Raw genomic sequence first — 57671 nt, forward strand, 5'->3', positions numbered from 1 at the left:
CCGCCCGCGAATTTCTGAGGGGGCACGGCATCGACGAGCCAAAAGCCGATCTGGTTTGGGAGGCGATCGCGTTACATACGACGCCCGGAATTCCACAATACATGCGGCCGGAAATCGCTCTCACGAATGCGGGTGTGTTGGTCGACGTCGTGGGGATTGGCTATGACGAGTACTCGCCAGAGCAGCGCGACCAGGTGACCACCGCATTTCCGCGCGGTGATTTCAAGAACGAATTCCTTCAGGTACAAACCTGCTCGGCCTTGAAGAAGCCGCAGACCACGTTCGGGACTGTCAATTTCGATTACATCGAAGATCACGACCCCACATTTCACAAGCCGAACGCATGCACGCGCATCCGCAACACTCCCTGGCGGAGCTGACCTTCGGCGCGATGTTCGAGTTTCGCCACGTTGACTCATGGCGACGGTGCGGCCGGGGGCGTTACGCTGGCGTTCGGCTGCTGAATGGCCGGCCACGGGCTCTTCGGAGCCGGCGTCGCCGCCGCGCATGACGCCGCAAGCTGCGGCCACACTGACGTCAGGCCCGTCAAGTCGATGTCGAATTTCGTGATGTCCGCCTTGTCGTCGGGTAACAGCGTGGTTTCGCGGACATGGAGGGAGCGGGACGCCAGTATCGCCTTGAGCATGTCCGGATCGATGCTGCCACGCCAGACTTCGTATTTTCCGGTCCGCAACGCAGACCCTCCGGCCGCGTTGTCCGGAGCGGCGTCCGCCGTCACCAGGATGGTGGTCTTGCCGACGGCCGTCTCGTCGATCTCGCGCGCGAATGTCAACGGCACGCGCTTTCCGCTTTCGCAGGACAGACGCCATTCCATAGGCCGGAACGAAGCGCCGTTCTCCTTCAGCATCGCGAACTTGCGGGCGAAGGGGCGCGCTTCCTTTTCCAGTTTCCACGCCGTTTCGGCAAGCGAACGCGTGTCGATGCCGAAACGATAGAGCTCGGCGCGCGTCAGCAGGTGCAGGTTTTCGAACTTCACCGTCCGGATCAGATCGTCTAGCTCGCGGCTGATCCCCATCGCCGCGATGAACGCAGCGCGATCGCGATCGGCCCTGGCCATCCGGCGCTGCCTGTATTCCGCGACCGCCGCCGGAGGCGGATGCCCGTGAAAGGCAAGGACCAGCCTGGAATTATGGACCGCCAGCGCGGCGTCGGGGGCGACCTCGCGCGATGTCGCTCCGAGAAACAGGTAGCCGCAGGCCGAGTTGCACATCGCATGGTAAGTGGTGAGTTCGGCTTCCACCTCGCCGCCGGTATTTTTTATTTTCAGGCACGCGGCGTCCACCTGCGTGCCCGCGGCGCACGCCGTCGCGATGGTCCGGCCAACCCGACCGATCGCCTTGCGGCTGCGCGACAACCGCCCGATGACATAGGACTGCTCCACGTTTCCGCCCGGTGAATAGAGGTAGATCGGACGCTGCGTGTCCTTGACGCCGGCAAGGAAGCGGCGAATGCGCGGCGCAGCGTCCTGGTCGATATCGCCCTCGATGGCGATCCAGCGGTCGCAGCCCGGTCCGCAGGCGTCTGGTGGTCCCTTGGCAAGATAGATCGTCAGCCTGGATGCAAATCCAGTCTTCTCGGCCGGCGTCCCTTCGGCGTGCAATGCGCCAGGAAGCATCAGCGAGGCCAGGACAAGCAGACTACGGGCGAGCATGAAACGACGGGGACCACCCGCAGTGAAAAGCAGAGATCGATGTTACACGATGATCCGCGCAGCCACAACTTGCGGTGGCGCATCCGCACGGGTCTGTCCGCGACGGCTGGATTGGCAATCTGGCGGCGATGTGGGAGCAGGCAGAACAGCATCTCCCGAGGGGACGGTGACGACAGGAACCTAAATGCCATCATGCGGTTATCGCGCAGACAATTTGCGCGACCCGGCTGCATCACTCAGAAAGTCAGGCGGGCTACCTGTGGTCGAAGCGAACAGCAGCGGGACGATCAAGCAGTAGCTCCTCGTGGAGCTAGGAACGTGGCAGGGGAAGACCAATGACGACAGCGACCGGGATCCGCTCGGCCGATCGCAATTCCGTCTTAGCCACACTCGGCGACTTCATCCGAGAGATCAGCAATCCCGACGATCTCGCCTATGCTGCGGCGGAACTGCTCGGCCGCAGCCTGAACGTCAGCCGGGCGGGCTATGGCACGGTCGACACCTCAGCCGAGACCATCACCATTGTCCGCGACTGGAACGCACCGGGCATCCTGAGCCTCGCAGGCGTGCTGCGCTTCCGCGACTATGGCAGCTACATCGAAGATCTCAAGCGGGGCGAGACCGTCATCTGTGCCGATGCTGAAAAAGACCCTCGCGTCGGCGATCGTGCCGAGGCTCTCGAGGCGATCTCTGCGCGTGCGCTCGTCAACATGCCGATCTCGGAGGCCGATGGGGTCGTGGCGCTGCTGTATTTGAACAATGCCGGGCCGCGCGAATGGAGCCCCGAAGAGCTGGAGCTCATTCGCGATGTTGCCGAGCGTACGCGCACGGCCGTTGAGCGTCGCCGTGCTGAGACGGCCGTGCGGGAGAACGAAGCCCGGCTGCTTTTCCTGGACGCACTCAACAAGGAGACGGCCAGGACCCGCGATGCCGACGGCGTGATGGCGGTGACGACCAGGATGCTTGGCGAGCATCTCGAGGTATCGAGCTGTGCCTATGCCGATATGGATCCCGACCAGGACGGCTTCACCATACGCGGGGATTGGGCGGCGCCGGGCGCGGTGCATATCCTTGGTCACTACAGCCTGGCTGACTTCGGGAAGAAGGCGGTGCGAGAGCTCGGCGCCGGCAGGCCCCTGATCATCAATGACAATTTGAAGGAGCTTGCGCCTGAGGAAGCCGCCACTTTCCAGAACATCGGGATCGGTTCGACGATTTGCATGCCCTTGGTCAAAGAAGGGCAACTCACCGCCTTGATGGCGATCCATCACCGGGGCCCGCACCAGTGGACGCCGCGCGAACTCGCCTTGCTCACCGAAGTGACCGAACGGTCGTGGGCCCACATCGAGCGCGTCCGATCGGAACAGGCGGCGCGGGAGGCCGCCGAACGACTGACGCTTGCAAACAAGGCGGCTGGTATCGGCACCTGGGACTACGACCCGGTCAACAACGTTCTTCGATGGGATAGCCGCTGCAAGGAGGTGTTCGGTTTATCGCCGGACGCCGAAGTCAGCTATGAAGGGTCGTTCCTGAAGGGCCTTCATCCCGAAGACAGGCAGCGCGCCCACGAGGCCGTCTCCGCGGCGCTGACGCCGCACGCGCCGGCAAACTACAACATGGAATACCGGACCATTGGCATCGAGGATGGGGTCGAACGCTGGATCGCCGCGACCGGTCAAGCCATCTTTGCCAACGGCCAAGCTGTTCGGTTCATCGGAACGGTTCTGGATATCACCGCGCAAAAGAAAACCGAGCGTCATCTCAGAATACTCAATGATACCGGGGCCTCGGTCTCTCGCGAACGCGACCTCGACAAGATCGTCCAGATCGTGACGGATGCCGGCGTCGGACTCACCGGTGCTCAATTCGGCGCCTTTTTCTACAACGTTCTGGCGCCGGATGGCGGCAGCTACATGCTGTATTCGCTGTCTGGTGCGCCGCGATCCGCGTTTGAAAACTTTCCGATCCCGCGTAACACAGCCGTCTTTGGCCCGACCTTCGAGGGCTCCGGCGTGGTGAGGTCCGACGATATCCTGCGGGACCCCCGCTATGGCAAGAACGCGCCGCGGAAAGGCATGCCCGAGGGCCATCTTCCGGTCCGATCCTACCTGGCGGTCCCTGTGATCTCGCGCACCGGCGAAGTTTTCGGCGGACTTTTCTTCGGTCACGCCGAGACGGGTAAATTCCAAGCCGAGCAGGAGTCCGCGTTGCTTGGTATTGCGGGCCATGCCGCCACCGCTATCGACAACGCCCAGCTCTTGACCCGGCTCGAGGCGCTCAACGCCGGATTGGAGCAACGTGTTGCCGACGAAATTGCCGAGCGCATGAAGGCCGAAGAGCAATTGCGGCAATCCCAGAAGATGGAAGCCGTCGGGCAGTTGACCGGCGGCATTGCCCACGACTTCAACAATATGCTGGCCGTGATTCTCGGCAGCCTGAATCTTGCCAAGCGGCGGCTCGGCAGGGGAGAGGTCAGCATAGACCGCTTCATCGAGGGCGCCATCGACGGTGCAAATCGCGCAGCCACGTTGACGCAGAGGCTGCTCGCGTTCTCGCGCCAACAGCCGCTCGCGCCTGAGGTCGTGGACATCAACAAGATGGTCGGCGGGATGAGCGAGTTGCTCGAGCGCTCGCTGGGCGAGCTGATCCGCCTCGAGACGGTGCTGGCGGCTGGCCTCTGGCGGGTCAAGGCAGACCCGGCCCAGCTGGAAAGCGCGATGATCAACCTCGCGGTCAATGCGCGCGATGCCATGCCGAAGGGCGGCAGGCTGACAGTAGAAACCAGCAACGTCTCGATAGACCGAAAATATGCTCGCGAGTATGCACTCGCACCCGGGCAGTACGTTCTCGTGGCCGTGACGGACAACGGCACGGGAATTCCGGCCGACGTGCTGGGCAAGGTGTTCGATCCGTTTTTCACGACCAAGGTCGTGGGCAGGGGCACCGGTCTCGGCCTCAGTCAGGTCTACGGTTTCGTGCGGCAGTCGGGCGGCCATGTCAAAATTTACTCGGAAGTCGATGTTGGCACGACCGTGAAGATCTACCTTCCACGCTTCGCCGGCGAGGAGGCGGGCTCAGCTCTGTCACAGGAAGAAATACCCGCCGGTGCAAGCCATCAGAACGAAACCATTCTCGTCGTGGAAGACGACGAGCGCGTCCGCAACATTTCGTCCGAAAGCCTGCGCGAACTTGGCTACAACGTCATCGAGGCAGCCAGCGCCAAAGAGGCGATCAGGACGATCGAAAATGGTTTCGTTCCAGATCTGCTGTTCACGGATGTCGTCATGCCCGACATGACCGGCGCCGAGCTGGCGGCCGAGCTGTCGAAACGATACCCGGCGCTGAAAGTGCTGTTCACCACCGGCTACACGCGCAATGCAATCGTTCACAATGGCGTGCTCGATGCCGGCAAGCATCTGCTTCCCAAGCCCTTCGCTATCGAAGACCTGGCTGCCAAAGTCCGCACCTTGCTCGACGAGATCTGAACGCGTTTTGGAAACGATCTCTTCCGTTTGCAAGCTGCCTTCACAAGGGCTATGTCCCGGCTTTCGGAAGAGCATGACATGACAATCTCGGATGACAACGACCTCGCGCGCCTGAAGGAGATCGGGCGCATTGTCGCCAATACCCTGGAGGCAATGGGAAAGGCGCTCGAGCCGGGCATGTCCACCTCGGAGCTCGACCAGATCGGGCGAACGCTGCTGGAGGCCGCCGGTGCACGTTCGGCTCCGGAGCTGGCCTACGACTTTCCGGGCGCAACCTGCATCAGCGTGAACGAGGAGATCGCTCATGGCATCCCCGGCGATCGGCGGATCGCGCGCGGGGACCTCGTGAACATCGACGTGTCAGCCGAGAAGAACGGCTTCTTTGCGGATACGGGAGCCTCATTCGCCGTTCCACCCGCAACCCGCGCGGTCGAACGTCTTTGCAGGGACGGCCGGCGGGCGATGTGGACGGGCCTGCAGCAGGTCGGAGCCGGCAAACCGATTGCCGGTATCGGTCAGGCCATCGGGACCTTTGCGCGGAAGAACGGTTACAGCCTGGTCAGGAACCTTGCCAGTCACGGCGTCGGCCTGTCGCTCCACCAGGAGCCGACGGAGATCGCAACGTGGCCCGACCGCTCCGAACGCCGCATCATGAGCGAAGGCCTCGTGTTCACCGTCGAGCCGTTCCTGTCCCTTGGCGCGGAATGGGCAGAGGATGGCGATGATCCATGGACGCTCTACAGCAGCCCCGAGGCGCCGACCGTTCAATACGAGCACACCGTGATCGCCACGCGAAGCGGACCGTTGATCGTTACGATGGCTGGTTAAGGAGGCTCCTCAAGCCACCGGATCTCGGGCAGCATCCGAACGGGTTCGATCATCCAGAGCCAGCGGCGGCGCCGGTCTCGCCGACCAGATTGCCGAGCGTGGCGTCGGAAGCTCAACGCAAGGCGGGCCGCATATCGAAGTCCCGATTTAATTGACGCGCCGCGAGTGGCGAGGGGGCTTCTTCTGCGCAAAATACGGGTTCGCCACGCACGTCGCTGACCGACCGAGGGCTAAAAATCTGCACTGCTCGAGAGAGGTGTAGCGGCAATCGAAATAGCCGACGGGACCGTAGATCTGCATGCAGACCGGATAGCTCGGATCGTAGGTCTGCGCGTGCGCAGGCGCGCCGGCGAGCAGCAGGCCGATCGCGAGGAGCGCGAAGCGAGCGCGACGCATCTCAGCGCGGCAAATAGTAACCGGGCGAATAACCCGGCACCTGCGCGCGCGGCCTGTTCTGATACGCGTAGGGATCGTCGCTCTGGCCTGCGAAATACGGGTTCGCGATGCAGGTGAGCGCGCGGCCCGACGAACTCGCCTGGCACTGCGCGTAAGTGTCGAACGTGCAATTGCTCAGCCCCGGCCATTCATCGCCGGTGAGGCAGAAGGCATGGTGGGTCCCGAACGCGCGCGCAGGCACGCTTGCGCTAAGCGTGAAACCAAATGTGGCGAGGGCGAGCGAAAATGTGGCGACAATGGGGAGAGCAATTCGTCTGCGCATTCGATTCTCCAATCACGCGAACGTGCGCGCGACGTTGTTACGCGCGCATGCTGCGTATGTCGTGTAGTCGACAATGGAACTCATGAAAACTCTTGTTTCAAAGGGTTTCCCGCGCGCGCTGGTAAATCTTCATTAATGAAGCGCGATCCTTTGGCGCGAACTGTGGCGTCGAGGTTACAGCAATTCTGTCGAGCGCTGCTATGACGACGCTACGGCCCGGGGGCCTAACGACGAAACTGGAACGGGAATCAAATGAACAAGAATCTGTTGCTTGCTGCTGTGAGCCTTGTCGCGCTCGGCGCGACCGCACCGGCGGTGGCTGCTGACCTCGCTGCGCGGCCTTACACCAAGGCGCCGGCGATGGTCGCCGCGATCTACGACTGGAGCGGCTTCTACATCGGCGTCAACGGCGGCGGCGGTTCCGCCCATTCGACTTGGGATCTCGTCGGCGGTGGCCGCGAGGGTTCGCACGATGCGACCGGCGGCACGGTCGGCGGCCAGATCGGCTACCGCATGCAGTCGGGCCAGTGGGTGTTCGGTATCGAAGGTCAGGGCAACTGGGCTGACTTCTCGGGCGACAACGTCAGCGCGCTGTTCGCGACGCGCAACCGCTCCAAGATCGACTCGTTCGGTCTGATCACCGGTCAGATCGGCTACGCCTGGAACAACGTCCTCCTTTACGCCAAGGGCGGTGCGGCTGTCGCCGGCAGCAAGTATGAAGTCTCGACCCTTGGCGGGGCGCTGCTGTCCTCGAACGATCAGACCCGTTGGGGTGGCACGATCGGTGCCGGCCTCGAGTACGGTTTCGCCCCGAACTGGTCGGTTGGCGTCGAGTACAACCACATCTTCCTGCAGGACAAGAACGTCACGTTCGCAGGCCTGGTTGGCACCGATCGCATCCGCCAGGACGTCGACATGGGCCTCGTTCGCTTGAACTACAAGTTCGGCGGCCCGAGCCTCGGCCGTTACTGAGTAAAAGACTGCTATCGATCGCTCGACTTCGAGCGGTTGGCGAAAGCCCCGGCCATCGGCCGGGGCTTTTTTGTTGCTTAAATTCAGCGGGTTAACCATTCTGTTTGGAGATGGTCGAGATGGCTTGACTCCCGAGAACGAAATGAGAACAATGTTCTTCATACGTTCTCACCATGGAGTAAGCCATGTTCAGGATTTTCGTTGAAGAGGCCGCCGCGTTGGCGTCGATCGCGCTGTTTGTCGGGATGATTGCGATCTGGGCCCAGGTGCTCCCGCAGCTCTAGGCGCGGGCCTAGGTTGGGGAAAAGCAGGACGACGCGGCCGATCGGCCGCTCCGGCGTGGACTCTGGCACCATGACGCCCCACCATTATGAGGCGAGTCGGCCGGGCGAGTGCAGGATGCCTCCGGTGCCGGTGACCGCTCCATCTCATCTGCAAGAGGCCGTCACGCGACCATGCCGAGCGCCGGATTTGTCCACCTTCACGTTCACTCGGCCTATTCGCTGCTCAAGGGCTCGATCAAGATCGCCAAGCTCGCCGAGCTAGCGAAGAAAGACCATCAGCCGGCGCTGGCGTTGACCGACACCGACAACATGTTCGGTGCGCTGGAGTTCTCCGACAAGATGGCGGGCTCCGGTATCCAGCCGATCGTGGGCTGCGAGATCGCGATCGAGTTCGGCGACCAGGATCCCAATGCGCGCAACGTGCTGCTGCCCTCGCGCGTGGTGCTGCTGGCCGCGCAGGAGCGCGGCTATCGCAGCCTGATGCGGCTGAACTCGCGCGCGTTCCTGGAGACGCCCGACACTCATGCTCCCCACATCAAGTTCGACTGGCTCGAAGGCGAGACCGAAGGTCTGATCGCGCTGACGGGCGGTCCGGACGGACCGATCTCGCTGGCGCTTGCCGGCGGTTATACCGAGCTCGCGGCGGCGCGCTGCGAGCGTCTGGCCAGCCTGTTCGGAGACCGTCTCTACATCGAATTGCAGCGCCACAACATCGAGAAGGAGCGGCGGGTCGAAAGCAGCCTGATTGACATCGCCTACACCAAGGGCCTGCCGCTGGTTGCGACCAACGAGCCGTATTTCGCCACGACCGACGATTATGAAGCCCATGACGCGCTGCTCTGCATCGCCGGCGGGCGGCTGATCGCGGAGACCGAGCGCGAGCAGCTCACGCCCGATCACCGCTTCAAGACCCGCGCCGAGATGGCGGTGCTGTTCGCCGACATTCCGGAGGCGCTGGCCTCGACGGTGGAGATCGCCGAGCGCTGCTCGTTCCGGCCGATGACGCGCAAGCCGATCCTGCCGTTCTTCACGGTCGGCGCTGCCGCAAGCTCCGATGCCGCCGCAGTCGAGGCGGCCGAATTGAAGCGGCAGGCGGAGGAGGGGCTCGCCAACCGCCTGCGCGTGCACGGCCTCTCGCAAGGCACGACGGAAGAAGATTACAACGCGCGGCTTGCGTTCGAGCTCGACGTCATCATGCGCATGAAATACGCGGGCTACTTTCTGATCGTCTCCGACTTCATCAAATGGGCAAAGGGCCAGGGCATTCCGGTCGGGCCGGGCCGCGGCTCCGGCGCAGGCTCGCTGGTGGCGTGGGCGCTGACCATCACCGACCTCGACCCGATCAAGTTCGGCCTGCTGTTCGAGCGCTTCCTTAATCCGGAACGCGTCTCGATGCCGGACTTCGACATCGACTTCTGCCAGGATCGCCGCGGCGAGGTGATCAGGTACGTCCAGGAGCGCTACGGTCGCGACCAGGTCGCGCAGATCATCACCTTCGGGACGCTGCAGGCGCGCGGCGTGCTGCGCGACGTCGGCCGCGTGCTGCAGATGCCCTATGGCCAGGTCGACAAGCTCACAAAACTCGTGCCGCAGAATCCGGCCGCGCCGGTGACGCTGGCCGCCGCGATCGAGAGCGAGCCAAAACTCCAGGCGTTCCGCGACGAGGATCCGGTGGTGGCGCGCGCCTTCGACATCGCGCAGCGCCTCGAAGGCCTGACCCGTCACGCCTCGACGCACGCGGCCGGCATCGTGATCGGCGATCGCCCGCTGAGCGAACTCGTGCCGATGTATCGCGATCCCAAATCCGACATGCCGGTGACCCAGTTCAACATGAAATGGGTCGAGCCCGCGGGCCTCGTGAAGTTCGACTTCCTCGGCCTGAAAACGCTGACCGTACTCGACGTCGCGTGCAAACTGCTCAAGCCGCGCAACATCCACGTCGATCTCGCGACGCTGCCGATCGACGATGCCGAAAGCTACCAGATGCTGGCGCGCGGCGAGGTGGTCGGCGTGTTCCAGGTTGAAAGCCAGGGCATGCGGCGCGCGCTGGTCGACATGCGCCCCGACCGTTTCGAGGACATCATCGCGCTGGTCGCGCTCTATCGACCGGGTCCGATGGCGAACATCCCGACCTATTGCGCGCGCAAGCACGGCGACGAGGAGCCGGAATATCTCCACCCCGTGCTGGAGCCGATTCTCAAGGAGACCTTCGGCGTCATCATCTACCAGGAACAGGTGATGCAGATCGCGCAGGTGATGTCGGGCTATTCGCTTGGCGACGCCGACCTGCTGCGCCGCGCCATGGGCAAGAAGATCCGCGCCGAGATGGAGAAGCAGCGCGAGATCTTCGTCGCAGGCGCAGTGAAGAACGGCGTGCCGAAGGGGCAGGCCGATACCATCTTCGAGCTGCTGGCGAAATTCGCCGACTACGGCTTCAACAAGAGCCACGCGGCGGCCTATGCGCTGGTGTCCTACCACACCGCCTACATGAAGGCGCATTACCCGGTGGAGTTCATCGCCGCGTCGATGACGCTTGATCTCAACAATACCGACAAGCTGTCCGAATTCCGCGCCGAGGCGCAGCGCCTCGGCATCAAGGTCGAGCCGCCCAATGTCAACCGTTCCGGCGCGACTTTCGAAGTCGGCGACAAGACCATCTACTACGCGCTCGCGGCGCTGAAGGGCGTCGGTATTGCGGCCGTCGAGCAGATCATCGCGGAGCGGACCAAAAACGGCATGTTCACCTCGCTCGCCGACTTTGCCGCGCGGGTGTCGCCGCGCGCGATCAACAAGCGCATCATCGAAAGCCTCGCCGCCGCGGGCGCCTTCGACACGCTGGAGCCGAACAGGGCGCGGGTCTTCGCCGGCGCCGACTCGATTCTCGCCGCATGCCAGCGGGCGAACGAAGCTGCAACCATCGGCCAGAACGACATGTTCGGCAGCTCGGCCGACGCGCCGACCATCATGCTGCCGCAGATCGAGCCCTGGTTGCCGGCCGAGCGGCTGCGCCGCGAATATGACGCGATCGGCTTCTTCCTGTCGGGACATCCGCTCGACGATTACGCCACCGTGCTGAAGCGGCTGCGCGTGCAGTCCTGGGCCGAGTTCTCCCGCGCGGTGAAGACCGGCGCCACCGCCGGCAAGGTCGCGGCCACCGTGGTGTCGCGCATGGAGCGGCGGACCAAGACCGGCAACAAGATGGGCATCATGGGGCTCTCTGATCCCACGGGTCACTTTGAGGCGGTGCTGTTCTCCGAAGGCCTCGCGCAATATCGCGACGTCCTGGAACCGGGCGCCGCGGTGCTGCTCCAGCTCGGCGCCGAGCTCCAGGGCGAGGACGTCCGCGCGCGCGTGCTGCACGCCGAGCCGCTGGACGAGGCCGCGGCCAAGACGCAGAAGGGCCTGCGCATCTTCGTGCGCGACACCAAGCCGCTGGAATCGATCGCCAAGCGTCTCGCCGGCCCCGACATGGCGAACGGCGCCGCGCCGAAGGTCGGCAGTCCGGGCATCGCGCCCCGCTCCAACGGCGACGGCGAGGTCTCGCTGGTCATGATGCTCGACCTCGAAACCGAGGTCGAGATGAAGCTGCCCGGCCGCTTCAAGGTCTCGCCGCAGATCGCCGGCGCCATCAAGGCGGTCGCCGGTGTGGTGGACGTGCAGCAGCTCTAGCAACGCGCACGGTGTTGCAGGCGGCTGTATGTCTTGCGCGGGACATGCGGCGGCCCTGTTGCAACCTTTCGCTGTTTTCGGTTAGCATGCACTCGGGGAAAATTTGGGGGCGTGATGCTATTGCGTGGGCTGGTATTGCTCGTGGCTGCGGCACTGCTGTGCGGCTGTGAGACGGCGAGGAGCGGGCTTGGATATTCGGAGACGGTACGAAAGCTGGGTCCGCCGAAAGCCGGGCAGGCCCGTGTCGTCGTGTTTCGCGAGAAAGGCTTCGGCGGCATCGGCGATCCGGACTGGGAATTTTCCCTCGACGGTACGCCGATCAAGGGCCTGAAGACCGGGACATATGTCTATGTCGATCGCCCGGCAGGCCAGCACCAGTTCGTAGCAGAGGAGGCGGCGCTCGGCGTCACGCGCGTGGACTTTTCGGCTCAGTCCGGCCAGACCGTGTTCTTCGTAGCGCGCTTCAGTCAGCTTAAGAGCGCCATGATCGCGAATGCGAGCACGGGGGTGCTGGGCTGGGGTCTCACGCTTGCGATGACGTCCGGCTATAAAAATCAGGGGCCGCTGGATTTCCTGCCCTTGGATGAATCGGCCGCCAGGACGACGATCGCAGAGCTTCGGTTGGCAGAATAGCCTCCGCGCGAAATTCGAGCTCCGCCCGCACCGTCATTTGTGGTGTCGTCACAGCGTTGCGGCTATGATCGCCGTGAGGCCGTTCGTCCATCGCGCCGGGAGGGAACGTGACATGTGCGACAAGTGCTATGAATCCCCACATGAGAGGATCGCGCCGTCGCGACGATCCGCGATGTTGTTGGGTGCCTCGGCGCTCGGCCTCGCCCTGACCGGCAGAGCCTTCGCCAAAGAGACCAAGGCGCCGCCCAAGCCGCAGAACGTGCTGTCGCCCGACGCATCATTGAAGCGCCTGACGGAAGGCAATGCCCGCTATGTCGACGGCGTGTCGCGGCGGCACGATTTCAAGCACGAGCGCGAGGCGTTGGTCGGCGGACAGAATCCGTTCGCGGCCGTACTGAGCTGTGCCGATTCGCGCATCGCGCCGGAATATGCCTTCGACACTGGCCGCGGCGATCTGTTCGTTTGCCGCGTCGCCGGAAATTTTGCCGGCACCGAAACCATCGCCAGCATGGAATACGCGGTGGCCGTGCTGAATGCGCCGCTGATCCTCGTGCTCGGCCATGACGCTTGCGGCGCGGTCGATGCGACGCTGAAGGCGATCAAGGACAACAAGCCGCCGCCGGGCCATATTCCATCGCTGGTCGATGCGATCACGCCTGCAGCGAAGGCTGCGATGCAGCAGGGTGGGGACGTCCTCGACAAGGCGATCCGGCAGAACGTCATCGACAACGTCGCGAAGCTGAAGTCGGCAGCGCCGATCCTCAATGCGGCCGTGGAGCAGGGCAAGCTGAAGGTCGTCGGCGGCATCTATCGGCTCACGACGGGAACGGTCGACCTGATCGCGCAGGTCTGACGAGACGAACCGGCTCGCGCCGGTTCGTTGTCGCGAGGCTGACGCAGGCGCCCTGGCGTTGGTGCCGGGCGCCATGCCGCCGCCTCAATCCAAGCCTTCGTTATTTGGAAGCCTTTCGTTCAAGTGTCATTCAGCTCGCCACGCGTCTGATGCGTGGCGGCATCTCAACAACAAAAACGGGCAAGCAAGTCATGCGTGGGACGCTCCGAGCCTTCATTTGCCTTCTCCTGCCAATCGCGGTCCTTGCCGCGGGCGCGCCGGATCCGGCGCGTGCACAGCAGCAGGAAAAGCGTATGGCGCTCGTGGTCGGCAACGGCGCCTATGCCAAGTCGCCGCTGGCGACGACGGCAAACGATGCCGGCCTGATCGCGCAGACGCTGCAGGCGGCGGGCTTCGACGTCGTCGGCGCCCGCGATCTCGACGGCGACACGCTGCGCAAGAGCTTTCGCGATTTCATCCAGAAGGCGCAGGCCTCCGGACCGGGCACCGTCGCGATGGTCTACCTCGCCGGCTATGGCGTGCAACTTGCCGGTGAGAACTACTTCATCCCGGTCGATTCCAACATCACCCGCGACACCGACATTCCGACCGAAGGCCTGCGCATCGGCGACTATCTCCGCCAGCTCGCCTCCGTTCCGCTCAAGGCCAACATCGTCGTGCTCGACGCTGCGCGGGCGCAGCCCTTCGTGGAGGGCGGCCAGCAGATCGCGAGCGGACTTGCGCTGGTCGAGCCCGACGCCAACATGCTGATCGCGTTCAACGCCGCGCCCGGCACGGTGGCGCCCGAGGAGCCTGGACCTTACGGCATCTATGCGCAGTCGCTGGCGGAGATGATCCGCACCGGCGGCCTACCGCTGCCTGAGGTGTTCGACCGCGTTCGCCTGCGCGTCAACGAGGCCAGCAAGGGCGCGCAAGTGCCCTGGAACGAGCAGAAGATATCGGCGCAATTCTCGTTCTTCGAGCGCGGACCTGACGCGCCGCCGCCTGAGGCCGCACCCGACCAAGTCGCCGCGATGCGCAACAAGCCGATCCGCGATCTCGGCGTGCAGGATGCCTATGCCGCCGCGCTCACGCGCGACACGCTGCCGGCCTACGAAGAGTTTCTCTCCGCCTATCCCGGCGACCCGCTGTCGAAGCGCGTGATGGTGATCGTCGCGGCGCGCCGCGAGGCCATCACCTGGCGGCGGACCTATCGGACCGACACGCCGGAGGCCTATTGGTCGTATCTGCGTCGCTATCCGCGCGGTCCGCATGCGGCGGATGCGCGCCGGCGCTTGGCGATTCTCACCGCGCCGGCCGAGCCGCCGCCGAGCTTCGCGATGATCGACTACGACGTGCCGCCACCGCCGCCGGAGGAGGTGGTCTATGTCGAGCGTCCCGTGCTGTATTTCAGCGATCCGGATTTTGGCTTTGCGCCGCCACCGCCGCCGCCGGTCTATTATCTGCCACCGCCGCCGCCGGATTTCGTCGTGCTGTCGCCGCCGATGCCGGTGGTCGGCCTGTTCGTGCTGCCGCAGCCGATGTTCGTGCCAATTCCTGTGTTCGTCAGGCCGCCGGTCTATGTCGCACCGCCCCCGAACAACATCATCTATCAGAACATCCATAACAGGACGGTCATCAACACGGTGATCAACCAGCCGCCGGCACCGCCGGCGGGTGCGGGTGCGGGTGCCGGAGCGGGCAATCTCGCGCCAGCCATTGCCGGGCGCACCAATCCGGCTGGTCCCGCCATGCCGCAGGCGGTCGTGCAGCGCGCCGCCCTGATTCAGCAGGGCAAGGCGCCGATGCCGCCGAGCGCGACGATGCAGCCGACGGCGAGGCCAGGAATGCCTCCGGCCAGGCCGGCCAATGCCGCACCGACCGGTACGCCACCTACGACTCCACCTGCCAGTCCGCTTGCCACGCCACCGGCCAAGCTGCCCCAAGCCAACACCCTGCCGGTTCCCGGCACCCATGGCGGTCCACCTGTACCGCCAGCGGGAGCCGGGCCACTGCCGGGCGGCAGACCCGGGCTGCCCACGGCCACTGCTCCCGGCACACCGCCGCCGACCCATCCGGGAGGGCCTGCGGGAGCGCCGACGACTGCTGCTCCCGGCACCACGCCGCCGGGTCATCCCGGTGCGCCGACCGCCGCCGCGCCGGCGACTGCGCCCACGGCGACAAACCCGGCCGCTGTGCCCGGCCAACCGCCGAAGCCGCCGGTGGCCCAGGCCCCGCCCGGGACCGGGACCGGGCCTGGGGACCATGGCAAGTCCGCGACCCGCGAGCCGGCTGGTTCGCCGCCTGCTGCCCGCACGCCTCCTGGCGCAGTTGGACGACCGGTCACGCCGCCGCCCTCGGCGGCGCGGGAGCCGATCAGGCCGCAGCATCAGCCGACCGCAGCTCCCGCCCAGGCTGCCCGGCCGTCGGCGCCACCACCGCGGTCTCAGGCCGTGGCGCGGCCGGCGCCTCCGCCTCCGCCGCGTGTTGCGCCGCCGCCACCGCCACGGGCGGCTCCACCCGTGGCGGTTGCTCGACCGGCGCCGCCGCCAATGGCGCGGCCCGCGCCGCCGCCGCCGGTCGCCCGGCCGGCGCCACCTCCGCCGCCCCGGATGGCCGTCGCGCCACCGCCGCCGCCGCGCCCGGCAGCACCTCCACCGCGTCCTCCGGCTCCGCCGCCGGCGGCAAAGAAGTGCCCGCCGAACCAGCCCAGATGCTAGGCAGGGGCTAGGCCGGAGCGATCTTTACGGAAGGGGGCCTCTTGCGGGCGAAAGCCGCCCCGAAAGGCCCTTATTTCCTTGCTTCTGGCCGAAATCGCGCTATACACCGCGCCATCTCACACGGAAGCATGGCTCACAAGGCCGTCCGGTGGCAGCCGGGGCGACAACGCTCTGTCCTGCTCACACGCTTCCGGAGGAACCAACCGGAGAATTAGAACGATGGCACTACCCGATTTCACTATGCGTCAGCTCCTCGAAGCCGGCGTGCACTTTGGTCACCAGTCTCACCGCTGGAATCCGAAAATGGCGCCGTTCATTTTCGGCGCCCGCAACAACATCCACATCGTCGACCTCGCGCAGACCGTGCCGTTGCTGCACAACGCCTTGCAGGCGGTCAGCGACACCGTCGCCAAGGGCGGCCGCATCCTGTTCGTCGGCACCAAGCGCCAGGCGCAGGACGGCGTTGCCGACGCGGCCAAGCGCTGCGCTCAGTACTTCGTCAATTCGCGCTGGCTCGGCGGCACGCTGACCAACTGGAAGACGATCTCGGGCTCGATCAAGCGCCTGCGTCATCTCGACGACGTGCTCGCCGGCGGCGATGCCTCCTCCTACACCAAGAAGGAGCGCCTGACCCTTCAGCGCGAGCGCGACAAGCTCGACCGCTCGCTCGGCGGCATCAAGGACATGGGCGGTCTGCCCGACCTGATCTTCGTGATCGACACCAACAAGGAAGACATCGCGATCCAGGAAGCCCAGCGGCTCAACATTCCGGTCGCGGCGATCGTCGACACCAATTCGGATCCGAAGGGCATCACTTATGTGGTGCCGGGAAATGACGACGCCGGCCGCGCGATTGCGCTCTATTGCGATCTGATCGCGCGCGCAGCGATTGACGGCATTTCACGCGCGCAGGGCGATTCCGGAATCGACGTCGGTGCTTCGGTTCGGCCGGTCGCAGAAGAGCTGCCCGCCACGAGCGGCTTCCAAGGCCTTGCCGGCCCGCGCGGGACGTCCGACGACCTCAAGAAGCTCCCGGGCGTGTCGGGCGCGATCGAGAAGAAGTTCAACGATCTCGGCATCTTCCACTTCTGGCAGCTGGCTGAGCTCGATCACGATACCGCGCACAAGATCGGCGAAGAAGTCGGCCTGCCGAGCCGCGCGGACGCCTGGGTGGCCAAGGCCAAGGCGCTGACCGCGGAAGCGGAATAGTCAAAAAGAGCGATGGGTTGGCCGGACAAGCTCCGGCCACCATTTCAGTTGACGCGAATTCCTGAGATGGACCGCGGCGAGGCGATCTGGCCGCGCCGCGGCAAACCGGCAGGCAAAAAGGATTTTGAACGATGGCAACGATCACAGCTGCGATGGTCAAGGACCTGCGCGAGTCGACCGGCGCAGGCATGATGGACTGCAAGGCCGCGCTGACCGAAAACGACGGCAACATGGAAGCGGCGCAGGATTGGCTGCGCAAGAAGGGCCTGTCGAAGGCCGCCAAGAAGTCGGGCCGCGTCGCCGCCGAGGGTCTGATCGGCGCGCTCACCAAGGGCAACAAGGGCGTCGTGGTCGAAGTCAATTCCGAGACTGACTTCGTCGCGCGCAACGGCCAGTTCCAGGGCCTCGTCAAGATGATCGCCCAGGTCGCATTCAACACCGGCGCCGATGTCGACAAGATCAAGGCCGCCAAGGTCGGCGACGTCACGATCGAAACTGCGATCAATGACGCAATCGCCACCATCGGCGAGAACATGACGCTGCGCCGCGCAGCTTCGCTCGAGGTCAGCCAGGGCGTGGTGTCGAGCTACGTCCATGGCGCGGTGGTCGAGGGCGCCGGCAAGATGGGCGTGATCGTGGCACTGGAATCCCCCGGCAAGGCCGACGAGCTCGCAACGCTTGGCCGCCAGATCGCGATGCATGTCGCGGCCGCCAACCCGCTGGCGCTGGATCCGTCCGGTCTCGATCCGGCGGTCGTCAAGCGCGAGAAGGACGTGCTCGCCGACAAATATCGCCAGCAGGGCAAGCCCGAGAACGTGATCGAGAAGATCGTCGAGTCCGGCCTGAAGACCTATTACAAGGAAGTTTGCCTGCTCGAGCAGGCCTTCATCCACGACACCGGGAAGTCGGTGGCGCAGGCGGTGAAGGAAGCCGAAGGCAAGGTCGGCGGCGCGGTGAAAATCGCGGGCTTTGTGCGCTATGCTCTCGGTGAGGGAATCGAGAAGCAGGAAAGCGACTTCGCGGCCGAGGTCGCGGCGGCCAGCGGCAAGAAGTAAGCGCCGGAACGTTCCTTCCGGCGTGCCGCCGGAAGCGGCGCCCGGACAAGGAAAGTGCTCATGACTGATCCGGTCTATCGTCGCGTCGTGATCAAGCTGTCCGGCGAATATCTCGCCGGACCGCAGGGTTTTGGCATCGATCAACCGACCATCGACCGGGTCGCCGACGATCTGATCGCCGCTCGCCACCTCGGCACCGAAGTCGCCGTCGTCATCGGCGGGGGCAATCTCTTTCGCGGCGTCGAGGTCTCCTCGCGCGGCGTGTCGCGCCCGACCGGTGATACCATGGGCATGCTCGCGACGATGATGAACTGCCTCGCGCTCGAGGCCACGATCGAGCGCAAGGGCACGCCTGCGCGCACGCTGTCGGCCTTCGTCATGCCCGAGATTTCCGAGCTGTTCACCCGCACCGCGGCACATAAATACCTCGCCGAGGGCCGGATCGTGCTGCTCGGCGGCGGAACCGGTAATCCGTTCTTCACCACGGACACGACCGCGGTGCTGCGCGCAGCCGAGATCGGCGCCCAGGCGGTTCTGAAGGCGACCAATGTCGACGGTGTCTACTCGGCCGACCCGAAGAAAGACCCGACGGCGACGCGATTCGACCGTCTGACGCATTCGCAGGCGATCGAGGGCGGCTACAAGGTGATGGATGCGACCGCCTTCGCGCTTGCCCGCGAGACGTCGCTGCCTATCATCGTGTTCTCGATCGCGGAGCCGGGCTCGATCGGTGCTGTACTGCGTGGCGGCGGCCACGGAACCATTGTCGCCGGCTGACGGCTTGTCGTTGCACCCTCAGAGAAGGGGTGCGGAGAGGTCGCCGGGATTTTGAAGGAGAAACGTGATGGCCACGGACAATTTCGATCTCAACGAAGTCAAGCGCCGCATGCAGGGCGCGATCCAGTCGCTCAAGCACGAGCTTGGCGGCCTGCGCACCGGTCGCGCCTCCGCCTCGATGCTCGATCCGGTGCAGGTCGACGCCTATGGCAGCCACATGCCGCTGAACCAGCTCGCCACCGTCAGCGTGCCGGAGCCGCGCCTGATTTCGGTGCAGGTCTGGGACAAGTCGATGGTCAAGGCGGTGGAGAAGGCGATCGTCGATTCCAATCTCGGCCTGTCGCCGGCGACTGAAGGGCAGGTTCTGCGCCTGCGCATCCCCGAACTCAATGAGGAGCGTCGCAAGGAGCTCGTCAAGGTCGCGCACAAATACGCGGAAGCCGCCAAGGTCGCTGCGCGCCACGTCCGCCGCGACGGTCTCGACGTTCTCAAGAAGCTCGAGAAGAATCACGAGATGTCCGAGGACGATCAGAAGCGCCACGCCGACGAGGTGCAGAAGGCGACCGACGGCACGATCTCCGAGATCGACCAGTTGCTGGCCGCCAAGGAAAAAGAAATCCTCACCGTCTAAAGCACGATGGATCGCGCTCTAGGTTATTGTTCGCGCATGATTTACGGAAAACCGCTTCGCACTTTGCGCTAACGCGGCCCTTCGGGTCCGGATCATGCTTTAAGGCAGCCTCATGTCCAACGCCGCCGCGCCCGCAACGGAAGGACCAGAACGGTCCGATGCGCCTGCGCATGTCGCCATCATCATGGATGGCAACGGACGTTGGGCGGCCGCGCGCGGCTTGCCACGGGCGGAGGGCCATCGCCGCGGCGTGGAGGCCCTGCGTCGCGTGGTTCGGGCGTCGCATGAACTTGGCATCCGCTATCTCACCATCTTCTCCTTCAGCTCGGAAAACTGGTCGCGTCCGGCGAGCGAGATCGGCGATCTGTTCGGCCTGTTGCGCCGCTTCATCCGCAACGATCTGGCGAGCTTGCATCGCGACGGCGTCAAGGTACGCATCATCGGCGAGCGGGATGGGCTGGAGGGCGACATCTGCGCACTTCTCAATGAGGCGGAGGAACTGACGCGCGATAACACGCGCCTCACGCTCGTCGTCGCATTCAATTACGGCTCCCGGCAGGAGATCGCGAAGGCGGCGCAGAAGCTCGCGCGCGAAGTCGCCGAGGGCCGGCGCAATCCTGACACGATCGATGCCGAGACACTGGGGGCGCATCTCGACGCGCCCGACATTCCCGATCCCGATCTCATCATCCGCACCAGTGGCGAGCAGCGCCTGTCCAACTTCCTGATGTGGCAGGCCGCCTATAGCGAGCTTGTCTTCGTGCCGATTCACTGGCCCGATTTCGACAAGGCGGCGCTGGAAGGCGCAATCGCCGAATTCGCCAGGCGCGAGCGCCGTTTCGGCGGCCTGGTCGCGAAAACCGCCTCGTGAGCGAGCCCAACTCCGCACCGGCCGGCTCTCAGCCTGCCCCGAGCAATCTCGTGATGCGAATCCTCGCGGCGCTGGTGCTGGCGCCGCTCGCCATTGCGCTCGCTTATGCCGGCGGCTGGCTGTGGGCGCTTCTCGTCACCCTGGTGTCGATCGGACTGTTCGCGGAATGGCTGATGGTGGTTGGCGCAGGCTCGACCGCGCTGACCGGGGCGGGGACGATCGTCATCGCCACGATGGGCTTGTGCGTTGCCTTCGGCGCGCTGAAGACCGCAATCATCACCGGCCTGATTGGCGGGGCGGTCGTGACGGTGATCGCGCGGGGCAAGTTCGTCTGGGCGGCCTCCGGATTTGCCTATGCGTCGGCGGCGCTACTCGCCTCGATCCTGCTGCGGAAGGATTTCGTGAACGGCTTCGCCGCGCTGATGTTCGTGCTGCTCGTGGTGTGGGCGACCGATATCGGCGGCTATTTCGCCGGCCGCGGCATCGGCGGACCGAAGCTGTGGCCGCGCGTGAGCCCGAAGAAGACCTGGTCAGGGGCGCTCGGCGGCTTTGCCGCGAGCCTTTTGGTCGCGGTCGCCTTTGCCGCTTGCGGGGTTGGAAAGATAGTTCCATTGCTGCTCGTCAGCGCGGTCCTCTCAATCGTGTCGGCCTGCGGCGATCTGTTCGAATCCGCGGTCAAGCGGCGCTTCGACGTCAAGGATTCCAGTCACTTAATTCCTGGCCACGGCGGGCTATTGGACCGTCTGGACGGTTTTGTCGCCGCCATTCTGGTGGCATGGATTATCGGCTTCCTCCGCCATGGTGTGCATAGCGCCGGAAGCGGTCTTATGGTTTGGTGAAGATATGAGCGCGGTTCCATTGCGTAACAACAAGGCTGCGGCATCGAGCGTCCGCAGCGTCACGGTTCTCGGCGCCACCGGCTCGATCGGCGACAGCACGATGGATCTGCTGCGCGCCTCTCCCGAGCGCTACCGTGTCGAGGCGCTAACGGCGAACAGCAATGTCGAGGCGCTGGCAAAGCTCGCGAAGGAGTTTTCCGCGCGCTTCGTTGCGATCGCCGACACCTCCAAGTTTGCCGAACTCAAGGCTGCGCTCGCGGGCACCGGCACCGAATGCGGCGCCGGTGAAAGCGCGGTGATCGAGGCCGGCGCGCGTCCGGCTGATTGGGTGATGGCCGCCGTGAGTGGCGCGGCCGGGCTGAAGCCGGCACTGGCGGCGGTCGATCGCGGCGCGCATGTCGCGCTCGCCAACAAGGAATGTCTCGTCTGCGCTGGTAATTTCTTCATGCAGCGCGCGGCGAAAGCGGGCGCCTGCATCCTGCCTGCGGATTCCGAGCACAATGCGCTGTTCCAGGCGCTCGCCTCGGGCAATCGCGACGAGCTCGTCCGTGTCATCATCACGGCCTCCGGCGGCCCCTTCCGCACCTGGAAGCCTGCCGACATCGAGCAGGCGACACTCGCGCAAGCCCTGAAGCATCCGAACTGGAGCATGGGCCAGAAGATCACGATCGATTCCGCCTCGATGATGAACAAGGGGCTCGAGGTGATCGAGGCCTCCTATCTGTTCGCGCTCTCGCCCGACGAGATCGACGTCCTCGTTCATCCGCAGTCGATCATCCACGGCATGGTTGAGTTCTCCGATTGCTCGGTCGTGGCCCAGCTCGGCTCACCCGACATGCGCACGCCGATCGCGCATTGCCTCGGCTGGCCCGACCGTATCAAGGGTCCGGCCGCCAAGCTCGATCTGGCCAAGATCGGCCAGTTGACCTTCGAGGCGCCAGATTTCGAGCGCTTCCCCGGGCTGCGCCTGGCCTTCGATTCTCTCCGGACCGGGAAGGGGGCGACCACGGTCTACAACGCCGCCAACGAGGTCGCGGTCGCCGCCTTCATCGCCGGCAAGATCCGGTTCGGGGCGATTGCCAGGCTGGTGGAGGAGACGCTGGATGACTGGGTCCGCAGCGGGAACCAGGCGCCGCTGACGTCAGCGGACGATGCAATCGCTGTTGACCATGTTGCGCGAAATAGGGCTGCCGCCCTATTGCCTCAAATTGCCTTAAAGGCATCCTAGATGGTTCGGGGCCAGCGCCTTGCGGCACTGGATGAGGGAATTCGATGATCGACTTTTTCGTCCATAGTTTCAATACGTTGAGCCATGGGCTCCTTGGGTACGCGGTTCCCTTCCTGTTCGTCCTGACCATCGTCGTGTTCTTCCATGAGCTCGGCCATTTCCTGGTCGCGCGCTGGGCAGGCGTTCGCGTGTTAACTTTTTCGCTCGGTTTCGGACCTGAGCTGGTCGGTTTCAACGACCGCCATGGCACCCGGTGGAAGATCTCGGCGATCCCGCTCGGCGGCTACGTCAAGTTCTTCGGCGACGAGAGCGAGGCTTCGACGCCGTCGTCCGAGAAGCTCGCGGCCATGACGGCCGAGGAGCGCGCCGGCAGCTTCCATCACAAGAAGGTCGGCCCGCGCGCCGCCATCGTTGCCGCCGGACCGATCGCCAATTTCATCCTGGGCGCGCTGATCTTCGCCGGCATGGCGCTGTATTACGGCAAGCCGAGCACGATTGCGCGCGTCGACGGTGTCGTCGCCGATGGCGCTGCGGCGGCAGCCGGCTTCAAGATCGGCGACGTCGTCGTCCAGATCGACGGCAAGCCGATCGAAAGCTTTGCCGACATGCAGCGCATGGTTGCGATGAATGCTGGTTCGCCGCTTGCCTTCCAGGTCAAGCGCGACGGTTCCATCGTGTCGCTGACCGCGACGCCGGCGCTGCTCGAGCGCAAGGATCCCTTCGGCAACAGCCACCGTCTCGGCGTGCTCGGCGTCGAACACAAGTCTCAGGCCGGGGAGGCCTCGACGTCGCCGGTCGGCGTCGGCGAAGCGCTCAAGATTGGGGTGGAGCAGGTCTGGTTCATCATCACCAGCACCTTCAAGTTCCTGGGCTCGTTGTTCGTCGGGAACGGCAATCCGAACGAGGTCAGCGGCGTGCTCGGCATTGCCAAGATGTCAGGGCAGGCGGCCAGCGCCGGGTTCCAGTTCGTGATCAACCTCTGCGCGGTGCTGTCGGTGTCGATCGGCCTGCTGAATCTGTTCCCGATCCCACTGCTCGATGGCGGTCACCTTATGTTCTATGCGGCGGAGGTCGCCCGTGGTCGGCCCCTGTCCGAGCGGACCCAGGAGATGGGGTTCCGAATCGGGCTTGGCTTGGTGCTGATGTTGATGGTGTTTGCGACCTATAACGACATCCTGCGAATGGCCGCATCCTGATAGGGGCTTTTTTGTGGCGTTGCCCGGGCGTTGCTCTTGGGCAACGTCTTGGAATGAAAATGAAATTACGGCGCGCTCGACCGTTTGCGGCGTCGGTGAAATTGTCTACAAGCGGCTTGAACTTGGGGAATCTCCAGACCGGCGTTGGGGTTGGGTCTGGTACGGAATGATAAGGGCGCGTTGCGCAATGAAGTTTGGACTGCGACTCCGGGGGGGCTTGCTCGCAACCCTGATCATGTTCGGCGCGCCGGTGCTTGCCCCGGTTGGGGCTGCCTTTGTGTCTTCGTCTGCGCTTGCTCAGACCGTGCAGTCGATTTCCGTCGAAGGAAATCGCCGGGTCGAGGTGGAGACGATCCGCTCCTACTTCAAGCCGGGTCCCGGCGGTCGCCTGGATCAGGGTGCCATCGACGACGGCCTCAAGGCGTTGATCGAGACCGGCCTGTTCCAGGACGTCAGGATCAACCGCGGGGCCGGTGGCCAGATCGTCGTCTCCGTGGTGGAAAACCCGGTGATCGGCCGCATTGCCTTCGAGGGCAACAAGAAGATCAAGGACGAGCAGCTCACCGGTGAAGTCCAGTCCAAGGCGCGCGGCACCTTCTCCCGCGCCATGGTGCAGTCCGACACCCTGCGAATCGCAGAAATCTATCGCCGCTCCGGCCGTTACGACGTTCGCGTCACGCCTGAAATCATCGAGCAGCCGAACAACCGCGTCGATCTCGTCTTCACGGTCGAGGAGGGCGCCAAGACCGGCGTCAAGTCGATCGAGTTCGTCGGCAACAACGCGTACTCGTCCTACCGCCTGCGCGACGTCATCAAGACGCACGAATCCAACCTGCTGAGCTTCCTCGCCAGCAGCGACATCTACGATCCCGATCGGGTCGAGGCCGACCGCGACCTGATCCGCCGCTTCTATCTCAAGAACGGTTTCGCCGACGTCCAGGTCGTCGCCGCGCTCACCGAATACGATCCGGAAAAGAAGGGTTTCAACGTTACCTTCAAGATCGAGGAGGGCTCGCAATACCGGGTCGGCTCGATCGACTTCCGCTCCAGCATTCCGAACTTCGATCCCACCTCGATGCGCAACTATTCGCGCGTCAATGTCGGCTCGCTCTACAACGTCGAATCGGTCGAGAAGTCGGTCGAGGAGATGCAGATCGAGGCCTCGCGTCGCGGTTACGCCTTCGCCGTGGTTCGTCCCGGCGGCGACCGCAATTTCGAGGCGCACACCGTGTCGGTCGTGTTCAACATCGACGAGGGTCCGCGCACCTATATCGAGCGCATCAACCTTCGCGGCAACACCCGCACGCGCGACTACGTGATTCGTCGCGAGTTCGACGTCTCCGAGGGCGATGCCTACAACCGCGCGCTGGTCGACCGTGCCGAGCGCCGCTTGAAGAACCTCGACTATTTCAAGAGCGTGAAGATCACGACGGAGCCCGGCTCGTCGAGCGACCGCGTGATCCTGCTGGTGGACATGGAAGAGAAATCGACCGGCGACTTCTCGGTCTCGGGCGGTTATTCCACCACCGACGGCGCGCTGGCCGAAGTCTCGGTCTCCGAACGCAATTTGCTCGGCCGCGGCCTGTTCGCCAAGGCGGCGGTGACCTACGGCCAGTATGCCCGCGGCTACTCGCTGTCGTTCGTCGAACCCTATCTGCTCGACTACCGGGTCGCGCTGGGTCTCGACCTCTATCAGCGTGAGCAGAGGTCCAACAGCTACATCTCCTACGGCACCAAGACGCTCGGCTTCTCGCCGCGCCTCGGTTTCTCCCTGCGTGAAGATCTGTCGCTGCAGGTGCGCTACTCGATCTACCGGCAGGAAATCACGCTGCCGTCGTACCTCGCGAACTGTAACAACAACCAGTTCCTTGCCGACGGTGTCACTCCGAATCCGGCATTCAATCCAAGCCCGGCTTTCTCCGCGGCGAGTGGTATTCCTCTGGCTCCCTCGACCAACGGCCTCGGCTGCTACAGCGACGGCGAGGCCTCGCTGCCGGTCCGCAAGGAGCTTGCCAACGGCAAGACCCTGACCTCGGCGCTCGGCTACACGCTGACCTACAACACGCTCGACAACAACAAGAACCCCACCGACGGTCTGCTGGTCGATTTCCGGCAGGACTTCGCCGGCGTCGGCGGCGACGTCTCCTATCTGAAGACTGTGGTTGACGCGAAGTACTACACTCCGCTGGTCTCCGATATCGTCGGTCTCGTTCGCCTCCAGGGCGGCATGCTGAACAAGATGGGCAGCGATCTACGCATGCTCGATCATTTCCAGATGGGCCCGAACCTCGTCCGCGGCTTTGCCCCGAACGGCATCGGACCGCGCGATTTGAACCCCTTCGGTACGCAGGACGCGCTTGGCGGCACCAAGTATTGGGGTGCTTCGCTCGAATTGCAGATGCCGTTCTGGTTCCTGCCGAAGGAAGTGGGTCTGAAGGGCGCCGTCTACGCCGACGCCGGCGGACTGTTCGACTATCAGGGACCGACGACGTGGTCGGTGACCAACGAACTGACCACGACCAAGAATTCGAGCTGCACGCCGTCGACCGTCAATCCCGCTTCGGCTGGAACCTGCACCGGCCTGGTGTATGACAATGGCAATGCGGTCCGGTCGTCGGTCGGCGTCGGCTTGATCTGGGCCTCGCCGTTCGGTCCGCTGCGCTTCGACTACGCGGTGCCGCTGACCAAGGGCAAGAACGACCGTACGCAGGAGTTCCGGTTCGGCGGCGGCACCTCGTTCTAATTCGAACAGCACGGCACGATCCGGACCACCGGAGCCGGTTTCCGAAAGGGATCGTGCCAATCCAGGAGATGAGGCATGATGCGGCTTGGCCGCTTCATGCCGAAGCCGGACCGCGACGGGGTGGAATGGCGCAGCCGACCTTCTTCACACAGCCGCCCGCCTCAGCGCTGGCTGACATCGCCACGCTGACCAAGGCGGAGCTGGTCGATCCCGCCAGGGGCGGCCAAATCATCAGGGGTCTTGCTTCGCTCGACGAAGCCGGCCCGATGCACCTGACGTTCTTCGACAATCTCAAATATGCCGATGAGCTCAAGGCGACCAAGGCCGGTGCTTGCCTGGTGAGCCCACGCTTCGAGGCGCGGGTGCCCGCGCATGTCGCCGTGCTGCGGGCGCCACAGCCGTTCCGCGCCTTCGTCAGGTTCGCGCGGGAGTGGCATGGCGACGCCCTCCGGCCGCAATCCTGGACCGGCAACGACGGTATCGCGCCGTCGGCCGTCATCGATCCCACCGCCAGGCTCGAGGATGGTGTGATCGTCGATCCCTTAGCCGTGATCGGCCCTGACGTGGAGATCGGCTGCGGCACGGTGATAGGTGTGGGGGCCGTGATCGGCCCCGGCGTCAAGATCGGCCGGGATTGCAATGTCGGCGCACGCACCGCCATCCAGTGCGCGCTGATCGGCAACGACGTGCTGATCCACCCCGGCTGCTCGATCGGCCAGGACGGCTACGGCTTCATCTTCTTCGGCCCCGAGGGCCATCTGAAGGTGCCCCAGACCGGGCGCGTGCTGATCCAAAACAATGTGGAAGTCGGTGCCGGCACCACGATTGATCGCGGGTCCTTGCGCGACACGGTAATTGGGGAGGGGACCAAAATCGACAATCAGGTCCAGATCGGCCACAATGTGACCATCGGCCGGCACTGCCTGCTGGCAGCCCAGATCGGTCTTGCCGGCAGCCTCACCCTCGGCGACAACGTGGCGCTTGGAGCGAAGGTGGGCATCAACAATCACGTCAAGATCGGGGATGGAGCTCAGGTGACTGCCATGAGCGGCGTCAAGGACGACGTTCCTCCCAACGGACGTTGGGGTGGTTTTTTCGCCAAGCCGACCAGGCAGTGGTTCAAGGAAATTTTGGCTGTCGAGCGCTTGGCGCGCGACAGCAAGGCCGATCCGAAGCAGGAGGAACGGGAGTGACGGACGAAGCACCGGTCAGGTTCGAGCTTGTGGACATCAACATGATCCTGCAAACGCTCCCGCACCGTTTTCCGATGCTGCTGATCGATCGCGTGATCAACATCCGCACCGATTACAGCGGCATCGGCATCAAGAATGTCACCTTCAACGAACCGCCGTTCCAGGGCCACTTTCCCGATCGCCCGGTCTATCCCGGCGTCATGATGATCGAAGCGATGGCGCAGACCGCGGGTGTGATCGGCATCAAGTCGGTCGAAGGCACCGAGAAGCCGCGCGCGGTCTATTTCCTCACCATCGACAAGTGCAAGTTCCGCAAGCCTGTGCTGCCCGGCGATACCATCGAATACCACATGCGCTCGATCGGCCGCCGCAAGGCCATGTGGTGGTTTCACGGCGACGCCAAGGTCAACGGCCAGGTGGTTGCGGAGGCCGACGTCGGCGCCATGCTGACCGACTGAGCGGGATCAACTTCTCTGGATGCGCTCGCGCGCAGGACACGCGTACCGGCCGCCGCTGACCTCGCGCTTGATGTTCTGGTTGAAGAACTGTCCCATGGACGGTGCGCCCAGCAGGCGCTCGACCGTGTCGACCGGTACGCCGCAATAGCGGTCATAAACGCCTTCAACGGCCACGACGAGGGCCTGCTGCGCACGGTCGTAACAGACCCGCTGAAGCACCGTGCTGCGGCTGATGTCGCGGCACTCGAACGTCGCGAGGTCGATGGGGCGGTGTTCGGCGGTCTCGATCGTCTCGGAGACGATCGGCGCGGCGGCGAGCTGTGCGAGGAGAAGTGCCAGGGCCCTGACCACGATACCTGAAGCTCCGCGTGAACTTGTTGATGACCCGGGAAGGCTGCCTCATCCGGCACTTGAAACACGGAGAGATCATACGTCACTGGACAGATCGGGCATAGTCGCGCTAACCAGCGGAAAACCGAGCGACTTCAACACCTAATCAGACCTTCTTGATGAGTCAGATTGCTTGATGAGTAAGATTGACCCCACCGCACGGATCGCGGACGGCGCCGTGATCGGCGAGGGCACCGAGATCGGCCCCTTCTGCATCATCGGCCCGCATGTCGCGATCGGCAATAACTGCAAGCTGATCGGACAGGTCACCGTCATCGGCCACACCTCGATCGGAGATGGCTGCGTGATCTCGCCGTTCGCGGTGCTGGGCGGGGCGCCCCAGGATCTCAGCTACAAGGGCGAGCCCACGAAGCTTGAGATCGGCTCGGGCTGCACCATCCGCGAAGGTGCGACCATGAATGTCGGCACCATCAAGGGCGGTGGCCTGACGCGCGTCGGCAACGACGGCTATTTCATGAACAACAGTCATGTCGGGCATGACTGCATGGTCGGCAACAACGTGATCTTCGCAACCTCGGCGACGCTCGGCGGCCATTGCGAGATCGGTGACGCCGTCTATATCGGCGGCCTGTCCGCAGTGCATCAGTTCACCCGCATCGGCCCCTATGTGATGGTTGGCGGTGTCTGCGGCGTGCGCGACGACGTCATCCCGTATGGGCTGGTCAACGGCCAATATGCGGTGCTCGAAGGCCTCAACCTGATCGGCATGAAGCGGCGCAAGTTCACCAAGCAGCGGCTTGTGACCGTGCGCGCGTTCTACCAGAAACTCTTCCATGGCCCCGCTACCTTTGCCGAACGCCTGGAGGCGGCGCGGCCGCTCGCCGGTGGAGATCCGGCGATCGGCGAAATCCTCGACTTCATCGGCAAGGGCAAGCGCCCGCTCTGTCTTCCCGCCATCGCGAAGTGATGATGGAATGGCCCCGGGCATGACATCGGCGGCTTCGGAAATTTCATCGCCGGTCGGCGTCGTCGCTGGCGGCGGCGCGATGCCGTTCGCGGTTGCCGACTCGCTCGCCGCCCGCGGCATCACGCCGGTGTTGTTTCCGCTTCGGGGAGCCTGCGATCCCGCGCGGGTGGAGAAATTCCGTCATCGCTGGATCTCGGTCGGCCAGCTCGGCCGCGCCATGCGGCTGTTTCGCGAGGAGGGCTGCCGCGACCTGATTTTCATCGGCACGCTGGTGCGACCTTCGCTCTCGGAGGTCCGGGTCGACTTCACGACGCTTCGGCTGCTCGGCAATGTCATCCGCGCCTTCCGCGGCGGCGACGATCATTTGTTGTCCGGCGTCGGGCGCATTCTCGAGCAGGGCGGCTTTCGCATGGTCGGCATCAAGGATGTCGCGCCCGATCTGCTGATGCCCGAGGGCTGCATCAGCCGCGCCTGGCCGAGCGACACCGGCAAGACCGACATCGAGCGCGGACGCGCGGTGCTGACCGCCCTCGGTCCGTTCGACATCGGCCAGGCCGCGGTCGTGATCGACGGCCATGTGGTGGCGGTCGAGGATATCGAGGGCACCGATGCACTGCTCGCGCGCGTGGCACGGCTGCGCGAAGAGGGCCGCATCCGCGCCGCCACCGGGCGGGGCGTGCTGGTGAAGGTCCCAAAGAGCGGGCAGGATCTGCGCTTCGACCTGCCGACGATCGGCCCGCGCACCCTCGAGGGCGTCGCCGCCGCAGGGCTGGCCGGGATCGCCGTCGTTGCCGGCAACACCATCGCCGCCGAGCCGCAGGCAATGATCGCACTCGCCGACGCAAAATATCTCTTCGTCATCGGCCTGCCGGCGTGATGCAGGGTCGCGATCCCAAGCGCAAGATCTTCCTGATCGCCACGGAGGAATCCGGCGATCGGCTCGGCAGCGCCCTGATGAAGGTGCTGCGCCAGCGCCTCGGCGACGGCGTGCAGTTCGTGGGCGTCGGCGGCCACACCATGGCGCGCCAGGGGCTCGAGACGCTGTTTCCGATCGAGCAGCTCTCGATCGTCGGCTTCGCCGCGGTCGTGCAGCAATTGCCGAAGATCCTGCGGCTGATCCGCGAGACCGCGGAGGCCGTGACCGAAGCCGCGCCGGACGCGCTCGTCATCATCGACAGTCCCGACTTCACCCACCGTGTCGCCCGCCGCGTGCGGACGCGCAATCCGGCGATCCCGATCGTCGACTACGTCTCGCCACAGCTCTGGGCCTGGCGGCCGGGACGGGCGCGGACCATGCTCGGCTATGTCGACCATGTGCTCGGCCTGTTGCCATTCGAGCCGGAGGAATATCGCAAGCTCGGTGGGCCGCCATGCAGCTATGTCGGCCATCCCCTGATCGAGCAATTGCCCTCGCTGCGGCCGAACGCGGAGGAGCAGGCGCGCCGCGACGGCGAGCCGCCGGTCTTGCTGGTGTTGCCCGGCAGCCGCCGCAGCGAGATCAGGCACCATCTCGACGTGTTCGGCGCGACGCTCGGCCGATTGCGGACGGACGGCCGCCCGTTCGAATTGATGCTGCCGACCATGCCGCATCTCGAAACCACCATCCGCGAAGGCATCGCGAACTGGCTGGTCAAGCCTCAAATCGTGGTCGGCGAGAACGAGAAGCGCGCTGCCTTCCGCATCGCGCGCGCGGCACTGGCAAAATCCGGCACGGTGACGCTGGAGCTCGCGCTATCGGGCATTCCGATGGTGACGGCCTATCGCGTCGGCGCGATCGAAGCCTTCATCCTGCGCCGCGCGATCCGCGTCTCCTCGGTGATCCTCGCCAATCTCGTGATCGGCAAGGATGTCATCCCGGAGTTCCTGCAGGAAGACTGCACGCCGGAGAAGCTGGCACCCGCGCTCGCGGAGCTTCTGACCGATTCATCGCTGCGCCGGCAGCAGGTGGAAGCATTCGCCCAGCTCGATGCGATCATGTCGACCGGCAACAGATCGCCGAGCGTGCTCGCAGCCGACATCGTGCTGGCGACGATACGCAAGGGTAGGCGGGCAGGCTTGGACGTGTACTCATAAACGTTGGCTTACCAGCGCAAAGCGGAAGTCTCCCACCTAGAGCGCGATCGGCGGCTTGTGACCCAGAGCAGACCTCGCGTCGATTTGCATCTCTCATCGTCTCGGTAAGACTGCCAACATCCTCGGTCCACCAAACAACCACGGCAAACCGGGATGTCAGGTGCATGTCAGGATCTGCGCGCAATATCTTGTGCGCTCGCCTAGGTGCGGCCTCCTGATTGGATTTACCTAAAGGGACGCATGCGTCTTGCTCTAAAAATGTTCAGATTTCTTGTCGCGATCTTGCTTCTTGGGATTTTAGGGTTCGCTGGCTGGCTGACCTTCAGCCCACCCAATGGACTAGTGTCCGCCTCGGCTTATGCGGCAAAAATGGTTTGCTCGAATGTGTTCATTGCCGAACGTGATGCGGATGCGGTGATCAAAACCGACCTCGCGTTAACACATCCACGCATTGTCGAACGTCTGAAGATCAACGTCGACACCGCCAACCAGCGTGTCGAGGCGGCATATCGAGGCCTGTTCGCCAAACGCTACGCCCAATATGAGGAAGGACGTGGTTGTACGCTGGTGTCTAAGGACGAAATCCCCGACCGTGCCGAGCCGCCCTCACTGCCCGGAAAGCCTAGTGCGCTCTGGCCGGTCGGCGAGAGTGCTCAATTGTCTGACGACAAACACTTACTGGCGACGCTGAACGATCCGGCTCTCCAGGGGCCGGGCATGCGCGCGATCGTCGTGGTCCAGGACGGGCGCATCATCGGAGAAACCTACGGCGAAGGCTTCAACGCTTCGACGCCCCTCCAGGGCTGGTCGATGACGAAGACCGTGAACGCCGCCTTGGCCGGCATGGCGATCAGGGACGGAAAGCTTTCGCTGGACCGAAAAAATCTGTTTCCGCAGTGGACTGGCGACGCGCGCGCGGACATCTCGGTGGCCGATTTGATGGCCATGACAAGCGGATTGAAATGGAGCGAGGACGGTGACTCTCCCGACCCCGACGGGTTAGAAAATCTCGCACATGATGCGGCGGCTTTCGCGCGGGACCGTCCGCTTGTCGCCCCGCCTGGAACGCAGTTCAACTATTCCGGGGGTTCGTCTGTCCTGTTGGCCCGGGTCTGGCAGAACGCGGTTGGAGCGGACGCGCGAGCGTATCCGCAGGAGCGATTGTTCAAGCCTTTGGGCATGACCAGCGCTGTTCTTGAGGCTGACCCTTCAGGCACATTCCTTGGCGAAGCCTTTCTCTTCGCCAATGCGCATGATTGGGCGCGCTTCGGCGAATTCCTGCGCATGAACGGAGAGTGGAACGGTGCTCAGCTTTTGCCGCCGGGCTTTGTCGATTACATGCGCTCGCCTGTGCCAGCGTCCGATGAGGGACATGGCCCGGTCTACGGTCGCGGACAGCTTTGGTTGGGGCCGGGCCAGGGATTCCGACTCCCTACCGACACGTTCATGTTGCAAGGGCACCTGCGCCAGGTGATTGCGATCATCCCCTCGCGTAAACTGGTGATCCTGCGTATGGGTCTCACGCGGGAAGATATCGGGTACAGCGTCGCGAAACTACTGTACGCGATTGTGGCGGCGCGCCAATCGAATGAATGAGCGATTACTTCCGCTTGTGGCCCAACTCGGACCCAGGGAGAGTTACGCCAACGCGACTGCTATCAGATACGGAGCGGACCTCTACGAGGCAGCTCGGGTTTGTGAGTACACGCTCTAGCCGAGACCAGCGTCGACCTGAAAACACTGCCGCGTGATGCGCTGGCTGTCGTCCGAGGCGAGGAAAAGCGCCATGTTGGCGATGTCGTCGGGCGTCACCCCGTCGGGAATGGCCTGACGCGTGCGCAGCTCGGCGATCACCTGGTCGTCCGGGTACCACAGCCGGCGCTGACGCTCCGTGATCACCATCCCCGGCGCTATCGCGTTGACGCGGATGCGGTCGGGCCCGAGCGACCGGGCCAGGGAGTTGGTGAAGCCGACGATCGCGGCCTTTGCCGCGGCGTAGACAGGCAGCCCCGGGGCGCCGCGCATCCAGGCAATCGACGACATGTTGATGATCGAACCGCTGCCGCGCGCCTGCATCTGCGGCACCACCGCTTGCGCGGCAAAGAAGACGTGCTTGAGGTTGACGCCGATCATCCAGTCGAATTCGGCCGGCGTCACCTCGGCCAGCACCTGACGCTGATCATTGGCGGCGTTGTTGACGAGGACCGCGGCATCGCCAAGCGATCCCCGGGCCTGCGCCATGGCGCCGCGCAAGGCGTCGATGTCGAGGAGATCGCACGGCACGAACAAGGGTACGGTCCCGGCCGCGGCCTTCACTTCGGCGACCAGCGCCCGGCCGGCTGCTTCATCGAGATCCAGGAACGCGACGCGCGCCCCTTGCGCCGCGAACGCCCGCACGAAGGCGGCACCGATGCCGCTGGCGCCACCGGTGATCAACACCACGCGGTCCCTAAGGCCGGCATAGCTCGTTCTTGTCATGCGATCAGTCGCTCCGTCTCGGGGTCGAACAGGCAGATGCGACGCGTGTCGAGCGCGAACGGGGCGGCGGCGCCCGGTGTGGGGCGGATGTCCGGCGTGATGCGCGCCAGAGCAGGCTCGCCGCCAAGCCGCAGCAGCACGATCGTTTCGGCTCCCGTCGGCTCGACCATCTCCACCGGCGCGTTGACGACGACGGGCGGATCGGCGGAGAACACGCGGCTGCCCTCGGCGAGGCATTCCGGCCTGATCCCGACCACCACGTCACGGCCGACGAAAGGGGCCGCCGCGTCGTATTGACCAAGGCGGAGGCGGACCTCGTCCGGCCGTCCCGCGCCGATCACGACCACCGGCCCGCCGGCATCGGCCTCCAGCCGTGCCGGCATCGTGTTCATCGGCGGCGAGCCCATGAAGCGGGCCACGAACAGATTGGCGGGATAGCGATACACGGTATCCGGGTCGGCAAACTGCTGCACCACGCCGCGATGCATCACGGCAATGCGCGTCGCCATCGTCATCGCCTCGATCTGATCGTGTGTGACATAGACGATGGTGGCGCCGATGCGCTGGTGCAGCCGCTTGATCTCCATCCGCATCTCGACGCGCAGCTTGGCGTCGAGATTGGAGAGCGGCTCGTCGAACAGGAAGAGCAGGGGATCGCGCACCAGCGCCCGGCCCATCGCCACACGCTGGCGCTGGCCGCCGGAGAGCTGCGAGGGCTTGCGGCCGAGCAGCGGCTCGATCTGGAGCAGCCTGGCCACATTCGCCAGCGCCTTTTCCTGCTCGGCCTTCGGGACGTGACGGCATTCCATGCCGAAGGTGATGTTCTGGCGCACCGTCATCGACGGATAGAGCGCGTAGGACTGGAACACCATCGCGATGTCGCGGTCCTTCGGCGGAATGTCGTTGACGATACGTCCGCCGATTTCCACGGTGCCTGCGCTCGGGAGGTCGAGCCCGGCGATGATGTTGAGCAGCGTGGACTTGCCGCAGCCGGATGGGCCAACGAGCACGGTGAATTCACCGCTCTCGATATCGAGATCGATGCCCTTCAGCACCTCCAGATTGGCGTAGCGCTTGGACAGGGAGCGAATGCTTAGGGCTGCCATGACAATCCGATCATTTCACGGCCCCGGCGGTGAGGCCGCGCACGAAATACTTGCCGCCGATCAGATAGATCAGCAGGGTCGGCAGGGCGGCGATCATCACCGCCGCGCTCTGCACGCCATGCTGCGGGATGTCCGCGACTGCTGCGGATAGCGCGATCAGCGCGGCGGTGACGGGCTGTTGCTGACCAGTCGTAAATGTCACGCCGTAGAGAAATTCGTTCCAGATATGCGTGAACTGCCAGATCACGGTGACGACCAGAATAGGCGGCGAGAGCGGCAGGATGATGCGCCAGAAAATACGAAAGAACCCTGCGCCATCGATGCGCGCAGCTCTTATCAAATCCTGCGGGATGGCAGTGTAGTAGTTTCGGCAGAACAAGAGGGTAAAGGAGAGTCCCTGGATCGTGTGGATCACGACCAGGCCCGTTAGCGTGTTCATCAGGCCCGTATCGCGCAACACGATGGTCCAGGGAAGCAAGCGCATCTGCTGGGGAAGGAAGAGGCCGAGGGTCACGATGCCGTAGATCCAGTTATCGCCGCGAAAACGCCAGAGCGACACAGCGTAACCGGCGACAGCACCGAGCAGGGTCGAGAAAATCGTCGCGGGAATCGTGACGAGCGCGGAGTTCAGCATGTACGGCCGGATGCCGGCGCAGGTCTCGGCGACGCAGAAACCGCTCCAGGCCGCGGCGTAGTTGCTCCATGCCCATTGCTTCGGCCAGCCGATCATCGACGCTTGCGCGATCTCCTCGTTGGTGCGGAGCGAGTTCAGCACGACAACAACCAATGGCGCGAGCCATGCTGCAGCGATCAGCGAGACGACGAGATAGATCAGAATCCGGCTTGGCGCGATGGTTCGCTCACGCATGGATCGCCCGCCGCCGCTGGACATAACGCCACGCTGCATAGGGCAGCAAAACCGCAAGAAGAATGAGCAACATGAGCACTGCCGCCGCCGCTCCGCGTCCGAGCAGGCTGCGCTGGAACATCAGGTCATAGACGACGAGGGCCGGCAGCTGGGTGGCGATCCCGGGTCCGCCATTGGTGAGCGCGCGGACGAGGTCGAAGGTCGAAATCGCGAACTGCAGCTGGATGACGATGACGGTGATGGTGATCGGCCAAAGGGTCGGCAGGATGACACGCCGGTACATTCGGATCGGTCCGGCGCCGTCGATCTGCGCGGCCTTGATCAGGTCGGCGTCGACGGAGCGAAGGCCGGCGAGGAACAGCGCCATGGCGAAACCGGACGATTGCCAGATCGCAGCAATGACAATGGTCCAAATGGCCATGTCGCGGTCGATCAGCCAGTCGAACCGGAAGGAGGTCCAGCCGAGGTCGCGGACCAGCTTCTGGATCCCGAGGCCGGGATTGAGCAGCCAACTCCAGACCGTGCCGGTGACCACGAATGACACCGCCAGAGGATAGAGGAAGATGGACCGCAGCAGGTTCTCGCCGCGAATGCGCTGATCGAGCAGGATCGCAAGGATGAGACCGGTCGCCAGGCTCAGCAACACGAAGGCGCTGCCAAACAGCAGCAGATTGTCCAAGGCAATCTGCCAGTTCCGCGATGCGGCGACCGCAGAATAGTTGCGCAAGCCGACCCAGCCCGAGACCGGGACCAAAGTGGACGGCGTGAACGATATCCAGATCGTCCACAGCGTAAACGCAATGAGATGCGCGGCGGACAACAGCAGCGGCACCCAGATCGTCAGATACTCAGGCAGCCGGCGTACCCAGCCAGAGGCCGCCGGCCGGCCCGGTGTTGTCGAGACGGCGATCGTCAACGTGAGCTCTCGACGGCTTCGGCGAGGCGTATGGCCGCTTGCTCCGGCTTGATCGTCTTGTTCTTCACGTACTCCGTGATCACGTCGATCATCGCTGCGGTCATGCCGTTTTCCTGCGCCATGTTGTGCGCAAGGCTGAGGACGGCCTGATTGCTGGCAATCGCGTCTTTCAGGGCTGCTGCGGTCCGCCGTTGCCCGTCCGACCAGCCTTCGCCGGAGAGATCGACATCGGTGCGCACGGGGATCGATCCCGTGATCTGCGAATACATAGTCTGGATCGCCGGATCCATGACGAGCTGGGCCATCAGCGTCTGGCCGGCCTGCAGGTCGGGCTCCTTGCGCTGCCAGAATATGAAGGCATCGGCATTCAACAGGAAGACCGGCTTGCTATTGTCGCTCGGGCCCGGGGCGATGATGAAGTCCTCGAACTTGAAGCCGGCGTTGCGCAAGACGCCCTGCGCCCACCCGCCCATGATCATCATCCCCATGTCGCCGTCGACAAAGCGCTTCAAGTTGGTCGAAAAGTGCTGGGCGCCGACGTTGGGGTCCATCCAGTCGGCAATCTTGCGCACCTGTACGAAGGCAGCCTTTATCTCGGGGCCCTCCAGGGCCTTCTTGTCGAGATTCATGATGGCTGCGCGGTATGCGGTGGGGCTGATGCCCGCCAAAGCGGCCTCGAATTTCTGGCCGTCGTCCGGGCGGGTGCCACCATTGGCGATGGGATAGGGGACGCCGCCTGCTTTCATCTTCTCGGCGAGGTCGTTGAACTCAGCCCATGTGACGGGGACCTTGTCGGCCTTGGCCTTGTCCATCGCGCGTTTGGAGAGAAACAGCATGTTGGTGCTGTAGATCTGCAACGGCAGTGCAATCCACTTGCCCCCGGGCTTGTGCAATTTTGCAAGGTCCGGCGCGACAACCTTTTCGTATCCGGCGGCAGCGACAACGGCATCGAGATCGACGGTTGGGGCAATCTTCGACCAGGCCGCGATCTCGGGACCTTTGAGCTGCGAGCAGGCCGGCGGATCGCCGGCCATGATCTGGGCCCGCAGCTTGTTCATCATCTCGGTGGTGAAGCCGGGGACGGGCGAGTGCTGCCAGACCCCGCCTTTCTCCTCGAATTTCTTACCGAGCGCCGTGATGGCCGCCCCATCGCTTCCTGCAGACCATTGCGAGATCGCAGTCAGACGCGGCTTGATCGCGCCTTGCGCGCGGGCAAATGCCGGCAGCGCGAGCACAGCCGCGGATCCGGCGAGCAGTTGGCGCCTTGTTGTCGTGATCGGCATGGCAAGTTCCTCCCGGTGTGAACTCTTTCGCGCGAGAGCCGCGCGGCATCAGGTATCTCAGGCGGCCTCGGCCGACGCGGCCGGCATGCCGCCGCGGCAAGCGAGGCAGAAAGCGGCGAATGCCAGCGCCGCCCGCGGATCGTTGCCATTCGACGGCGGCACGAAAGCGAGCGACACTTGCGCGTGCTTGCGGCCGCCCAACAGGCAGGCGTCGATCCCCTCGACGAGCGCGTTGCGATCGTCCTCGGTGAGGAGCGACGGCCAGCCGCTGATCGCGACGCCCTTGCATGGCTTCACGTTCAGCGTATTGCCGATCGCAAGGCCAAGCCGGAACAGCCGCCGGCGCAATTCCTGCCGCACGCGCGACGAGAGCGGCATCGCGGTCACCCACTCGCTGCCGAGCTCAAGCAACTCGGCTTCCGCGACGCCAAGAAGCTCGGCCAAAGCGGGAAGCGACGTATAAGCCTCGACGCAGCCATGATGACCGCAGCGGCAAATTGGTCCGTCGGCTCCGAACACCATGTGGCCGAGCTCGACCGGCTGGAGGACATCGTCCTCGACCGCGTCATCCATCCAGGTGCCCGCGACGCCCTGACCGACGAAGACGAAGAGATGCGCGCCGCTGAATGGATAATGCTCCGTGCGGCAACGGTGAAAGATGGCGTGCGCGACGACCGAATTGGTGAACTCGACCCGCACGCCGGGAAGCGTCTCGCCGAACATCTCGCTGATCCGCCCGACATCGCAGGGAATGATCGGATTGCCTGACGCGCCCAGCCGGCCGAGACCCGGAATCGAGACGCCGATCTGTGCGAGGGGGATACGTCGACGCCGCGTCCACTCGCGCAGCAATGTCATCGCTTCGCGAAACGCCCGGCCGACCGTCGCGACGGTCGGCGTCTTCGGCAGCGGCACATGCCCGGTGTAGTGCAGTTCGCCCGACAGGCCCCCGACCCCGACGCTGAGCCGCTGAGTGGTCAGCTCGAACGCCGCGAGCGCCACCGCCTTATCGAGCGACACGAGACCCGTGGGGCCACCGACATAAGGGGCAGGGCGCCGCACTTCCTCGATCAGGCCTTCGGCCTTCAGATCGAACAGGATGCGCGACAGGCTCGCTTCCGACAGGCGCACGGCCTTGGCCAGCGGCGGGCGAAAAGACCCGCCTGACTGAAGCAGGTGAGTCAAAATGGCAGCGCGCGTCTGCCGCCGACTTCTCGGCTGCTCCGGCATTTCCATCCCTGTCGTCATTCTTACTTAGAGTAAGAATTTGCGCGCGAAGCGTTGCGACGTCAAGCGTCGGCCGAGATATTGCGCCGACTTGTTGTTGTGCACGGCAGCAGGGTTGTGTCCGTGCAAAACAAAACGGCGCCATCCGGAGATGGCGCCGCTTCGAAAGCCGTGATGGGCTCGATCTTACTTCCGGTTGTTGATCGCAACGTAGTCGCGGCGGGTGACGCCGGTGTAGAGCTGGCGCGGACGGCCGATCTTCTGCTGCGGATCCTCGATCATCTCGCTCCACTGGCTGATCCAGCCGACGGTGCGGGCGACCGCGAACAGCACGGTGAACATCGAGACCGGGAAGCCCATCGCCTTCAGCGTGATGCCCGAATAGAAGTCGACGTTCGGGTAGAGCTTGCGGTCGATGAAGTACTGGTCGCTGAGCGCGATCTTCTCGAGCTCGAGCGCCACCTTCAGCATCGGATCGTCGCCATGGCCGGTCTCCTTGAGCACGGCGTGACACATCTTCTGCATGATCTTGGCGCGCGGATCGTAGTTCTTGTAGACGCGGTGACCGAAGCCCATCAGGCGGACTTCAGAGTTCTTGTCCTTCACCTTGGCGATGAACTCGGGGATCTTGTCGACCGAGCCGATCTCGGCGAGCATCGCGAGCGCTGCTTCGTTGGCGCCGCCATGGGCCGGGCCCCACAGGCAGGCGATGCCGGCCGCGATGCAGGCGAACGGGTTGGCGCCGGAGGAGCCGGCGATACGCACGGTCGAGGTCGAGGCGTTCTGCTCGTGGTCGGCGTGCAGGATGAAGATCTTGTCCAGCGCGTCAGCCAGCACCGGGTTGATCTTGTAGTCCTCGCACGGCACGGCAAAGCACATGTGCAGGAAGTTCTCGGCGAACTTCAGCGAGTTTTTCGGATACACGAAGGGCTGGCCGACCGTGTATTTGTAGGCCATCGCAGCCAGCGTCGGGATCTTGGCGATCATGCGCATGGAGGCGATCATGCGCTGCTTCGGATCGTTGATGTCGGTTGAGTCGTGATAGAACGCGGCGAGCGCGCCGACAGCCGCTACCATGATCGCCATCGGATGGGCGTCGCGGCGGAAGCCCTGGAAGAAGCGGGCCATCTGCTCGTGCACCATCGTGTGATGGATCACGCGGTCGTCGAAATCCTTCTTCTGCGCGGCGGTCGGAAGCTCCCCGAACAGCAGCAGATAGCAGGTCTCGAGGAAGTCGCCATTCTCGGCGAGCTGTTCGATCGGATAGCCGCGGTATTCCAGCACGCCCGCGTCACCGTCGATATAGGTGATCTTGGACTGGCAGCTCGCGGTCGAGGTAAAGCCCGGATCGTAGGTGAACAGGCCGGACTGGCCGTAGAGCTTGCCGATATCGATGACGTCGGGCCCGACGCTGCCGCTGTGGATCGGAAGATCGAAATTCTTGTTTCCGACCGTCAGTGTGGCGGTCTTATTGCTTGGTTTGGCGTCCATCAGAGGTCCCCGATGTATGGTGAAACGGGCCGGACCCGGAGGCCCCGATGAGATATCGCGGGGCAGGCCGGATGTTCCAGAAGGTACGGGTGAGATGGGTATATTATTGCTGTGTGCGCTGCAAGATGGCGCCACGCATGGTCGACTTACGTCGTAGGCTGGCCCTCAGCTAGTCCTTAGCCTGATCCTTAAGCCGGCCCTGGCTTTCCTGGCGTCCCAGGACGTCCAAAACCTCGAATATGCCGGGCGACGTCGTCCGACCGGTCAGCGCGGCCCGCAGCGGCTGGGCGACCGCGCCGAGCTTGAGACTATTTTCCTCGGCAAAGGCGCGCAGCGCGGCTTCCGCATTGGCCGCGCTCCACGTCTCGACTTTCTCCAGCGCGGAATGAAGCTGGCCGATCAGCTTGCGGTTCTCAGGCGTCAGCAGCGCCGCCGCCTTCGGGTCAAGCTCCAGCGGCCGGTCCGCGAAAATGAAATAGGCGCTGTCGATCAGCTCGATCAGCGTCTTGGCGCGCTCCTTCAGGGCCGGCATGGCCTTCAGGAGCTGCGCGCGCGTGGTGTCGTTTAACTTGGCCTTAAGCTCGTCGCGGCTGGGCACGACGTGGTCGAGCACGTCCTCGAACATCTTCACGAGTGATTGATCGTCGGCATTGCGGATGTAGTGGCCGTTGAGGTTTTCCAGCTTGGCAAAATCGAAGCGCGCTGCTGCGCGGCCGACGCTGGGAAGATCGAACGCCGCGATCATCTCCTCCGTCGAGAAGATTTCCTGGTCGCCATGGCTCCAGCCGAGCCGGACGAGATAGTTGCGGAGCGCGGACGGGAGGTACCCCATGGCGCGGTAGGCATCGACGCCAAGCGCGCCGTGCCTCTTGGAGAGCTTTGAGCCGTCCGGGCCATGAATCAGGGGGATGTGGGACATGCTCGGCAGCGTCCAGCCCATCGCGTCGTAGATCTGCTTTTGGCGGGCCGCGTTGATCAAATGGTCGTCGCCGCGGATGACGTGGGTGACGCCGATGTCGTGATCGTCGACCACCACAGCGAGCATGTAGGTCGGGTTGCCATCGCCGCGCAGCAGGACGAGGTCATCCAGATTCTCGTTCTGCCAGACCACGCGGCCCTGGACCTGGTCCTCGATCACGGTCTCGCCGGTCTGGGGCGCACGGAGCCGGATGGTGGGCTTTACGTCGGTCGGGGCCGTCGCCGGATCGCGGTCGCGCCACAGGCCGTCATAGAGGCGCGTGCGCCCCTGTGCGCGCGCCTTCTCGCGCATCGCGGTGAGCTCCTCGGCGGTGGCGTAGCAGCGATAGGCCTTGCCGTCGGCGAGCAGCTGCTCGGCGACCTCGCGGTGGCGGGCGGCGCGGCTGAACTGGTAGATGACGTCGCCATCCCAGCCGAGCTCCAGCCATTTCAGGCCGTCGAGGATGGCGCCGATCGCGGCCTCGGTGGAGCGCTCCCGGTCGGTGTCCTCGATCCGGAGCAGCATCTTGCCGCCGTGCTTCTTCGCATAGAGCCAGTTGAACAGCGCCGTGCGCGCGCCCCCGATATGGAGGAAGCCGGTCGGCGAAGGAGCGAAACGGGTGACGACGGGAGAGGTCATTCTTGGCAGGGCCTATGCATTGGAGGCGCTGGTATATAACAGGACCGGAGCATAACTAAAGCCCGGCAGCGGACCGCCAGGGGTTGCTTGAGACCTTGCTTAAGCCCTTGGCTCAGCCAAGGGAATTTGGCAGAAGGGCCGCTGATTTCCCTACAGGATTTTCGTAATGACAGAACCGGTGGCGAACGAGGTTGGGCGCGATTTCATTCGTGACATCATCCAGGCCGACCTCGAGGAGGCCAAATACAAGGAGATCGTGACCCGGTTCCCGCCGGAGCCGAACGGTTATCTCCATATCGGCCACGCCAAGTCGATCGCGCTCAATTTCGGCATCGCCCAAGAGTTTCCGGGCCGTTGCCATCTGCGCTTCGACGACACCAATCCGGTCAAGGAAGAGCAGGAATATATCGATTCCATCCAGGCCGACGTGCGCTGGCTCGGCTTCGACTGGGGCAAGAACCTGTTCTTCGCTTCGGACTATTTCGACCGCCTCTACGAATGGGCGGAGCAGCTGATCCGCGACGGGCTCGCCTATGTCGATGACCAGACCCAGGAGCAGATTCGTCTTGCGCGCGGCACGCTGACCGAGCCCGGCAAGAACTCGCCGTTCCGCGATCGCACCGTGGATGAAAACCTCGACCTGTTCCGTCGCATGAAGGCGGGCGAATTCCCGAACGGCGCGCGCGTGCTGCGGGCCAAGATCGACATGGGTGCGGGCAACATCAATCTGCGCGACCCCGTGCTGTACCGCATCCTGCATGCGCACCATCCGCGCACCGGGACCAAATGGAGCATCTATCCAAGCTACGACTATGCCCACGGCCAATCGGACGCCATCGAAGGCATCACGCACTCGATCTGCACGCTGGAGTTCGAGGACCATCGGCCGCTCTACGACTGGTTCATCGAGAAGCTGCCGGTGCCCTCGAAGCCGCACCAGTACGAATTCGCGCGGCTGAACCTGACCTACACGCTGCTGTCCAAGCGTGTGCTGACCCAGCTCGTCCGCGAGGGCCATGTCGCGGGCTGGGACGACCCGCGCATGCCCACCATGGCGGGCATGCGCCGCCGCGGCGTGCCGCCGGCCGCGCTTCGCGAATTCGTCAAGCGCATCGGCGTTGCGAAAGCCAATAGCGTGGTCGACGTCGGCATGCTGGAATTCTGCATCCGCGAGGAATTGAACCGCACGTCGCAGCGGCGCATGGCGGTGCTTAAGCCGCTCAAGATCGTGATCGAGAATTATCCCGAGGGGCAGACCGAGGAGCTCGAGGCGATCAACCATCCGGATGATCCCTCCGCCGGCACCCGCAAGATCACGTTCGGCCGTGAGCTCTATATCGAGCAGGACGACTTCATGGAGAACCCGCCGAAAAAGTTCTTCCGTCTGTCGCCGGGCAACGAGGTGCGGCTGCGCTACGCCTATTTCGTCAAGTGCACCGGCGTGATCAAGAACGATGCCGGCGAGGTGGTGGAGCTGCGCTGCACCTACGATCCCGCGACCAAGGGCGGCAACGCGCCCGATGGCCGCAAGGTCAAGGCCACCATGCACTGGCTGCCGGCGGCGACATCCGTGCCCGCGGAAATCCGCATCTACAATCAGCTGTTTGCCAAACCGAGCCCGGACGCCTCGAACTTCGCCGCCGACCTCAATCCGCAGTCACTGGAAATTCTCGCTAATGCCCGCGTCGAGGCATCGGTCGCGGAAAGCAATTCGACCGAGCCGATGCAGTTCGAGCGCCAGGGCTATTTCGTGCGCGACAAGGACTCGACGTCCGACAGACCGGTATTTTCCAGGACTATCGGTCTGCGCGACACGTTCGCGAAGGAAGTTGCCAAAGGCTGAAAAGAGCTGCGAGACCACAATGAGCAACGAAGCCGACGCTATCGTTTCCGGCATCATCGCGAAATGGCGCGCCGGCTTCGCCACGCTCGATGCGGCCGCGCTCTCATCGCTCTATGCGAGGAATGCCTTCTTCTTCGGCTCCAACCCAAAGCTCTACCGGGGCAGGGCCGGCGTCGCAGACTATTTCAACGGCCTGCCGCGCTGGCGCAAGCCGAGCGCGGTGTTTTCCGAGGTGACGGCGGCGCAGGCAGGTCCTGATCTGATCAATATGGCCGCGACCATCTCGTTCGATCTCGCCGGCGAACGCCCCGATTTCTCGGTCAAGATGAGCTGGGTCATCATGCGCGAGGACGGCGAGTGGAAGATCGTCAATCACCATGCTTCGTCGCAGGCGCCGCTGATCTGACGAGCGGGCACACGGCTTCGTCATTCTCGTGAGAGAACGAACGTGCTCCCCGCGCGTTGGGGTGGGTCCAACAAGGAACCCACCATGCAGAACATCGCAGAGCATATGGAAGTGATCGGCGCCGACGGCGTCCACATCGGCACCGTCGACAAGGTCGAAGGCAATCGCATCAAGCTGACCAAGAAGGACAGCGGCGAGGGCAGCCACAAGGGCCATCATCACTTCATCGACAAGGGCCTCGTCGCCGATATCGAGGGCAACAAGGTCAGGCTGTCGGCCAAGGCGGATGTGGCCGTGACGATGGAAGAGGAAAAGTAGCGGCCGCGCCCCTTCGTTCCTGATCCGTACCGCTATCCGCCCACCTGCACGTTCCGGTAGCTTCTGGCTTCGTTGCGTATCATCGAGTGCAGGGAATGGCGGAGCCGGGCCGGCCGGTACGATCGCAGGGGATCGCGGGGACGTGGCCCGCGGGCCGCGCCGCGTCCGCGGGCGGCCTCGCGCCTGCAGGCCTCGACCTCTGGACATCGCTGGCCGAGACCCTCCGCGCCTGGCTGCGCGCCGAGGCGGGCGCCGGGCGGCTGTTGCCGTGGGTGCCCGTCGCGTTTGGCTGCGGCATCGCGCTTTATTTCTCTGCCGATCATGAGCCGGTGCTGTGGGTCGTTGCCACGACCGCCATCGCGCTCCTGCTTGGCGCGGCTCTGTTGCGGCGGAGCCGGCTGTTCGCCCCGGCCATCATGATCGCGGCGGTCGCGGCCGGCTTTGCCGTCGCAACCTGGAAGACGGCGCGCATCGCCCACCCGGTGCTGGCAAGGGCGCTCTATTCGGTGTCGTTGTCGGGCTTCGTCGAGGCTCGCGACATCCGCGAGCGTACCGATCGTTTCGTGCTGCGCGTCACGGCGATGGAGGCGCAGCGCAGCGACGTCAGGCTCGAGCGCGTGCGCCTGTCGGTCCGCAAGGGCACCGCGCCGGAGGTCGGTAGCTTCGTTCAGCTGAAGGCACGGCTGATGCCGACGCTAATGGGACGTCCAGTAACTTCCGGAGAAGTCCGAAAGAGCCTTTGAACAACGGGCGTTCTCTAATTCTTTGTCTAGACAGGTCCGACGCGTTCCAGCAGAATCCGGTTCCTATTTGTGGGTAGGCCTGTGGGTTGCCGGGGAATGACCAATGACGCGGCTGCTTAACCGCCTCTCTCCAAAATTCATTGAGAACGTGGACAAGCCCGGCCGTTACGCCGATGGTGGCGGCCTCTAAAGATTAAAGCAATAGGAACGCAACACACTATGCATACCGGCAAAATCAAAATGTGGGATTCCGATCGCGGATTCGGGTTCATCAGGCGCGATGACGGCGGCCCGGATGCGTTCGCGCACATTAAGCATCTTGCTGGAGTGTTCCAGCCGGAATCTGGGCAGGCGGTGGCATTCGACCTGGTCATCGACGAACGCAACGGCCGCGAGCGCGCGAACGCGGTCATGTTGGTCTAATGGCAGACCTTCGGGACGCCCCCGGGGGGTACATGTCAAATATCGCGACGATTTAGGGGCTCCACCCGCAGGGGTGGCACCGGGAGATTTTTTGGTCCCGTGGAAAATTCGCAGGAAATCAAAGAACCAGGAAAACACGATAAAACAGGCATTTTTCTAAAAGAGAGCGAGACGTGAAGAAATCAAAAAATGCTAAAAGTGGGCTACGGAAATCAAAGCGCGGCGGCGCTCGACCTGGTGCTGGTCGGCCCGTTGGAAGCCGCACCAAACCGGACCTATACCCCAAATGTTGCGCCGCTCTTGCGGATGCCCTGGACGGCCAAAACCAATCGCAATTCGTCGCCGCGATGATGTGTCTAGGAGCCTCGCCAGATGCAACGCGGGAGGCGCTCCAGCTATCTCGGGACGAATTCACCGCGAAATGGGGTGGGTTCGTAATGGACGTTTCCCAGCGCCTTCAGGGTGCAACGGATAAGCGCGATGCCAGCCGGTAACTGTCTTGTTGTCGTCACTGGCCCGCCTCGAAGCGGCTCGAATCTCAGATCACCCCACCCGGCAGTTGCTTCAGCGCTGCTGCCGCGCACGACGTGGGGGACTTCTGATGATATATCTCTTGCTATTCCCGTGCTTGTTATTGGCCATGGCCCTTGCCGTTGCGCTGTATGCCAGTGCGACGATCGCCCGACCAATGCACGACAGAATGGATCGAGATTCGATTCTGGCCGCAGCGAGAACCGGATCGCAACTCCGCTGGGATAAACCAAGCGACGACTTTCGCTCAGTCGTCGGTTTCTCATAATTCGCGTGTCGGAATGTTCCTGCTTGAACCGCGGCGATCTGGTGATGCTGACAGAGGACGGCGTGCGCTGGATGGTGCCCAATCCAAAGCTTCACGCGCGCTGGAGACATCGCCGCGGCATCATCGAAAGCAATTCTAGGGGCGGCTGGCATCGCGTGCGTTGGGACGGTAACAAATCGGCTACAGAGGTGATACCGGCCAAGTTCCTGCTACTAAAACCGCTGCAGGCGCCACGAGAGACGTCCAATGAAAGTTTTGGGACAAACTGTGGGCTGAATCCAAAGAAAAATCGCGCGAAAGTTGGCTAGCACATCAAAGCGGCCCCGACTTGGGGGCCGCCAACCCGAGCGATACGGGTTTTCCTACAGCAGTCGGGGGGGCTACCTGTCTTGCTGGAGGCATCGAATATGACGATCGTTCGGCCCTATCGTTCCAAGCCGGAAGGCGTTCCTTTGGGGGTAACCCCCACGTTTCAGAGTCGAACCGCGGAAGCTCGCCTCAATGTGAACAGGCCCACCTTGGGTCTGACGGATTGGCATTGCAGAGCAAGGGGAGTGCCAGTCCGCGCGCGAGGCGATCTCGTCAGTGCTTTCGCTCCAGGTCTCTGAGGAGCACATGGAGGAAGTCGCTGGCATGGTCATAACGTGCGTTGCCATCGGTGATCTGGCGGGTTCGTGGGGCTATTGCGCCCCCAATGGTTTCGGGACCGAGTAGCTCGGCGCAATCCGACCACTGCTCAAGTAAACTGTCCGGAATATCTTCGGTTGATCCGAACAGCTTCAAGAGACCATGTTCGCCATCGTGCTTTTTGTCGTAATGGGCCTTTGCTGCGTAGAAAGCAAACAAGCTCCGGAAGGCATCACGGGATACGGCTGGTTTCGCCATCGCAATGTTCCCCAAAATATTTTTAAGCAAGCTGCTTTTCGATGAGGACGTCTCCGCTGCCGGTCACTCCAGAATCCAATTTGCAAAAAGCCAGCAGACACGACCCAAGAACCAAATCCACGTTCCCGTCACGAGAAACAAACCAGATAGAAGGACGGACTCGAGCAAGCGATCGGGGCCGGGGCTCACTTCGCGGGGGACGTGGGACGCTACAGGAACAGTTTCCGACATGGGCAAAACCTCGAGTACGCAAAGGTTTTGTCTCGGGAAAATGTGGCAAACTTCACGCCCGGGCGATAACCTAAGTTAAACGACTTGTCATTTTCTGAGCCCGACTGATGCTCGCGTGGGCTTCTATCGGCGCTATGGAGCTTTGTCCTGCTCAGGTTGCGCGAGTGCCTTCGCCTGTTCCTCACCGGCGAGCCTTTCAAAATCCGCGTCCCGTTCTTTGGTTACGTAAGGACCGTGAAGTACGTCTCGACGCCATTCTACGAACATTCTCAAGGCAAGAAAAAACCCTGAGATCAGAAACAGTCCCGTAAGGATATCGAGGATCATTCCAAGCCCTGATGTGTTTTGGGCCTCGATCGCTTCACACCCTTAGCCTTCAGGCGCTCTCGACCGGCGGGCAGGATGGATTCGGCGCTCTGTTGTTCTCTCGGAGCCCTGATGAGGCGGATCACGAGCCCGAGTGTACCGACGGCAATGAGGATGGTGCCGGCAACAATGAGCCAATGACCGAGTTCGAGCGCTTTTAGCAGCTCAGCAAAATTGCTCATTGCTCGCCCCTGTCCAGCTTCTCCTGCTCAGAGCGAGCAAACGCCTTGGCCAGTTCTTCGACTGCGGCCCTGTCACTCACTTCGGCCCGCAGCCGCCGACTCGGCAAGTCGTCGAAATAGAAATATAGGGACGGCCGTCCATCTGGGAAGCGGACTTCGAAGCTGCCGCACTGCGGGACCACCTCGTGGCGGATGATGCGGATGCGGCTCACGCGAATGCTTCCTTGACGCGCGCAATCGATGGATGGCTGCGGTTCTTCACCTTGACCCAATGCTTTTGCCGCCCGCTTAGGGTGAGCATAACGGCAATTAGGAGGCACCGACCGCGGCGGTAGCCAGCGGCGTCTCGGATCCCGGTCGACGCGCTATTGGATCTTCGAGACGCCGCTGTAAGAACAGGGCCGCAGGAGGGATGCATCCTCCTGCGGCCCTCTATTTTTCCCGGGAAAATTCACTGTTACATCTGTTCCGAAGCGGAACATTGAAGCCTGTTGCGTGAGCGCAACGTCTTGCCGTGACGCGGAAGGGGCCGCCGGCCCCTTTTCGTTGTGATCAGCTTCTGGCAAGCTGGGACGTTTCATTTTTTAGGAGAGACGTTCGTGGCGATAGGTACTGTAAAGTGGTTCAACGCGACCAAAGGTTACGGCTTCATCCAGCCCGACAATGGCGGCAAGGATATTTTCGTTCACATCTCGGCCGTCGAAAGGGCGGGACTGAGCACGCTCAACGAGGGTGCGAGGGTGAGCTACGAGGAAATGAGCAACAAGGGCAAAACGTCCGCTGAAAATCTGAGGGTCGGCTAGCCCATATGGAGCGAAGGCGCTTCAAAAGCGTAAGGCACTAGTGAGCCCCGCTTAGTACTCTCAAAAATCAAGGTGCGGGGTTCGCGCTGGCCGGCGACTCTGCTAACCCAATCCAGTGATCGGTGCCCGCCGATCGCCAACAATCTCAATCATCAAACTCCGCCGGCTCCCAAGCCGGCGGGTTTTTCGGCGCTTCGAGACAAGCCCGCTGCAGGCCCATCAGCCGCTCGTCAGGTCGGTTTGTCCCGGCGTGTGGAGTTGAAGTCCCGGACAGCGAGCTCTAGCTCAAGTTCAGTGATCCTTTCGAATATGCGGGCAGCAATCGCCTCTGATTCATCGATGGTCAACGATCGGATACCCCGCAAGGTAAGCTCGTCTCTGAGGAGTTTCGCCACAATCAAATGAACGGCCATGATCCAAAATCCCGAAAGCCATGATCAAATCGCAACTTTAGGGTGAGCACAACGGCAATTAGGAGGCACCGACCGCGGCAGTAGCAGCGGCGTCTCGAGGATCCGATGCGCGTCGACCGGGATCCGGGAAAAATCGGCCCCAACTTCGACGGGGGTGGAAGCTGAGGCCGAGGCGCCGGACCGCTCGAGGCTTTCGCACGGGCCAGGAATTAAACATGCGCCCCCAACAGCGTTGGAGCGATCCGTGCAGTGGGCTTACCTCTGATTTTCCAATTAGTGTGCCTAATCCTGGCCGGATGGGGCAACGGGAACGCCCGGCGGGTCGGCTTACTCAGCTAACCTCGTCGCGCACTCCATTCAAAGATCAGCTTCGGTTCTTCTCCCTCCGACGCGCTATAGACACCCCACGTCGGGAAAATCATGGTTGGGCCCGATGAGGGTTGCGTCCGCTGCCCGTCGCTGAGTTTGAACGTGTGATCGCTCAAGTTGTCGAACACGCGGATAAATGCCTCGCCGTTGGCATCGAGAAGCAGTGCGCCACGATCGAGATCTTCGTCATTGCCGCTGGACAGGTCATCGAGCTTCAGTACCGCATTGGAAAAACTGATGACCTCGCGGCCGGATGATGTTCCGGGATGATGGAGATGAACGGATTGAAGTGATCCCTTCGCCGGAAAGATTATGGCTGCGCGCTCGGCAGTTCCCGTGCCGACAACGATTCCAGACTCGCCGTTCTCTCGCTGAAAAAAATCGCCGGGCAACAGGGCATTCAATACAGCCGGACGCGCGGGAATTGAAAGTCTCATTCCAATATCTCCTCCGTGTCGCGGTTTAGGAGAGTGCGTAAAAGGTTTCTTGAGAGGCTGGCGTATCACCGCTTGCCGCTCAACGCGCGTATGCTGACGTCATTGCTCATCAAGACCGCCCTAACGCTCCGGCCGTCACCAAATCGGTAGGAACCAACGGAGGGGGTCACCATTGTCTACTTGCTCTTAAGGCGATCTGTTGTCACGGGGCAAAACCATGGATATGCAAACCGGTGGCATTGCAGTCGGCATCCGTTTCAAGCTCAACAAGCTCGGAAGAATCCGCTGCCCAAAACTGGCTGGCAAGGTTGGCGTGGTTGTCGATGTAAGCGCCCGTAGCACAGGTGTCACCGTTCTGTTCGAAGGGGCTCAGCGCCCAACCGTTGTGCACAGGGATTACATTAGCCCAACAAACTGATCAGACGGTCGCTCGGTCGCATTGCTCTGTGGTCATCCTAACGGGGTACTCAATAAAAGGGTTCGCCACGGTCCGTCGCGTCTTAATTTGCGCCGTATGCGGTCGCACCGCGAGTTCGTACCCGGTTCTTCCATTTTCCCTGCTGCAATAGGTTTTTGATTTCCACTACGGTCACCTCGGAAGGGGGGGCAGTTGCTCATGGAAGTATTTCGCGCTGAGAAGATCTGCGTTCTCGAGGACAACTCAAACAGAAGCTGCCGAACCTGCGGCAAGAAGATGAAGCTTGTACGAACGGTGGTGGACGCTGAGAGCGGAGGCATCACTCACATGTTCGAATGCGTATGCGGCAAGCGCTTCTGGGACGACTGAGGCGTACCTCCGGGCCGCTGCACGGAAGCGCGATTGCCACAAAATCAAAGGCCGCCGCTTCACGCTGGCGGGCGGCCTTTCGTCACGCCCTCCGAAGGTGTCATAGATCCTTGGCATAGATCGTGCACCAACTGGTTCGCATCCGGGATTTTGCTAATTCCTCCCGGGGCTGACCTTTTATTCGAGGGCAATTCCATGTCGTTTAGGCAAATTGTTGCCGCCCATGTTCGCTTGAAGAACAGGCAAGCGTTGGAGGAAATGCGTATTCACCGGCGCCGCCTATTAGCTGATGTCCAAAGGAGGACGGGTGTCGATCAAACCGAATCCGTTTTGGCTCTCCAGGAGGACGTCAAACTGATCGAAGCAGGGCTAGGTCAGATCGGACAGGATTGATCTGGCGCCTGTAACGTGAGTGTCGCCGGGCTGGCATTTCATCCCGAACAAAGATTTTGACCGGCAAGGGGCCGCTGAGGCGGCCCCTTCGTTGCTGGGCGTTACTTAGGACTCTCCGAATGGGTGCCTCTTTCGGGCAGCCAACTTTCTCGGCTAGCTGGCCTAGGATGCAGCCCTCCGGGCCGCAAGCGCCAGCCCCTTGTCAGGTCTGGAGCGCAGGCGGCCTCGCCATTTGTCACAGAGTTGGCGGGGCCGCCGGGCGTGTACTATAAATTCGTCGCGTCCGCTTTGCTCTTAGAAGACGACTTTGAAGCCGACATGGCTGCGTGCCTGCCGCGGATCTCACTAAGCCCCAACCGACTGCAGCAGTGTTGAAGTAAAGAAAACCAGAGAAGTTGTTTGGGATGTTTTGGCACTCCGGAACCTGCTGCGCAGGTTCTGAGTGAGGTCGAGCAGCGCCGGATTCCTTTTCACCAAGCGTTTGGCCTCGTTGACGGCGAATATTGCGCCGACGGCGAGCCGGCCGCGCATGCTGAGCGGGATGAAACTGTCAAAAATCGGCTCGTGATCCTGGCAGAACAGCAGCTTGTAGTCGTAAGAGCCGGGGCCGAGGTCGAAGGCGCGATAGTTCTGATCTGCAAAATGATCGATGATCTCGCGTATGAGGATCAGGCCCGGGCTGAATTTCGCATTCTGCGACATGGTATAGGTGTTGAACATCATGGAAAAGCGGTGGCCGTCGGAGACACCGGCGAAGATCGCGATCACTTCCTCGTCGCATTCGAGCGCATGGATCTCGATCGCGCGGCCGCCGTTGGCGAGCCGAGTTATGCAGGCAACACGGATGAATTCCTGCACGCCCGGTTCAGCGAACACGCTTGGCTGCTTCTGCTGCGCCATTCGTTGCTGCTTGACCTGGAAGAACCAGTCGAGCAGGCGGGTGATGTCAACGTCATCAGACGCGATGTGATAGCGATAGCCCGCAAGCGGCTGCAACCTGCGCTCCTTGCGCTGCAGCCGGCGGCGCAGGGAGTAGCTAATCAGGCTCACCGGTGTAGCTCCGGGCTCGATCGTGCGCACGGGGCAGTGGACGGTCGAGGGCTGATGAGGCAGTAGCCTCAGCGGGTTTTGCAGATCGCCCCAGTAGGTCGGCTGGCAGCGCAGCATGAGCACGTCGGCTTCGTCGCGCGCGGCGAGCATCGCCATCAATGAATTGAGATCACGTTCGATTGCGGCCGCCGCGAATTCGCGGTCCCACAGGCCCATGTTGAAGGTTGAATGGTTGCCACCCATGAAGGTCGCGCAGCGCACCCCGAGGGCCGTTTGTAACACGAGCGGCAGCAACCCAAGCGGCCGGCCATCGTCGTCACGGGCGATCACGAGGAACGGGGAACGCCCCGCGCGCTGCCCGACTTGTCGCTGCCAAGCGGCGAGGAAATCGAACCGCTGATAGGGCGTGGCAGAATGGTTCGGGCTCTCAAGACTGCGCCAGACCGCTTCGGCAGCAGCGAGGTCGTGGACGATCTCGACCGAAGCGACGCGCCTTGATCGCGCGCAAACATTGGCTTGGGTCGTCCGGCTTTCGCTCGCGATCGGGATCCTGCGGGGGCCGTCCCATAACTCCACGGCCATCCCGGAGCTGGCGAGGTGTCTGGCGCGTTCCTTTGCAGCTTCGTCATGTTGCGACGATAGGTGCGCGCGGTTGATGATGTGGCCTTCGTCGTCGAGGATGAATACCCTGTAGTTATGGTGTACCGATGCACGCCATTTGCTCATTGAGCCCACCCAGAAGTCGCCCCTCAGCGCCAGTCAGCGGCTCGCCTATATTGTTGCAGAAATCTCTGTTGAGGGCGGAAAAGCAGAGCTACCCCGATCGGGAAAAAGTGGAAAATGGAACTCGGCTTCAGCTCGCCGCTGCGTGATTTAGCGGCGCAAGCCGCTCGTTACTCAGAGCCTCATCCAACCGATGAAGAAGGGCGGGAGAGGAGGATCCAAAGACCACTCTGGATGGGCCAAGATAGGTGCGTCAGAACATTTTGGGAATCAGGAACAAACGGCAATGCAGCCCGTTTTCATTGTGCTCCGGCTTCAAGCCCCCCTGTAAATCGGAGTATTTGACCCCCGGCTCCTGCGCCGCCAGACGCAGGGGCCGTTTTTATTTCGACGGAAGCTCGTCCGGATTTGGTCCGGCGGAGAGCCGATCCCAGCTCAGGATATGGGGGTGGGGCCGCTCCGCCAGCTCGGGCGGCGAGCCAGCGCCGATTCAAATGCCGTCCTGATGTCTTGGTTCCACTCGGGAGCATCTATAGCCGAATTTCCGAACGGGCGGTCTCACGCTACCGTAGCGCTCCAAATCACGGAGATCCCGCCAGAGCGGCGCCGCGCCCGCTTCCTTCTTTGTTCTGCTTCCACTAGCGATTATTAGCTTTCACTAGCTCGAGGTATGGGAGCGAGAACGTTGATTACGCTCGACGTGTCCCCCACCGAAAGGGCCGGTTCGGCTCTTTTTTGGGTCTCCCGTGCCTTGATCCACACGGCAAACGAGCGGGTCGGGAGCCGGTATTCACCGCGCGCCCCCGGATTGTGCAGGATGATCTTCCGATCTCGGAGCGCACTCAATGCGTTATTCACGATGGATTGTTTGACGCCAGAACTAGCGATAATCGTTGCTCTACTCACCCAGTCGTCCATGTGATCAGCCATCGCAATCAGAACGCGCCGGTAGTCTTCAGAGCCGATCTGGTCGATGTAAAGGTCAGCAAAATACTTTCGCCCGAGTTGGTTCAGTGCACCGTGCTCGCTGAAAGTTCCTGATATTACGTCCGCTACACTGATCTTGTCGTCCGTATCCGTCGCAAAGGAACAGTGTGCGAACTCCTGCAAAAAGTGCGGATAGCCCTCTGACAAGTTAGCGATCAATCGCTTGGCGCTTTCCTCAATTTCAATGTCAGACTCGCTGTTCTTGTTTGCTTGCTCGATGCCGCGATCAATGACCATCATGCGCTCGGAGAATTCGAGCGGTTTAAGCTCCAGGATGTTGAATATTCTCAAACTGGACTCGTGCGAGTCCTTAAGTTTTTGCATGAGGTCAGGGAGGCCGCTTAGGCCAATACACACTTGCTCGCAGCGCCGTCGCGATAACCTCTCAGTCAGCAGCTTGCACAGCTGCCCCAGGTGAGCCTCACTGGGCGGACGATCAGCCTCATCGATCAGGATGAGTACTCCTTCAACCGCTCCTTCTGATTCTTCGATCAGGCTGACGAGAACGTCGGTGAGCTCATCGAGCCTCTTGCTGTTTGTGCTAAGCGGCTGAGGGCGGTCAAACTTCACGCCTGAAATTTGAAATCGGCTTAGGAAATCCCACGCCTTCTTACAGCTTTCTACGAGCGGCTGTCTGCTTGCAATCTGGCGCTTTAGCTCAGCTAAAATGGCGTCGACAATATCGTCGTACCCCATCGCGGCATGAAGGTCGATGTTCACGACGACAAAGCTAAGCTTGTTCGTTCCGTCATAGGTGATATCTCCTCTTGCAAGGTAGTCCACCCACAAGCAGAGCGACGATTTGCCTATTCCTCTCTCACCTTCAATGATGAAGTGCTGGGGGTTTCCATCACGCGCCTGCAGCAGGGATTGTTCAACCACCTCGATCTCTTCGATGCGGCCGACAAACATCCCCGGCGAAATGACACTACCAGGTCGAAACGGATTCAGCTTTGGCACAGGCGCCCCATTAACTTCGTCAAGAATGGGATAGCCAACCGCAACCGTAGGGCGAGCGCAAGCGGATTGTGCTTACAGACCGGGTGAATTGACACCATTGAGCCCTTGACCTCTGCTTTCGAAGCTAGTCGGGCCGACGTCGCGCCACCGTTACGTTTTAGATGGCTCCAATCTTCACGCAGATCGCGTGAGCGATAATGAATACTGGGAGCGCGATGAGGAACCATACAATGGCGTCCGAGTCGCTATCCGGCGCAAACTCGCGGTTCGCGTCGGTCTCGCGGGTATGACGTACTACGACTGAAAGGGCTTGGCTCGGTCGGGAGCGCTTGGCTGCGCGGCGCAATAGCTGTTTGACAGTTGCTTCGCGCTTTTGCGCGATCTCCGCGCGTTCTTCTAGGTCAGACATCAGCCCGCACCAATCACTGCTTCTCCGCGGGCGGCATAGCCGGTGGTGGCGGTGCTGCCTGTGGGGTTTCCGCTGCAGGCTCCGCGGCAATGCAGTCACCCGCCCAGATCTTGGTGCCTCGGACTGTGCCGACTAGCTTGCAGCCCATCGGCGCTTGCGGCTTTAGCTGCACAGGCAGCGGCTTTTTAGCGGCTTTCGGGGGAGACTGAGCAAGGGCGGCCGTGGTCGCAAAGAGCAGCGCGATAACTCCGAGCATTAGCTTCATGGTCTTTCCCCCTGTGAATGTCGCGCGCGGCTATTTCCCCTTGGCCTTCAGCCCGATCTCGACCAAACGGCGGATTGCCTCCGGACGGCCCGGAAGGTCTGGCTGCGCGCGCCGCCAATCATCAATGCGCTGTATGGCGTCGTCCGACCAGCGCTCACCGACCTGGAGGCCCGGGCCGGTCGCGGGTCTGCCACGCGATTTTTTGGTAACTTTTTTTGTTGCCGTTTTCATGATCCCATGTTACCAAAAAATCAAGCCAAGGGGAAGTGGCACCTTTCCCTTGGCTCTAACCAGCAACACATGGAGTAGAGCCATGACATTACAGGCTGCATTAACACTTACCACGCGACGCCAATTTTCCAAGCGGCTTGCGGCGGCTACGGCCGGCGCTGGGGCGGCTGCGGTTGCCGTACCCGCGGCGGCGTCGTCTATGGTTTCCGTCCTCCCCGTCACCGCAGACTCTCCCGGCACCCCGGACGCCCAGCTGATTGAGCTAGGACGCCGGTTCGTCGAGATATCGCGGATTCGGGATGCGGCCAGTGAGGAGATCGTCCGCCTCATGGCGATCGGTGCTGACGAAGGGGCGGCCGAAGACGCGTTTGAGGATGCCATGGATCAACTGCGAGCGATCTTCTCTCGGATGATCTCGATGCGACCGACAACTATCGAGGGAATGCGGGCGGTGGCCTCAGCGGTCTTCCATTTCGAATGGAATGGCAAGGTCGAGTACGCCGAAGGCGGCATCGAAGGCGCCGCGGTCGCTGTGCTGGTTGCTGGGCTGCTCGATAAGCCGCTACCGGATTGCTTGCCTGATTGGGCGGCAGCCTGGATCTGAAGAAACGCCGTTCCGGAGAGTCTGCGAGAGCCCGCCGAGCCTATCGGCGGGCTTTTTGCCAGCTGGGATCAGGCCACAGGTGGAAGCGGCGTCGGGGGCTCAGGAAGTCTGAAGGTGAGGGGGAATGTTGCGGAACAGAGTTTGTCCATCGCCGACTTCTCTTCCTCAATCCGCCCGGCAATAAACTGCCGCTCGAGGTGTGACAGTTCGGTTTTGAGCAATCGGCGGTAGCGGGCAATATTGTTCCGGTGCGCGCGCAATCTGGCAAGTCTCTCATCAATCATTGGCTGCCGTCCTTTTAAGGGTCTCTCGTTAAGTCCTTTCTCCAAGGGGGGTAGGATGCCCCCGGAGCAAAAAATTAGTTCGACACCGACAGCTGTCAAGCGGCTCATTAGGGGCTCACTTTGTCGCGCAGCTGGGCCGTCTGCCTTTCCGCGATGGTCAATGCTGGAGCTTCGCCTTGTGCAGAAGCTTAGTCTGCATTTCCATCTGCAAGGCGAGCTGTTTGCGCTCGTGCTTAAGTTTCGCTTGCTGCTCTAAAGTGTTGTGACCATCACGATCCAGAACACTGATCAGAAAAACTTGGTCCTCGATGTGCCGCTGGCGCTTACGGATGTCATCCAACAGCTCTTCGAGCTCGTTTCGGAGGTCTAAATCCATCGCAATGCTCCTTA

At 62.8% G+C, this 57671-nt stretch carries 52 protein-coding genes and 1 pseudogene (1 of these 53 running past the window's edge); 32 read left to right on the top strand and 21 right to left on the bottom strand.

The features are described from left to right. Nucleotides 1-380: the 3' portion of an HD domain-containing protein gene (locus tag RX329_RS21190; protein WP_085353295.1), read on the top strand. Its footprint begins 259 nt before the window's first position; 380 of the gene's 639 nt are visible here — the last part of the coding sequence; its start codon lies beyond the left edge, outside the window; it ends in the stop codon at nucleotides 378-380. A gap of 35 nt (nucleotides 381-415) precedes the next feature. Here RX329_RS21190 and RX329_RS21195 read toward each other — a convergent pair whose 3' ends face one another. Further along, entirely contained in the window at nucleotides 416-1672 is a 1257-nt protein-coding gene (locus tag RX329_RS21195; protein ID WP_317246380.1) for a hypothetical protein, read from the bottom strand. 335 nt (nucleotides 1673-2007) lie between these two features. On the opposite strand from RX329_RS21195, the gene RX329_RS21200 reads away from it, so the two are divergent. Together RX329_RS21200 and map are read left to right on the top strand one after the other, a co-directional pair. Beyond that, nucleotides 2008-5157, top strand: a complete 3150-nt coding sequence (locus RX329_RS21200) for a GAF domain-containing protein (RefSeq protein WP_317246381.1) — start codon at nucleotides 2008-2010, stop codon at nucleotides 5155-5157. Between the two features lie 78 nt (nucleotides 5158-5235). Beyond that, nucleotides 5236-5985 carry a type I methionyl aminopeptidase gene (map, locus tag RX329_RS21205; protein WP_204511325.1) on the top strand — a complete coding sequence of 250 codons (750 nt, stop codon included), beginning with the start codon at nucleotides 5236-5238 and terminating at the stop codon, nucleotides 5983-5985. Between the two features lie 147 nt (nucleotides 5986-6132). Here map and RX329_RS21210 read toward each other — a convergent pair whose 3' ends face one another. Continuing rightward, nucleotides 6133-6381: a DUF3551 domain-containing protein gene (locus RX329_RS21210; RefSeq protein WP_018455048.1), complete on the bottom strand. Its 249-nt coding sequence runs from the start codon at nucleotides 6379-6381 to the stop codon at nucleotides 6133-6135. A 1-nt stretch (nucleotide 6382) separates the two neighbouring features. Further along, entirely contained in the window at nucleotides 6383-6703 is a 321-nt protein-coding gene (locus RX329_RS21215; protein WP_018455047.1) for a DUF3551 domain-containing protein, read from the bottom strand. A 252-nt stretch (nucleotides 6704-6955) separates the two neighbouring features. Between RX329_RS21215 and RX329_RS21220 the strand changes: the two genes are divergently transcribed. The 16 genes from RX329_RS21220 to fabZ all read left to right on the top strand — a co-directional run bounded on the left by RX329_RS21220 (nucleotide 6956) and on the right by fabZ (nucleotide 28013). After that, nucleotides 6956-7675: an outer membrane protein gene (locus RX329_RS21220; protein ID WP_085394829.1), complete on the top strand. Its 720-nt coding sequence runs from the start codon at nucleotides 6956-6958 to the stop codon at nucleotides 7673-7675. A 455-nt stretch (nucleotides 7676-8130) separates the two neighbouring features. Further along, entirely contained in the window at nucleotides 8131-11628 is a 3498-nt protein-coding gene (gene dnaE / locus RX329_RS21225; protein ID WP_317246382.1) for a DNA polymerase III subunit alpha, read from the top strand. Between the two features lie 114 nt (nucleotides 11629-11742). Continuing rightward, nucleotides 11743-12261, top strand: a complete 519-nt coding sequence (locus tag RX329_RS21230; RefSeq protein ID WP_317246433.1) for a hypothetical protein — start codon at nucleotides 11743-11745, stop codon at nucleotides 12259-12261. Nucleotides 12262-12373: 112 nt separating this feature from the next. Continuing rightward, a complete protein-coding gene (locus RX329_RS21235) occupies nucleotides 12374-13114 on the top strand; it encodes a carbonic anhydrase (protein WP_410706465.1) in 741 nt (246 codons plus the stop codon). Between the two features lie 191 nt (nucleotides 13115-13305). Beyond that, entirely contained in the window at nucleotides 13306-15813 is a 2508-nt protein-coding gene (locus RX329_RS21240; protein ID WP_317246383.1) for a caspase domain-containing protein, read from the top strand. A 219-nt stretch (nucleotides 15814-16032) separates the two neighbouring features. Continuing rightward, on the top strand, nucleotides 16033-17022 hold the full coding sequence (locus RX329_RS21245; protein WP_007603625.1) for a 30S ribosomal protein S2: 990 nt from the start codon (nucleotides 16033-16035) through the stop codon (nucleotides 17020-17022). A gap of 131 nt (nucleotides 17023-17153) precedes the next feature. After that, nucleotides 17154-18077 (top strand): translation elongation factor Ts, encoded by a 924-nt coding sequence (tsf, locus tag RX329_RS21250; protein WP_018455041.1) that lies wholly within the window; start codon nucleotides 17154-17156, stop codon nucleotides 18075-18077. A gap of 60 nt (nucleotides 18078-18137) precedes the next feature. Then, entirely contained in the window at nucleotides 18138-18854 is a 717-nt protein-coding gene (pyrH, locus tag RX329_RS21255; protein WP_018455040.1) for a UMP kinase, read from the top strand. Nucleotides 18855-18921: 67 nt separating this feature from the next. After that, entirely contained in the window at nucleotides 18922-19485 is a 564-nt protein-coding gene (gene frr, locus RX329_RS21260) for a ribosome recycling factor (RefSeq protein ID WP_007603628.1), read from the top strand. Nucleotides 19486-19597: 112 nt separating this feature from the next. Then, nucleotides 19598-20356 (top strand): isoprenyl transferase, encoded by a 759-nt coding sequence (locus tag RX329_RS21265; RefSeq protein WP_085353284.1) that lies wholly within the window; start codon nucleotides 19598-19600, stop codon nucleotides 20354-20356. Then, nucleotides 20353-21195, top strand: a complete 843-nt coding sequence (locus tag RX329_RS21270) for a phosphatidate cytidylyltransferase (RefSeq protein ID WP_085353283.1) — start codon at nucleotides 20353-20355, stop codon at nucleotides 21193-21195. The genes RX329_RS21265 and RX329_RS21270 overlap by 4 nt, the downstream gene beginning before the upstream one ends. 4 nt (nucleotides 21196-21199) lie before the next feature. Further along, nucleotides 21200-22423, top strand: coding sequence for a 1-deoxy-D-xylulose-5-phosphate reductoisomerase (gene dxr / locus RX329_RS21275; RefSeq protein WP_317244143.1), 1224 nt, complete (start codon nucleotides 21200-21202; stop codon nucleotides 22421-22423). A 44-nt stretch (nucleotides 22424-22467) separates the two neighbouring features. Continuing rightward, nucleotides 22468-23619, top strand: coding sequence for an RIP metalloprotease RseP (gene rseP, locus RX329_RS21280; RefSeq protein WP_085353280.1), 1152 nt, complete (start codon nucleotides 22468-22470; stop codon nucleotides 23617-23619). Between the two features lie 187 nt (nucleotides 23620-23806). Beyond that, nucleotides 23807-26362 carry an outer membrane protein assembly factor BamA gene (gene bamA, locus RX329_RS21285; RefSeq protein ID WP_026232862.1) on the top strand — a complete coding sequence of 852 codons (2556 nt, stop codon included), beginning with the start codon at nucleotides 23807-23809 and terminating at the stop codon, nucleotides 26360-26362. Nucleotides 26363-26487: 125 nt separating this feature from the next. Beyond that, nucleotides 26488-27555, top strand: coding sequence for a UDP-3-O-(3-hydroxymyristoyl)glucosamine N-acyltransferase (gene lpxD / locus RX329_RS21290; protein ID WP_317244144.1), 1068 nt, complete (start codon nucleotides 26488-26490; stop codon nucleotides 27553-27555). A 41-nt stretch (nucleotides 27556-27596) separates the two neighbouring features. Then, complete coding sequence (gene fabZ, locus RX329_RS21295) at nucleotides 27597-28013, top strand: 3-hydroxyacyl-ACP dehydratase FabZ (protein WP_050992707.1); 417 nt, start codon at nucleotides 27597-27599, stop codon at nucleotides 28011-28013. A gap of 6 nt (nucleotides 28014-28019) precedes the next feature. Here the strand turns inward: fabZ and RX329_RS21300 are convergent, their stop codons facing one another. Further along, nucleotides 28020-28364, bottom strand: a complete 345-nt coding sequence (locus RX329_RS21300; protein ID WP_247394987.1) for a KTSC domain-containing protein — start codon at nucleotides 28362-28364, stop codon at nucleotides 28020-28022. A 175-nt stretch (nucleotides 28365-28539) separates the two neighbouring features. Here RX329_RS21300 and lpxA point away from each other — a divergent pair, with 175 nt between their 5' ends. The 4 genes from lpxA to RX329_RS21320 all read left to right on the top strand — a co-directional run bounded on the left by lpxA (nucleotide 28540) and on the right by RX329_RS21320 (nucleotide 33000). Continuing rightward, nucleotides 28540-29331 (top strand): acyl-ACP--UDP-N-acetylglucosamine O-acyltransferase, encoded by a 792-nt coding sequence (gene lpxA, locus RX329_RS21305; RefSeq protein WP_018455033.1) that lies wholly within the window; start codon nucleotides 28540-28542, stop codon nucleotides 29329-29331. Between the two features lie 19 nt (nucleotides 29332-29350). Then, nucleotides 29351-30208, top strand: a complete 858-nt coding sequence (locus RX329_RS21310) for an LpxI family protein (protein ID WP_085384805.1) — start codon at nucleotides 29351-29353, stop codon at nucleotides 30206-30208. Beyond that, entirely contained in the window at nucleotides 30205-31404 is a 1200-nt protein-coding gene (lpxB, locus tag RX329_RS21315; RefSeq protein ID WP_317244145.1) for a lipid-A-disaccharide synthase, read from the top strand. The genes RX329_RS21310 and lpxB overlap by 4 nt, the downstream gene beginning before the upstream one ends. A 240-nt stretch (nucleotides 31405-31644) precedes the next feature. Further along, a complete protein-coding gene (locus RX329_RS21320; protein WP_317244146.1) occupies nucleotides 31645-33000 on the top strand; it encodes a serine hydrolase in 1356 nt (451 codons plus the stop codon). Nucleotides 33001-33114: 114 nt separating this feature from the next. Here RX329_RS21320 and RX329_RS21325 read toward each other — a convergent pair whose 3' ends face one another. The 8 genes from RX329_RS21325 to gltX form a co-directional block, all read right to left on the bottom strand. Further along, nucleotides 33115-33882 (bottom strand): SDR family oxidoreductase, encoded by a 768-nt coding sequence (locus RX329_RS21325; RefSeq protein WP_317244147.1) that lies wholly within the window; start codon nucleotides 33880-33882, stop codon nucleotides 33115-33117. Beyond that, nucleotides 33879-34988: an ABC transporter ATP-binding protein gene (locus tag RX329_RS21330; protein WP_085353264.1), complete on the bottom strand. Its 1110-nt coding sequence runs from the start codon at nucleotides 34986-34988 to the stop codon at nucleotides 33879-33881. Before RX329_RS21330 ends, RX329_RS21325 begins: the two co-directional genes overlap by 4 nt. Nucleotides 34989-34998: 10 nt before the next feature. Further along, the gene (locus RX329_RS21335) at nucleotides 34999-35856 is read right to left on the bottom strand and encodes a carbohydrate ABC transporter permease (protein ID WP_317244148.1); all 858 of its coding nucleotides are present in this window, start codon (nucleotides 35854-35856) and stop codon (nucleotides 34999-35001) included. Continuing rightward, nucleotides 35849-36772 carry a carbohydrate ABC transporter permease gene (locus RX329_RS21340; protein WP_085362119.1) on the bottom strand — a complete coding sequence of 308 codons (924 nt, stop codon included), beginning with the start codon at nucleotides 36770-36772 and terminating at the stop codon, nucleotides 35849-35851. Before RX329_RS21340 ends, RX329_RS21335 begins: the two co-directional genes overlap by 8 nt. Further along, nucleotides 36769-38055, bottom strand: a complete 1287-nt coding sequence (locus RX329_RS21345; RefSeq protein ID WP_317244149.1) for an ABC transporter substrate-binding protein — start codon at nucleotides 38053-38055, stop codon at nucleotides 36769-36771. The genes RX329_RS21340 and RX329_RS21345 overlap by 4 nt, the downstream gene beginning before the upstream one ends. A gap of 57 nt (nucleotides 38056-38112) precedes the next feature. Continuing rightward, nucleotides 38113-39291 carry an ROK family transcriptional regulator gene (locus RX329_RS21350; RefSeq protein ID WP_317246434.1) on the bottom strand — a complete coding sequence of 393 codons (1179 nt, stop codon included), beginning with the start codon at nucleotides 39289-39291 and terminating at the stop codon, nucleotides 38113-38115. A 177-nt stretch (nucleotides 39292-39468) separates the two neighbouring features. After that, nucleotides 39469-40773 (bottom strand): citrate synthase, encoded by a 1305-nt coding sequence (gene gltA / locus RX329_RS21355; protein WP_018458093.1) that lies wholly within the window; start codon nucleotides 40771-40773, stop codon nucleotides 39469-39471. A gap of 169 nt (nucleotides 40774-40942) precedes the next feature. Continuing rightward, nucleotides 40943-42370, bottom strand: coding sequence for a glutamate--tRNA ligase (gene gltX, locus RX329_RS21360; RefSeq protein ID WP_317244150.1), 1428 nt, complete (start codon nucleotides 42368-42370; stop codon nucleotides 40943-40945). A 166-nt stretch (nucleotides 42371-42536) separates the two neighbouring features. Between gltX and RX329_RS21365 the strand changes: the two genes are divergently transcribed. The 6 genes and pseudogenes from RX329_RS21365 to RX329_RS21390 all read left to right on the top strand — a co-directional run bounded on the left by RX329_RS21365 (nucleotide 42537) and on the right by RX329_RS21390 (nucleotide 47210). After that, on the top strand, nucleotides 42537-44213 hold the full coding sequence (locus tag RX329_RS21365; protein ID WP_085395031.1) for a glutamine--tRNA ligase/YqeY domain fusion protein: 1677 nt from the start codon (nucleotides 42537-42539) through the stop codon (nucleotides 44211-44213). Between the two features lie 19 nt (nucleotides 44214-44232). Continuing rightward, nucleotides 44233-44619, top strand: coding sequence for a nuclear transport factor 2 family protein (locus RX329_RS21370; RefSeq protein WP_018458090.1), 387 nt, complete (start codon nucleotides 44233-44235; stop codon nucleotides 44617-44619). Between the two features lie 84 nt (nucleotides 44620-44703). Then, nucleotides 44704-44937 carry a DUF2171 domain-containing protein gene (locus RX329_RS21375; protein WP_007610829.1) on the top strand — a complete coding sequence of 78 codons (234 nt, stop codon included), beginning with the start codon at nucleotides 44704-44706 and terminating at the stop codon, nucleotides 44935-44937. Between the two features lie 95 nt (nucleotides 44938-45032). Continuing rightward, nucleotides 45033-45659 (top strand): annotated as a pseudogene (locus RX329_RS21380) (DUF4131 domain-containing protein); the annotation flags it as partial. Nucleotides 45660-45899: 240 nt separating this feature from the next. Beyond that, the gene (locus RX329_RS21385; RefSeq protein WP_317244151.1) at nucleotides 45900-46103 is read left to right on the top strand and encodes a cold-shock protein; all 204 of its coding nucleotides are present in this window, start codon (nucleotides 45900-45902) and stop codon (nucleotides 46101-46103) included. 822 nt (nucleotides 46104-46925) lie between these two features. Beyond that, complete coding sequence (locus tag RX329_RS21390) at nucleotides 46926-47210, top strand: hypothetical protein (RefSeq protein ID WP_317244152.1); 285 nt, start codon at nucleotides 46926-46928, stop codon at nucleotides 47208-47210. A gap of 274 nt (nucleotides 47211-47484) precedes the next feature. Here the strand turns inward: RX329_RS21390 and RX329_RS21395 are convergent, their stop codons facing one another. The 3 genes from RX329_RS21395 to RX329_RS21405 all read right to left on the bottom strand — a co-directional run bounded on the left by RX329_RS21395 (nucleotide 47485) and on the right by RX329_RS21405 (nucleotide 48778). Then, nucleotides 47485-47787: a hypothetical protein gene (locus tag RX329_RS21395; protein ID WP_317244153.1), complete on the bottom strand. Its 303-nt coding sequence runs from the start codon at nucleotides 47785-47787 to the stop codon at nucleotides 47485-47487. 554 nt (nucleotides 47788-48341) lie between these two features. Further along, entirely contained in the window at nucleotides 48342-48566 is a 225-nt protein-coding gene (locus RX329_RS21400; RefSeq protein ID WP_317244154.1) for a hypothetical protein, read from the bottom strand. Next, nucleotides 48563-48778 carry a hypothetical protein gene (locus RX329_RS21405; RefSeq protein WP_317244155.1) on the bottom strand — a complete coding sequence of 72 codons (216 nt, stop codon included), beginning with the start codon at nucleotides 48776-48778 and terminating at the stop codon, nucleotides 48563-48565. The genes RX329_RS21400 and RX329_RS21405 overlap by 4 nt, the downstream gene beginning before the upstream one ends. 387 nt (nucleotides 48779-49165) lie before the next feature. Between RX329_RS21405 and RX329_RS21410 the strand changes: the two genes are divergently transcribed. Then, entirely contained in the window at nucleotides 49166-49369 is a 204-nt protein-coding gene (locus tag RX329_RS21410) for a cold-shock protein (protein ID WP_317244156.1), read from the top strand. 748 nt (nucleotides 49370-50117) lie between these two features. Here the strand turns inward: RX329_RS21410 and RX329_RS21415 are convergent. Further along, entirely contained in the window at nucleotides 50118-50588 is a 471-nt protein-coding gene (locus tag RX329_RS21415; RefSeq protein WP_317244157.1) for a hypothetical protein, read from the bottom strand. Between the two features lie 217 nt (nucleotides 50589-50805). On the opposite strand from RX329_RS21415, the gene RX329_RS21420 reads away from it, so the two are divergent. Next, a complete protein-coding gene (locus tag RX329_RS21420) occupies nucleotides 50806-51006 on the top strand; it encodes a hypothetical protein (RefSeq protein WP_317244158.1) in 201 nt (66 codons plus the stop codon). A gap of 1107 nt (nucleotides 51007-52113) precedes the next feature. Here RX329_RS21420 and RX329_RS21425 read toward each other — a convergent pair. From RX329_RS21425 to RX329_RS21435, 3 genes are all read right to left on the bottom strand, one after another. Next, entirely contained in the window at nucleotides 52114-53400 is a 1287-nt protein-coding gene (locus RX329_RS21425; RefSeq protein WP_317246435.1) for a GNAT family N-acetyltransferase, read from the bottom strand. 789 nt (nucleotides 53401-54189) lie between these two features. Next, the gene (locus RX329_RS21430) at nucleotides 54190-55488 is read right to left on the bottom strand and encodes an ATP-binding protein (protein ID WP_317244159.1); all 1299 of its coding nucleotides are present in this window, start codon (nucleotides 55486-55488) and stop codon (nucleotides 54190-54192) included. 157 nt (nucleotides 55489-55645) lie between these two features. Further along, nucleotides 55646-55897 carry a hypothetical protein gene (locus RX329_RS21435; RefSeq protein WP_317244160.1) on the bottom strand — a complete coding sequence of 84 codons (252 nt, stop codon included), beginning with the start codon at nucleotides 55895-55897 and terminating at the stop codon, nucleotides 55646-55648. A gap of 578 nt (nucleotides 55898-56475) precedes the next feature. On the opposite strand from RX329_RS21435, the gene RX329_RS21440 reads away from it, so the two are divergent. Further along, nucleotides 56476-56997 carry a hypothetical protein gene (locus tag RX329_RS21440; protein WP_317244161.1) on the top strand — a complete coding sequence of 174 codons (522 nt, stop codon included), beginning with the start codon at nucleotides 56476-56478 and terminating at the stop codon, nucleotides 56995-56997. Between the two features lie 68 nt (nucleotides 56998-57065). Here the strand turns inward: RX329_RS21440 and RX329_RS21445 are convergent, their stop codons facing one another. Together RX329_RS21445 and RX329_RS21450 are read right to left on the bottom strand one after the other, a co-directional pair. Continuing rightward, nucleotides 57066-57281 carry a hypothetical protein gene (locus RX329_RS21445; RefSeq protein WP_317244162.1) on the bottom strand — a complete coding sequence of 72 codons (216 nt, stop codon included), beginning with the start codon at nucleotides 57279-57281 and terminating at the stop codon, nucleotides 57066-57068. 157 nt (nucleotides 57282-57438) lie between these two features. Next, on the bottom strand, nucleotides 57439-57657 hold the full coding sequence (locus RX329_RS21450) for a hypothetical protein (protein WP_317244163.1): 219 nt from the start codon (nucleotides 57655-57657) through the stop codon (nucleotides 57439-57441). Nucleotides 57658-57671 lie beyond the last annotated feature (14 nt).

This window comes from Bradyrhizobium sp. BWC-3-1, from assembly GCF_032917965.1.
In the GTDB taxonomy this organism is placed as follows: domain Bacteria; phylum Pseudomonadota; class Alphaproteobacteria; order Rhizobiales; family Xanthobacteraceae; genus Bradyrhizobium; species Bradyrhizobium canariense_D.

Coding starts and splice junctions, on each gene's coding strand:
- frr (WP_007603628.1), top strand. CDS start 18,922: ATGGCCACGGACAATTTCGATCTCAACGAAGTCAAGCGCCGCATGCAG.
- lpxA (WP_018455033.1), top strand. CDS start 28,540: ATGAGTAAGATTGACCCCACCGCACGGATCGCGGACGGCGCCGTGATC.
- RX329_RS21235 (WP_410706465.1), top strand. CDS start 12,374: ATGTGCGACAAGTGCTATGAATCCCCACATGAGAGGATCGCGCCGTCG.
- RX329_RS21425 (WP_317246435.1), bottom strand. CDS start 53,400: ATGGCCGTGGAGTTATGGGACGGCCCCCGCAGGATCCCGATCGCGAGC.
- RX329_RS21385 (WP_317244151.1), top strand. CDS start 45,900: ATGCATACCGGCAAAATCAAAATGTGGGATTCCGATCGCGGATTCGGG.
- RX329_RS21240 (WP_317246383.1), top strand. CDS start 13,306: ATGCGTGGGACGCTCCGAGCCTTCATTTGCCTTCTCCTGCCAATCGCG.
- fabZ (WP_050992707.1), top strand. CDS start 27,597: ATGATCCTGCAAACGCTCCCGCACCGTTTTCCGATGCTGCTGATCGAT.
- RX329_RS21450 (WP_317244163.1), bottom strand. CDS start 57,657: ATGGATTTAGACCTCCGAAACGAGCTCGAAGAGCTGTTGGATGACATC.
- bamA (WP_026232862.1), top strand. CDS start 23,807: ATGAAGTTTGGACTGCGACTCCGGGGGGGCTTGCTCGCAACCCTGATC.
- RX329_RS21400 (WP_317244154.1), bottom strand. CDS start 48,566: ATGAGCAATTTTGCTGAGCTGCTAAAAGCGCTCGAACTCGGTCATTGG.
- RX329_RS21345 (WP_317244149.1), bottom strand. CDS start 38,055: ATGCCGATCACGACAACAAGGCGCCAACTGCTCGCCGGATCCGCGGCT.
- RX329_RS21415 (WP_317244157.1), bottom strand. CDS start 50,588: ATGAGACTTTCAATTCCCGCGCGTCCGGCTGTATTGAATGCCCTGTTG.
- lpxD (WP_317244144.1), top strand. CDS start 26,488: ATGGCGCAGCCGACCTTCTTCACACAGCCGCCCGCCTCAGCGCTGGCT.
- dxr (WP_317244143.1), top strand. CDS start 21,200: ATGAGCGCGGTTCCATTGCGTAACAACAAGGCTGCGGCATCGAGCGTC.
- RX329_RS21310 (WP_085384805.1), top strand. CDS start 29,351: ATGACATCGGCGGCTTCGGAAATTTCATCGCCGGTCGGCGTCGTCGCT.
- RX329_RS21370 (WP_018458090.1), top strand. CDS start 44,233: ATGAGCAACGAAGCCGACGCTATCGTTTCCGGCATCATCGCGAAATGG.
- RX329_RS21230 (WP_317246433.1), top strand. CDS start 11,743: ATGCTATTGCGTGGGCTGGTATTGCTCGTGGCTGCGGCACTGCTGTGC.
- RX329_RS21445 (WP_317244162.1), bottom strand. CDS start 57,281: ATGATTGATGAGAGACTTGCCAGATTGCGCGCGCACCGGAACAATATT.
- RX329_RS21440 (WP_317244161.1), top strand. CDS start 56,476: ATGACATTACAGGCTGCATTAACACTTACCACGCGACGCCAATTTTCC.
- RX329_RS21420 (WP_317244158.1), top strand. CDS start 50,806: ATGGATATGCAAACCGGTGGCATTGCAGTCGGCATCCGTTTCAAGCTC.
- RX329_RS21320 (WP_317244146.1), top strand. CDS start 31,645: ATGCGTCTTGCTCTAAAAATGTTCAGATTTCTTGTCGCGATCTTGCTT.
- rseP (WP_085353280.1), top strand. CDS start 22,468: ATGATCGACTTTTTCGTCCATAGTTTCAATACGTTGAGCCATGGGCTC.
- map (WP_204511325.1), top strand. CDS start 5,236: ATGACAATCTCGGATGACAACGACCTCGCGCGCCTGAAGGAGATCGGG.
- dnaE (WP_317246382.1), top strand. CDS start 8,131: ATGCCGAGCGCCGGATTTGTCCACCTTCACGTTCACTCGGCCTATTCG.
- RX329_RS21215 (WP_018455047.1), bottom strand. CDS start 6,703: ATGCGCAGACGAATTGCTCTCCCCATTGTCGCCACATTTTCGCTCGCC.
- RX329_RS21200 (WP_317246381.1), top strand. CDS start 2,008: ATGACGACAGCGACCGGGATCCGCTCGGCCGATCGCAATTCCGTCTTA.
- RX329_RS21210 (WP_018455048.1), bottom strand. CDS start 6,381: ATGCGTCGCGCTCGCTTCGCGCTCCTCGCGATCGGCCTGCTGCTCGCC.
- RX329_RS21265 (WP_085353284.1), top strand. CDS start 19,598: ATGTCCAACGCCGCCGCGCCCGCAACGGAAGGACCAGAACGGTCCGAT.
- tsf (WP_018455041.1), top strand. CDS start 17,154: ATGGCAACGATCACAGCTGCGATGGTCAAGGACCTGCGCGAGTCGACC.
- RX329_RS21335 (WP_317244148.1), bottom strand. CDS start 35,856: ATGCGTGAGCGAACCATCGCGCCAAGCCGGATTCTGATCTATCTCGTC.
- RX329_RS21330 (WP_085353264.1), bottom strand. CDS start 34,988: ATGGCAGCCCTAAGCATTCGCTCCCTGTCCAAGCGCTACGCCAATCTG.
- RX329_RS21245 (WP_007603625.1), top strand. CDS start 16,033: ATGGCACTACCCGATTTCACTATGCGTCAGCTCCTCGAAGCCGGCGTG.
- RX329_RS21220 (WP_085394829.1), top strand. CDS start 6,956: ATGAACAAGAATCTGTTGCTTGCTGCTGTGAGCCTTGTCGCGCTCGGC.
- RX329_RS21435 (WP_317244160.1), bottom strand. CDS start 55,897: ATGTCTGACCTAGAAGAACGCGCGGAGATCGCGCAAAAGCGCGAAGCA.
- gltX (WP_317244150.1), bottom strand. CDS start 42,370: ATGACCTCTCCCGTCGTCACCCGTTTCGCTCCTTCGCCGACCGGCTTC.
- RX329_RS21365 (WP_085395031.1), top strand. CDS start 42,537: ATGACAGAACCGGTGGCGAACGAGGTTGGGCGCGATTTCATTCGTGAC.
- gltA (WP_018458093.1), bottom strand. CDS start 40,773: ATGGACGCCAAACCAAGCAATAAGACCGCCACACTGACGGTCGGAAAC.
- pyrH (WP_018455040.1), top strand. CDS start 18,138: ATGACTGATCCGGTCTATCGTCGCGTCGTGATCAAGCTGTCCGGCGAA.
- RX329_RS21395 (WP_317244153.1), bottom strand. CDS start 47,787: ATGGCGAAACCAGCCGTATCCCGTGATGCCTTCCGGAGCTTGTTTGCT.
- RX329_RS21195 (WP_317246380.1), bottom strand. CDS start 1,672: ATGCTCGCCCGTAGTCTGCTTGTCCTGGCCTCGCTGATGCTTCCTGGC.
- RX329_RS21375 (WP_007610829.1), top strand. CDS start 44,704: ATGCAGAACATCGCAGAGCATATGGAAGTGATCGGCGCCGACGGCGTC.
- RX329_RS21325 (WP_317244147.1), bottom strand. CDS start 33,882: ATGACAAGAACGAGCTATGCCGGCCTTAGGGACCGCGTGGTGTTGATC.
- RX329_RS21350 (WP_317246434.1), bottom strand. CDS start 39,291: ATGGAAATGCCGGAGCAGCCGAGAAGTCGGCGGCAGACGCGCGCTGCC.